This window comes from Microbulbifer sp. HZ11, assembly GCF_000708675.1.
In the GTDB taxonomy this organism is placed as follows: Bacteria; Pseudomonadota; Gammaproteobacteria; order Pseudomonadales; family Cellvibrionaceae; genus Microbulbifer.
Genome location: NZ_JELR01000002.1, coordinates 1,094,602 through 1,152,272, shown reverse-complemented (window position 1 = coordinate 1,152,272; position 57,671 = coordinate 1,094,602). Strand labels below are relative to the sequence as shown.

General features: G+C 56.5%; 37 protein-coding genes and 2 tRNA genes (2 of these 39 only partly in view). 24 read left to right on the top strand and 15 right to left on the bottom strand.

What is annotated here, in order from left to right:
* A protein-coding gene (tssH, locus tag AU11_RS12450; protein ID WP_081848095.1) for a type VI secretion system ATPase TssH crosses the window boundary here: on the top strand, window positions 1-397 show its 3' end. The gene continues 2,252 nt to the left of window position 1, outside the view; 397 of the gene's 2,649 nt are visible here — the last part of the coding sequence; its start codon lies beyond the left edge, outside the window; it ends in the stop codon at window positions 395-397.
* Between the two features lie 125 nt (window positions 398-522).
* Here the strand turns inward: tssH and AU11_RS12445 are convergent, their stop codons facing one another.
* From AU11_RS12445 to AU11_RS12430, 4 genes are all read right to left on the bottom strand, one after another.
* The gene (locus AU11_RS12445; protein WP_043319671.1) at window positions 523-816 is read right to left on the bottom strand and encodes a PAAR domain-containing protein; all 294 of its coding nucleotides are present in this window, start codon (window positions 814-816) and stop codon (window positions 523-525) included.
* 24 nt (window positions 817-840) lie between these two features.
* Window positions 841-1,416 carry a hypothetical protein gene (locus tag AU11_RS12440; RefSeq protein ID WP_043319670.1) on the bottom strand — a complete coding sequence of 192 codons (576 nt, stop codon included), beginning with the start codon at window positions 1,414-1,416 and terminating at the stop codon, window positions 841-843.
* 11 nt (window positions 1,417-1,427) lie between these two features.
* Window positions 1,428-3,332, bottom strand: a complete 1,905-nt coding sequence (locus AU11_RS12435; protein ID WP_043319669.1) for a type VI secretion system Vgr family protein — start codon at window positions 3,330-3,332, stop codon at window positions 1,428-1,430.
* Window positions 3,333-3,583: 251 nt separating this feature from the next.
* Window positions 3,584-4,072 (bottom strand): type VI secretion system tube protein Hcp, encoded by a 489-nt coding sequence (locus tag AU11_RS12430; protein WP_043319667.1) that lies wholly within the window; start codon window positions 4,070-4,072, stop codon window positions 3,584-3,586.
* A gap of 604 nt (window positions 4,073-4,676) precedes the next feature.
* Between AU11_RS12430 and AU11_RS17800 the strand changes: the two genes are divergently transcribed.
* The 3 genes from AU11_RS17800 to AU11_RS12415 all read left to right on the top strand — a co-directional run bounded on the left by AU11_RS17800 (window position 4,677) and on the right by AU11_RS12415 (window position 18,763).
* Window positions 4,677-7,292: a bifunctional serine/threonine-protein kinase/formylglycine-generating enzyme family protein gene (locus AU11_RS17800; RefSeq protein ID WP_197023835.1), complete on the top strand. Its 2,616-nt coding sequence runs from the start codon at window positions 4,677-4,679 to the stop codon at window positions 7,290-7,292.
* Between the two features lie 56 nt (window positions 7,293-7,348).
* The gene (locus AU11_RS12420; protein ID WP_231491884.1) at window positions 7,349-9,385 is read left to right on the top strand and encodes a ShlB/FhaC/HecB family hemolysin secretion/activation protein; all 2,037 of its coding nucleotides are present in this window, start codon (window positions 7,349-7,351) and stop codon (window positions 9,383-9,385) included.
* A gap of 72 nt (window positions 9,386-9,457) precedes the next feature.
* The gene (locus tag AU11_RS12415) at window positions 9,458-18,763 is read left to right on the top strand and encodes a filamentous hemagglutinin N-terminal domain-containing protein (RefSeq protein WP_197023834.1); all 9,306 of its coding nucleotides are present in this window, start codon (window positions 9,458-9,460) and stop codon (window positions 18,761-18,763) included.
* A gap of 119 nt (window positions 18,764-18,882) precedes the next feature.
* Here the strand turns inward: AU11_RS12415 and AU11_RS12410 are convergent.
* A tRNA-Leu gene (locus AU11_RS12410) sits at window positions 18,883-18,969 on the bottom strand.
* 236 nt (window positions 18,970-19,205) lie between these two features.
* On the opposite strand from AU11_RS12410, the gene ppc reads away from it, so the two are divergent.
* Window positions 19,206-21,863: a phosphoenolpyruvate carboxylase gene (gene ppc, locus AU11_RS12405; protein ID WP_043319664.1), complete on the top strand. Its 2,658-nt coding sequence runs from the start codon at window positions 19,206-19,208 to the stop codon at window positions 21,861-21,863.
* A 244-nt stretch (window positions 21,864-22,107) separates the two neighbouring features.
* On the opposite strand, the gene AU11_RS12400 is transcribed toward ppc, so the two are convergent.
* Window positions 22,108-22,194, bottom strand: a tRNA-Leu gene (locus tag AU11_RS12400).
* 361 nt (window positions 22,195-22,555) lie between these two features.
* Between AU11_RS12400 and rnr the strand changes: the two genes are divergently transcribed.
* From rnr to dnaB, 7 genes are all read left to right on the top strand, one after another.
* Window positions 22,556-25,492: a ribonuclease R gene (gene rnr / locus AU11_RS12390; protein WP_081848094.1), complete on the top strand. Its 2,937-nt coding sequence runs from the start codon at window positions 22,556-22,558 to the stop codon at window positions 25,490-25,492.
* Window positions 25,489-26,244: a 23S rRNA (guanosine(2251)-2'-O)-methyltransferase RlmB gene (gene rlmB, locus AU11_RS12385; RefSeq protein WP_043319662.1), complete on the top strand. Its 756-nt coding sequence runs from the start codon at window positions 25,489-25,491 to the stop codon at window positions 26,242-26,244. Before rnr ends, rlmB begins: the two co-directional genes overlap by 4 nt.
* 1,248 nt (window positions 26,245-27,492) lie before the next feature.
* A complete protein-coding gene (gene rpsF / locus AU11_RS12380) occupies window positions 27,493-27,942 on the top strand; it encodes a 30S ribosomal protein S6 (protein ID WP_043319661.1) in 450 nt (149 codons plus the stop codon).
* Window positions 27,943-27,954: 12 nt separating this feature from the next.
* Window positions 27,955-28,185, top strand: a complete 231-nt coding sequence (rpsR, locus tag AU11_RS12375) for a 30S ribosomal protein S18 (RefSeq protein ID WP_010133305.1) — start codon at window positions 27,955-27,957, stop codon at window positions 28,183-28,185.
* Window positions 28,186-28,231: 46 nt separating this feature from the next.
* Window positions 28,232-29,080 (top strand): hypothetical protein, encoded by an 849-nt coding sequence (locus tag AU11_RS12370; protein ID WP_043319660.1) that lies wholly within the window; start codon window positions 28,232-28,234, stop codon window positions 29,078-29,080.
* Window positions 29,081-29,114: 34 nt separating this feature from the next.
* Window positions 29,115-29,561, top strand: coding sequence for a 50S ribosomal protein L9 (rplI, locus tag AU11_RS12365; protein ID WP_043319659.1), 447 nt, complete (start codon window positions 29,115-29,117; stop codon window positions 29,559-29,561).
* 204 nt (window positions 29,562-29,765) lie between these two features.
* Window positions 29,766-31,211, top strand: coding sequence for a replicative DNA helicase (gene dnaB, locus AU11_RS12360; RefSeq protein WP_043319658.1), 1,446 nt, complete (start codon window positions 29,766-29,768; stop codon window positions 31,209-31,211).
* Window positions 31,212-31,545: 334 nt separating this feature from the next.
* Here dnaB and AU11_RS12355 read toward each other — a convergent pair whose 3' ends face one another.
* Window positions 31,546-32,037 (bottom strand): murein L,D-transpeptidase family protein, encoded by a 492-nt coding sequence (locus AU11_RS12355; protein ID WP_043319657.1) that lies wholly within the window; start codon window positions 32,035-32,037, stop codon window positions 31,546-31,548.
* A gap of 372 nt (window positions 32,038-32,409) precedes the next feature.
* Between AU11_RS12355 and bioD the strand changes: the two genes are divergently transcribed.
* From bioD to AU11_RS12340, 3 genes are all read left to right on the top strand, one after another.
* Window positions 32,410-33,111: a dethiobiotin synthase gene (gene bioD / locus AU11_RS12350; RefSeq protein WP_043319656.1), complete on the top strand. Its 702-nt coding sequence runs from the start codon at window positions 32,410-32,412 to the stop codon at window positions 33,109-33,111.
* 219 nt (window positions 33,112-33,330) lie between these two features.
* Window positions 33,331-35,106 carry an acyl-CoA dehydrogenase C-terminal domain-containing protein gene (locus AU11_RS12345; protein WP_043319655.1) on the top strand — a complete coding sequence of 592 codons (1,776 nt, stop codon included), beginning with the start codon at window positions 33,331-33,333 and terminating at the stop codon, window positions 35,104-35,106.
* A gap of 217 nt (window positions 35,107-35,323) precedes the next feature.
* Window positions 35,324-35,548, top strand: a complete 225-nt coding sequence (locus tag AU11_RS12340; RefSeq protein WP_043319654.1) for a DUF3094 family protein — start codon at window positions 35,324-35,326, stop codon at window positions 35,546-35,548.
* Here AU11_RS12340 and AU11_RS12335 read toward each other — a convergent pair.
* Window positions 35,545-36,003, bottom strand: coding sequence for an EVE domain-containing protein (locus AU11_RS12335; RefSeq protein WP_043319653.1), 459 nt, complete (start codon window positions 36,001-36,003; stop codon window positions 35,545-35,547). The genes AU11_RS12340 and AU11_RS12335 overlap by 4 nt on opposite strands.
* 134 nt (window positions 36,004-36,137) lie before the next feature.
* On the opposite strand from AU11_RS12335, the gene AU11_RS12330 reads away from it, so the two are divergent.
* The 4 genes from AU11_RS12330 (at window position 36,138) to AU11_RS12315 (ending at window position 40,767) form a co-directional block, all read left to right on the top strand.
* Window positions 36,138-37,226, top strand: a complete 1,089-nt coding sequence (locus AU11_RS12330; protein ID WP_051687230.1) for a sensor histidine kinase — start codon at window positions 36,138-36,140, stop codon at window positions 37,224-37,226.
* A 55-nt stretch (window positions 37,227-37,281) separates the two neighbouring features.
* Window positions 37,282-38,094 (top strand): LytTR family DNA-binding domain-containing protein, encoded by an 813-nt coding sequence (locus AU11_RS12325; protein WP_043319652.1) that lies wholly within the window; start codon window positions 37,282-37,284, stop codon window positions 38,092-38,094.
* Between the two features lie 107 nt (window positions 38,095-38,201).
* Window positions 38,202-38,804, top strand: a complete 603-nt coding sequence (locus AU11_RS12320; protein ID WP_197023833.1) for an HdeD family acid-resistance protein — start codon at window positions 38,202-38,204, stop codon at window positions 38,802-38,804.
* A 163-nt stretch (window positions 38,805-38,967) separates the two neighbouring features.
* Entirely contained in the window at window positions 38,968-40,767 is a 1,800-nt protein-coding gene (locus AU11_RS12315; protein ID WP_043319650.1) for a PLP-dependent aminotransferase family protein, read from the top strand.
* A 12-nt stretch (window positions 40,768-40,779) separates the two neighbouring features.
* Here AU11_RS12315 and AU11_RS12310 read toward each other — a convergent pair whose 3' ends face one another.
* The gene (locus AU11_RS12310) at window positions 40,780-42,027 is read right to left on the bottom strand and encodes an MFS transporter (RefSeq protein WP_051687229.1); all 1,248 of its coding nucleotides are present in this window, start codon (window positions 42,025-42,027) and stop codon (window positions 40,780-40,782) included.
* A 327-nt stretch (window positions 42,028-42,354) separates the two neighbouring features.
* Here AU11_RS12310 and AU11_RS12305 point away from each other — a divergent pair, with 327 nt between their 5' ends.
* The 3 genes from AU11_RS12305 to AU11_RS12295 all read left to right on the top strand — a co-directional run bounded on the left by AU11_RS12305 (window position 42,355) and on the right by AU11_RS12295 (window position 47,582).
* Complete coding sequence (locus AU11_RS12305) at window positions 42,355-43,209, top strand: carbon-nitrogen hydrolase family protein (RefSeq protein ID WP_043319649.1); 855 nt, start codon at window positions 42,355-42,357, stop codon at window positions 43,207-43,209.
* 195 nt (window positions 43,210-43,404) lie between these two features.
* On the top strand, window positions 43,405-45,849 hold the full coding sequence (locus AU11_RS12300) for a TonB-dependent receptor (RefSeq protein WP_043319648.1): 2,445 nt from the start codon (window positions 43,405-43,407) through the stop codon (window positions 45,847-45,849).
* A 107-nt stretch (window positions 45,850-45,956) separates the two neighbouring features.
* A complete protein-coding gene (locus tag AU11_RS12295) occupies window positions 45,957-47,582 on the top strand; it encodes a sulfotransferase (protein WP_051687228.1) in 1,626 nt (541 codons plus the stop codon).
* A 63-nt stretch (window positions 47,583-47,645) separates the two neighbouring features.
* Here AU11_RS12295 and AU11_RS12290 read toward each other — a convergent pair whose 3' ends face one another.
* Both AU11_RS12290 and AU11_RS12285 read right to left on the bottom strand, forming a co-directional pair.
* The gene (locus AU11_RS12290; protein ID WP_043319647.1) at window positions 47,646-50,411 is read right to left on the bottom strand and encodes a M1 family metallopeptidase; all 2,766 of its coding nucleotides are present in this window, start codon (window positions 50,409-50,411) and stop codon (window positions 47,646-47,648) included.
* A gap of 276 nt (window positions 50,412-50,687) precedes the next feature.
* Window positions 50,688-52,247, bottom strand: coding sequence for an alpha/beta fold hydrolase (locus AU11_RS12285; RefSeq protein WP_043319646.1), 1,560 nt, complete (start codon window positions 52,245-52,247; stop codon window positions 50,688-50,690).
* A gap of 417 nt (window positions 52,248-52,664) precedes the next feature.
* Between AU11_RS12285 and AU11_RS12280 the strand changes: the two genes are divergently transcribed.
* Window positions 52,665-54,245, top strand: a complete 1,581-nt coding sequence (locus AU11_RS12280; RefSeq protein WP_043319645.1) for a hypothetical protein — start codon at window positions 52,665-52,667, stop codon at window positions 54,243-54,245.
* Window positions 54,246-54,333: 88 nt separating this feature from the next.
* Here AU11_RS12280 and AU11_RS12275 read toward each other — a convergent pair whose 3' ends face one another.
* Genes AU11_RS12275 through AU11_RS12260 form a run of 4 tightly spaced genes read right to left on the bottom strand, consistent with a single transcriptional unit; the run spans window position 54,334 to window position 57,027 of the window.
* Window positions 54,334-54,717, bottom strand: coding sequence for a VOC family protein (locus tag AU11_RS12275; protein WP_043319644.1), 384 nt, complete (start codon window positions 54,715-54,717; stop codon window positions 54,334-54,336).
* The gene (locus AU11_RS12270) at window positions 54,711-55,310 is read right to left on the bottom strand and encodes an FMN-binding negative transcriptional regulator (RefSeq protein ID WP_043319643.1); all 600 of its coding nucleotides are present in this window, start codon (window positions 55,308-55,310) and stop codon (window positions 54,711-54,713) included. The genes AU11_RS12275 and AU11_RS12270 overlap by 7 nt, the downstream gene beginning before the upstream one ends.
* A 2-nt stretch (window positions 55,311-55,312) precedes the next feature.
* Entirely contained in the window at window positions 55,313-56,098 is a 786-nt protein-coding gene (locus tag AU11_RS12265) for a bifunctional 2-polyprenyl-6-hydroxyphenol methylase/3-demethylubiquinol 3-O-methyltransferase UbiG (protein ID WP_043319642.1), read from the bottom strand.
* The gene (locus AU11_RS12260; RefSeq protein ID WP_043319641.1) at window positions 56,095-57,027 is read right to left on the bottom strand and encodes a LysR family transcriptional regulator; all 933 of its coding nucleotides are present in this window, start codon (window positions 57,025-57,027) and stop codon (window positions 56,095-56,097) included. Before AU11_RS12260 ends, AU11_RS12265 begins: the two co-directional genes overlap by 4 nt.
* A gap of 153 nt (window positions 57,028-57,180) precedes the next feature.
* Between AU11_RS12260 and AU11_RS12255 the strand changes: the two genes are divergently transcribed.
* On the top strand, window positions 57,181-57,671 hold the 5' end (the start) of the coding sequence (locus AU11_RS12255; protein ID WP_043319640.1) for an NAD-dependent succinate-semialdehyde dehydrogenase. It continues 955 nt past the right edge of the window; the window shows 491 of its 1,446 coding nt (coding positions 1-491); its start codon is at window positions 57,181-57,183; its stop codon lies beyond the right edge, outside the window.

The following is a 57,671-nucleotide window of genomic DNA, read 5'->3' as shown; positions in this document are numbered from 1 at the left end:
AAAACCGGAGCCTGAGGTGCTGCTGGATAATATCCGGCCGCACTTATTGCAGAAATTCAAACCGGCATTTCTTGGGCGAACCAATGTCATCGCATACTATCCGCTGGATGACGAGAACCTGGTGGAAATCTGCAAAATCAATATGCGTCGTATCGAGAACCGTGTGAAAGAACACTATGGGGCGGAGTTCAGCTACGAAGACGATGTGCTAATCAGCATTGTTGCCCGTTGCCAGGAGGCAGACACCGGGGCGCGGAATATTGAAGTCATACTCAATCGCACCGTGTTGCCGGCGCTGGCGAGCGAGTGCCTGGATCGAATGGCCCGTGGTGAGGACGTCAAACGGATACATATCGGTGCAACGGAAGAGGGCGAATTTGAATATCAGGTGAGCTAGGAAGCTGTTTGAGCATGTAATCATTCAGGTGTTGAGCAGCTCCCCGGTCTGGTACCGGGGTCTTGCCTGAAGTCGAAAAGGCCGTGCATCATCCCTGGGATGGACACGGCCTTCTTTTTACTCTCTTAACCGCCCACCAGAACGGTAGGGCAGCCTATGACAATCTTGCCGCCGTGACTGGTCGAGTCGCCCATGCGGGCTGCCGGCTTGTTGGCGATCAGTACGGTGGTGCTGCCCATGACAATGTTGTCTGGTGGCCCGACGCAGGTACAGGTACTGCCCATCGTTGCGGCAGGCATACCGCCAATCAGCACGGTGGGGCTCCCTGGTGAGACGATTGGCCCTCCGACATGGGGAACTGTGCCGGTTACCATGGGGCAAACGTGCATGTCTGTGAGACGTGAAGCGGGCTTTCCCATTGTTGAATACTCCTGGCTACTTGGTTAGCCGGCTTTTCCGTTACCGCCGCGGGCGAGATCGAGGCCCTGCTGTAGATAGCGCTCGAAGGGTTGTTCGGGGTTCACGGGATCAAGCATCACCGCTGCCAAGGAAACACTACCCGCGACAGCATGGGCATACAGGTGTTCCGGTGCTTCCACCACGGGCTCATCGGGTCCTGCCATGCTCCCATGGCACCAGCTGGCCGCGGTGGCGGCCCAGCTCGCCGGTGTCTTGTATTTGGTGGCTTCCCCCATCTGTTTGCAAATCAGGCGCCGTTCTTCGCTGGGTTTCTTGACCCAGTTTTCTGCGGCCATCAGCGCTTTGCGATTATTTTCATCGGTCTCCGGTGTCTCGATATCGCGGGTGCACAGGCAGGCCCACCAGACGGCTTCCCGTTTCGGAAGGCCACGGGCAAGCAGTTTGACTGCATCGCCATAGCATGCCGCTTCCATCAGGCGCAGGATGCTGATCTCCGGTGCGGTATCCAGAACCAGGTGCGGCTGCCCTTCTTCACTGATTTCAATGTCCTGTAACAACTCTTGCGCGGTTGTTGCCTGAACTTTCACCAGGTCAGTCATAATGTGTTCCGTCAGTTAATCTTGGTGACGCCGCCTTTGAGTGTCAGTATCCCACCGGCCTTCATTTCCGCCATGGAGTCGCCCTTGCAGGTTAGCATGGTGCCTTTGATCTCAATACCCGATGGTTTGATGGAAATACTGTTGCCGCCCACTTTCAGGTCGATGGATGTCTTGGAGGTGATTTTAATGGCTCCCATCACATCAATGGTCTGTTTCCCACTTTTCACCTTGAGGGTGTGATCGCCGGAATTGAGAGTCACTGACTGACTGCCCTCGATATCCGTCTTCTGATCGCCCTTGCCGAGCGTAATTGTTTCATTACCTTCGGTTATGGTAATGGTGCGGTTATTTTTGATTTCCAGCGTCTGATCATTATCAATCTTTCCTGTTTGATCATTATTGATCAGAAAATTGTGATCCTTGCCGGCTTCCATATAGATTTCTTCGCTGTTCTTTTTGTCGTCGAAGCGAAGTTCGTTGAATTTGCTGTCCTTGATCTGTGTTTTCCAGCCGCTCTGAGTAGCGGTGTACTGGGGGCCAGGATTATTGCTGTTGAACACTGCGCCTGTCACCAGTGGTCGATCAAGGTTGCCGTTGATATAGCTCACCACCACTTCCTGACCGACCCGGGGGACAAAACTGGCTCCCCAGTTCTTTCCTGAAAAAGACTGCAACACCCGAATCCAGCAGCTATTTTGCTTGGAGTTCCAGGGAAATTTTACTTTGAGTTGAGTGTATTCGTCCGCAGAACCGGAGGAGTCTGTGGCCTTCACCTCAACTACGGTGGCCACCTGTGGTGCATGGGACCTGTTCAGGTTGCCGAAAGGTACCGGCCGCGGCATGACCTTCTCGGGGATACAGGTGAATGTATTGCTGAACTGGGAGTCTTCGCTGTTACTGTCTTTCGCTGATAGCCGCAACGAGGTGATGAGATACTTGCCTTTTTCACTTTTCAGCGAATGTGCCAGCTCAAATCTACCCCCAGCGCAGAGTTCGCCGCAGTCACTGGTGCCGCGCGCTATATCAAAGCCCGCTTCCAGTGACTCGACCGCATGCTCGGTGAGCGTTTTGTGGTGGCTGTCTTGAAATACGTGGGTTCCATCTGATTTCGGTTCGAAGTGATTTCGACCGTACAGGCTCTGGATATAACCTTTTACGTTATTCAGTTTGCTCGCCGTTGATACATTCTGGCTATTGTCTTTGTCAGGAGTATATTCGTTGTAATCTTTAAACTCGAAACCACCACCGTGGTAATTGAACTCGCGCTGCCAGCTACGTACGGAATGCATGGTTGGATGGCTGCCGCCTCCATCGTACTCAAGTTTTTCGGTGCGACAGTCGTAAAAGTGCTTGCTGTCGTCACAAAGAACAAGCTCGTGTTTGCCGTCAGATTGCAGGAAGTAATAGGCAATTCCTTCTTCAGAGAGGAGTCGGCTGATAAACTGAAAATCGCTTTCATTGTGTTGTACACAATATTCGCGTTTCAGAAAATTTTTGTTGCACTTGCTGCTGAACGTGACCACTCCGGCGTGCTCTTTGAGCACTTCCTTGACGATAGTGAGTGCGCATTTGCTCTCGAAGATACGATTCTGCCCAGCCAGTGTAGTGAACCAGAGGCCTGGTTGAATGACTGCGGTATATTCCCGCAGCCCCTCTGCGTTCACGTCGAGCATGGAAAAATGTGTCACGTAGCCGTTGATGTATTTTTCCGCATCACCGTGTTGGATCGTGGCGGTAAATAACTTTCCGACGATCTTGTCCTGGGTGATTTCGTGGTCGTCCGACATCAGACGGAGCTGGTAGCGATAGGTATTGGAGATATGCTCTTCGCCAGAAATGGCGGTGGCGATAAATACATCTTTTCCGATCGGACAATCCGTCCGGATCATGCGATTGTCTTGATTGATTGAAGACATATCAGCCCCAAGTCCTTGTCGGCGCCGGGGTTCTCATGCTGGAGCCCCTGAAGCGAAATTCCCTGTGATTACGACCCTGTTACCTGGAAATCGCCGGTATCTTGGCGCCCTCAGGACGTATTCGAGAAAGGTTGTATAGCAAAGTCAAATATCAGTAAAACAGAAAAGCCGGGCTTGACAGCCCTCTGCTGCTAAGCCCGGCTCTTCGCGCCGACCGCTGAACGAAATGTCGCAGTCTGCGATTGACCAGATTACAGCGGAGTTGCAGTAGTAAGGTCGTATCCAACACGCATGTTTTTCGGGTTTTTGTTGGTTTTGTCCGCGTGGTTGAGGTCCGCTTCGATCTTGGCGAAACTCAGAGAGATGGACTCAGCGGGTGCACCACCTGCGGCAGCAGAGATGCTGTAAGAAGAGATCAGTACATCTTCCAGAGTATAAACAGCGAACTTCTCTACAGAGTTGGCGCCGGTCTGAACTACATGGATCTCGACTTTGACACCTTCGTCGCCGGTAACGGAAGACTTGAACAGACCGCCGGAAGCAGCATCAATACGCTTGGTCACGGTAACTTCGCTCAGGCTTGGGCGAGTGGCTTCACGGTTGGCTACTGCGCCTGCTTCCATGGAGATACCACGGCCTACACCGAAGTTGAAGCTGTCAACTTCAATCCAGTCTTCATAACCTTTTGCAGTTACGTTACCGGCTGGCGCCTTGTTATTGAAGTTCATGTAGATAGCCATTTTTAATCCCTCAATATGGTATGGATCGTTGGTGGGGTTTCCTTTTCCACCGCGACAGCAGCAGTTCAAGGAGCGCCGAAATTGGCGGGCGAGTTGGATTTAAGCAGAGCCAAAATCAAAATAAAACCTTCTTTATCAATTATTAAATCGACTCTGGCACTAATTTTCTGCGCATTCTATACGACCTCCACAGTACCGGCTGAGCGCTCCAATTTGACTCTGGCACGAATAAATGTGCTCGTGAAACGGAAAAATCTGCTTTGGATGGCCGCTGGATTGGATGGTGTATCGCCTCCCCGGATTGGTACTTTCGTACCGCTCACCTCCAGCATTGTTGGTACGATGGTTTTAGTTGGGGTCAAATTGGTATCGACTCACCAGTTATGTAACGAATTGTAATAGGAAATCGGGTAAAACCTTGCTGCATTCAATTGTTGGCGCATGAGCCCTTCGATATACTTTGCGGCCTTCGGGCATGGCCCCACTTCTATGTTTGCGCTCCCGGAAATCACTAGGCGCGATGCAGGTTATCGGTAAAACGTGGGCGATGAAAAATTATACCGGCGAGAGGATCTGCCGCTGAGTTTACACCAGGGAGATGGTTGTGAATGACAAGACCCGCATAATCCAGAAAGCTGCGGAAAACCTGTCGGCCTGTGACGATTCAGATGTCACAGTATTTGTTGGCAATGAAAATACGGGTGCCAACGACCATCCGCCCATTGGTGGGAATCCTGGTCTGGTACCCGCAAGTGCTGGCGATATAACTGGCGAGGTAACTTTGGCGACAAAAGGCATCGCTGGAGCCCTGGACGGACTCGATGCTACTGTGATTGTCGATTCTGGAGGTGTGCCGGATGCGCTTCCCCGTCCGCGGGAGGCGGTGCACTTCGAACCGTCCACATCCCGTGAAGGTGCAGTAACCAAAACGATCATCAAAGGCCGTTTCGAGCTGGATAAATTGCTTGGTGTGGGTGGTATGGGCGCCGTTTACAAAGCCCTTGACCGCCGCAAGCTGGAGGCGAGCGACAGCGACCCTTATGTTGCGATCAAGCTCCTTAACGAAGATTTTCAGAAGCATCCCGATGCGTTTATTTCGCTGCAGCGCGAGGCACGAAAATCCCAGACCCTCGCTCACCCCAATATCGTAACCGTTTACGACTTCGATCGCGAAGGCGACCGCGTCTTCATGACGATGGAGTTTCTTGAGGGGGCTCCCCTCGACAAGTTGCTCCGAGAGCATGCGGATGTGGGTCTGGAGAAAGAGCGCGCAGAGGCTATCCTGCGCGATGTTTCCCAGGCGCTGATCTATGCGCATTCCCATCGCATCGTGCACTCGGACTTCAAGCCCGGCAACATTTTCGTTACCACAAAAAAGGGTGCGAAGGTGATTGACTTTGGTATTGCGCGAGCGGTATCCGAAGGTGGAATTGCAAGTAAGGCCGGTGAAAAGACTATTTTTGATGCGGGTACTCTGGGGGCGCTAACACCTGCTTATGCAAGTCTGGAGATGCTCAAGGGTGGGGAGCCCAAACCCAGTGACGATGTCTTTGCGCTCGGCTGTGTCGCCTATGAGTTGTTTTCCGGTAGACATCCCTACAACAAAATACCTGCGGATAAGGCCTTTGAGCAAAAGCTCAGGCCCAAACGTATTCGCTCCCTCACCCGTCGTCAGTGGCGTGCTCTAGAATCTGCGCTCGCTTTTCATCGCGAGGACCGTACGGATACTGTCGAACGGTTTGTTCAAGCGTTTTATGGGAAAACAGGGTGGAAGTGGGCTTTCGGCACACTGTTTGCGGCAACACTGGTCGCAGGCGGTATCGGATACAACCATCTTGAGCAGGAAAACGCCGCCGAACAGCAGCGCGTGAAGGTCGAGCTTGAGAAAAAGCTGGAGCAGGAACTGTTGCAGCGCCGGATCGCGGACAAGAAAGAAGCTGTTAAGCGCCTGCTCGGTCTCAGTGTGCTTACTCCAACCTGGGAGCGCGATTTGCGCACCGAGCTTCAGGAATACACCAAGCTGAATCCTGCCGATGAGGACTTTGGTGAAACGGTACACCGCGCTGTATCTGACCTGTTTATCGCTGCGGCGACGGGGCAGTTGAATCTCGGCAATCTCGAGCCTGCGGAAGAGATGTTGGGGCGCGCTGCAAACTGGAATGAGAATGTTGCGGGTGCCGAGACCATTCGTGCCCAATTGAATCAGGAGCGTGAGGAATTGCGCCGCAAGCTGGAAGAAGAGCGGTTGGCGGCGGAGCGTGAGGAAGAGCGTTTGCGTCGTGAAGCACTACGCGCAGAGCAATTGCGCATCGCTGAGGAGAAGCAACGACAAATCGATATAGTACTTGATGATATGGAAAGCACGTTGAAGTGTGATTTCAATATCAACCTCCCTCTGATCGGCGATACTCTGACCCGCCTTGCCTCAATTGACCCTACCAAAGCTCAACTACTGCGCCCTGTAGTGGGTGAAGAGCTCGCAGGCTGTTTTGGGCAGCTTGCGTTGAAGAGCCCAGCAAACACAGCTGCTTTGCTTGAAGATGCCCGCGCCATGTTGCCCAAGCAGGAAGTGCTCGCGAGTCTCGATATTGACTACTGTGCACATCTGCGGCCCGGAAGTGGTGCCCGTGGCGATCGCTATAGCTGCGCAGACCCTATGGCATCAGGTGGTCAAGGCCCTGAAATGGTGGTGGTTAACGGAGGCTCCGGCCGCCCGCTCGCGGTAGGTAAGTTTGAGGTAAGTGGTGGCGAATTCTCGGCATTCTGTGTCGCCACTGGAAGCTGTTTGCCCGTGCCGGCGAACGATGCGCAGCTTCCCGCACATAACCTCGAGTTGAGCCAGGTAGAGGCATATCTCAACTGGCTGAGTCAGGAAACCGGACGTCACTACCGCCTTCCTACTGAGCGGGAGTGGTTTGCGGCGGCAAGTGCCAACGGGGAGCCGGAAGTTGCTGATCGCAATTGCTACCTGCGCTATGGCGGAATCGAGAAAGGCGCTGAGTTAGTTCCTGTGCACACCGGGACAGCGAATCCCTTCGGTATTGTCAATGCGGTGGGTAATGTGCAGGAGTGGGTGTTCGATATGGATGACAATCTGATCGCCGCCGGCGGCAGTCGTCAAGACCCCATGAGTCGTTGCCTTGCCACCTCGAAAATGTTCCACGCTGGTGGTGCTGACCAGATCACGGGATTCCGCGTTGTGCGTGATCTAACCCGGTAGTGCTACCGGGGTGGAAAAGGTTGTCTTCAGTTAATTAAACAAAACGAATAATAGCAGTGCGCAGTTTCACCTTGGCGCTGCAGGATTTTGCGAAAGGAATTCCGGGGGGATCCGTGTCTTCATTAAACAAGGAATGGTTATGCGCTGCATTGGCAGGTGTAATGGCAGTTGCATCACATGTGGAAGCACAACAAAGCGACTCCAGCTTTCGCAGTCGTGTGCGACAGGCCTTCGAGCAGGATGTGCCCCACGTCAACGATGAAGATGTCGCTCGGGAATTTGAGCGCCGTGCACAGGAAGCCCGCGACCCCAATCTGGATACGGATATACCTGAAGTTTCGGGCCGGGAAATCGGTCCCAGAATTTCTGTCAAGGAGTTCCGCTTTCACCGGCTGGAGGAGTATCCGGAATTTGGTATTGACCGTGAAACCGTCGAGGCCAAGGCGGAAGCGTTACGTGTCAAATACATGAAAGAGGATAAGATCGTCGCTGCGGGTTATACCGTCGATAACCTTAAGGAAATTGCGTTGCTTCTCGACGGCATGGGCGCACGTTTTGCGCCAGAGAACTTGGGGCCGCGGGAGCTGCGCAAGCTTGTTAATACATTGGAAAGGCAAAACGCGCAGCGTGGTCTGAGCTACGTCGATCTGGAGGACATCGCCGCCGAACTGACCCGGTTTTACCGACAGCAGGGGCTGTTTTTGGCGCAGGTCCAGATTCCGGCGCAGGAAGTGCAAGATGGCGTGGTGACCTTTTCGGTACAGGAGGGGGTGCTCGGCCAGGTATCCGTGCACGACAATCAGAAATATGGCGAGAAGCAGCTTGCTGCAGCTTTTTCCTCGCAAAAGGGTGAGTTGGTTAATCATGAGAGCATTGAAGAGTCTCTTTATCTGCTAAACGACCTGCCGGCATTGAACGTCACCGGTTACTTCAGCCCTGGCGATAACCCGGGTGAGACTCGGCTAAATCTCAAAGTGAGGGATGAGAGTGACTGGCGCCTGGTAACCCGTATGGATAACCATGGTTCTACCTTTACCGGTGATAACCGAATTTTTACGTCGGTGGACTGGTTCAACCCCCTGGGGATTGGTGATGAACTCACCGTGGGTTACTTGAAGTCCTCCGGTATTGATGAGTTTGATTCTGGCTTTGGTTCAAACCTGGGTCAGCTTAAATACAGCCTACCCTTATTGAACCCTCGAACACGAGTGCAGCTGTCTGCAGATTACAATAAATTCAAGATTTATAATCCCGAAGATGAAAATGACTTTATTAATCTGCTCGAGCTGGAAGGTATTAATGAAAATTATGGTTTGAATTTCGAGCATAAGTTTCGGCGCTCACGGGACTTCAATATTACCGGCAACGTAGCGGTTACTGACAAGAAAACTGAAATCCTTGCGGCGACGCCAATCCTTGAACGTTGGGATCATGCACTTGGAGGAGAGGTCGGTATCTATCTGGATCGGCTCTCTGGTGGCAGCATCCCGATGCTGAACGTAATCAATGCAAAAGTACAGTACGGTGAGCTCACCAGTTACTCTGGCGAGACGGACCTGGAAACTGATTCCGAGTTTGAAAAGTTTGCTGCGGAAACCAGTTCCTTACTGTTTTTGCCAATGCCACTGACCGACTCACAGTCTCGCCTGATCATAAAGAGTCGCTGGCAGTATAGCGAAAATACGCTGCCGTCATTTGAGCAGTTATCTCTTGGTGGTGCCAACGGCGTGCGCGCTTTTGATGTGCGCGATTTTTCAGCCGATCAGGCTGCATTACTTTCTGCCGAATGGTATCCATCCTTCCCTGATGTGATTAACCCAATAATTTTTGGTAATCGCCTGAACGATATGCTGCAAGTGGCGGTTATTGCTGATGCTGGTTACGGCGTGGTGAATAATTTTGAATCTGACTTGAACAACGATTGGGCAGCTCTCGCAGGAGCTGGTTTCCTGTTTAAGTTCAGCTGGAGTGAAAGCTGGGTTAGCCAGTTGTCAGTGGCGTGGCCAACAACTTCAAAATCTTCGGTAGACGGCACTGGAGACAATGCCGATACGCCAACCTTATACGCAGACTTCTCCTACTTCCTGCAATAAACAACATTCAAATTTAATGGTATCGGCAGCGCTACAGCGCCGCCATGGAGCTAAGTGGCAAGAATCATGAATATGAAAAGAAATTTGCTGTCTGTTGCGGTGAGTCTGGCGGGGCTGATGAGTGCCACCGTGGCGCATTCTGTAGAAGTTGGAAATATTGGAGACTTCACCACTGACGACGCTGTTACCTTCGACGACAGCGATAAACATCAGGTGGACGACGAAAGTTTTTCCAAAATTAGTATTGACGGCAAGTTTGCCAAACTCGACTGGGAAACATTCAATATTGCTCAGTCGGAAGGGCTGTATTTTGACTTCACCGCTGTTGCAGATGGAAGTTTTGATGCGTCTTCCGTGGTGATCAATAAGGTGCAGAATGGTACCACCAGCATTGCGGGTTGGTTGGGCTCAGACGGTCATGTGGTATTGATCAATCCCAGGGGCGTTCTGTTCGGACAGGGGGCTTCCGTTAATGTGGCTGCACTGACGGCCGCGGCTATGGAAGGCGATATTGACAGTGGCTCTGGCGATTTCGCTTTCAATTTGATAGATCCATCGAGTATATCCAGTGAAGATGGCGAGTCCAGATCAGTAACTGTTGAGGCTGGCAGTGTGATCAGGGCCGGTCGGGGTATCACACTCATTGGTGAGAGCGTTAAGAATTCAGGTCTGTTGTCTACTGCACAAGATCAGGGCGAGTTGGTTGGCGGTAATATCAATATTCATACCGGCGGTCGCGTCACGCTGAGCCTGGGTGGCGATGGGCTGATCGGTGTAGAAGTAGAAAAAGAGGCTCTTGATGATGAGTTTGATGCCGCTTACGAGATTCTGAATTCCGGCACGGTGGATGCTGTACAGGTAGTAATGAAGGCTGGCGCTGCTGATGGTATCTACAGCGCAGCTGTGAATAACACCGGTATTGTTCAGGCAACGGGTATCGAGACCTCCGGTGGGAAAATCACTCTCGGAGCCTTCGCTGGTGATTCGATATCCGCAAGCGTTTCCAATAAAACCGGAGATACGGCTGAGGAAGTTGGAAAGCTTCAAGTTAGTAATGGCACGGTAGAAAAAGCGAATGCTGGTACTATTGATATTGTCGCGAAAACTATCGAACTGGGTGATGGTAGTGCGTTGTTAGCAGATGCCAAAGCCATTACCGATCCGGGTACCGGTGATGCGATCGCTGTCAACGGCGGCGATATCACGGTCGCGGCAACCGAAAGCCTTGCCGTTGATGGAACCATCAATGCTTCCGGAAGTGACTCGGGAAGTACTGGCGGAACCGTCAAAACTACTTCCGAATCGACTATTTCTATTGCCTCTACCACATCCGTCGATACTGTCAGTGATGACGGACTATCTCAGGGTGGCGAGTGGTTGATCGAAGCATCAAGCGTGACGCTCGACACTTCAGCTTCAAGCGTTGTAGGTACGGCACTCGAAAATAATAAGTCAGTTACAGTTGCAACGTTTTTTGGAGCGCTCAACGTCGACGGTAGTGTGGGCTGGTCCTCTGACTCATCGCTGAATCTTGTGTCTGAAGACATCGTAGGGCTGGCCACGGCACAAACAGTAACAGCTAGTAACGGCACCTTGAACGTAATAGCTGCTAGTGGTTTTACCAATAACGCAGCTGTTAGTGTCAATGATTTTTCGTTGGAAGTGGGGGCGTTTGGAGCTGAAGAGCTGGATTCTCCTACGGTTAGCGTTCTCGGAAATATCCAGTCTGTAAACCCATTCACTATAACGAACTCCGGTGGTAATCATTACTTTAATGTCAGCGCAATTTCCTCATTTTCAGAAATTGAATCGAGCGGCGGTGTAACAAGCCTTAAAAGTGACTCGGCGAGTGTTGCAACGATCACAAATGCTGATGGTGTGGTGGTCGGTGCAGGGGTCACACTCTTTGGGAATAATGGAACTGATGGTATTGACGACGATGTGTTTTTCCTAAATGGCTCTGGGAATATCGAATACAGTGGAGTGATTTTTGAAAACCTCGATACGGTGGATGGTCTCGGGGGCAAGGATGCTATTAACGCTAGTACCTTCAGTGGGGGAATCGGTCTGACCGACACCACCGGCCAGCTGGACGCCGGTGGTCTAGTCATTACCAGAATCACCGAGATCACGACCGAAACATTGACCGGCACCACAGGCCAGGAAGTTTTCGACCTGGCTGCCGGAAACACCCTGACCGTCGACACTTACGACGGGTTTAACTTCCTCGGTGTTGCGAAACTGAACGGCAACGGTGGCTCCGACAGGTTTAACAGCACTGCCGGTGGGGACTGGGTGCTGGCAGAAAATCTGGCTAGCGTTACCCACGATCACGAAGTAGATAGTGACCTTAACATTGTTGGCGTCGAGACATTTACCGGCGGTTCAGGAAACGTTATCGGTGATGTTAATAGCTATTTCTTCGATGTGGACAGTGGAACCTCCGTTACCGTTGCCAATAACGCGGAGTTTGATGGCACTCAATTGATATTCAGTGGCATCAGCAAAGTAGAGTCTAATGGTGAATTGAATGCGCTGGATCTATCGGAAGTCTATCTTAAAAAAGATGATGGCGATGTTGCGGCAGATGTATTTGTCGACACCGCTAGTGACGATAGCGGGATCAAGTTTATTGGCCTATCTGGCGTTGAAGTCGCACAGATAGATACGAGACAGGCCGGCGGTATCGCCTTGTCAGTGACCGGTAATGGGGTGGCAGAGTTTACGGATATAAATCTGGAAGCCAGCAGTCTTACCGGTGTGATCGGGGCTTCCGGAAATAAGCTCTACTCGACCGGTGATTGGACCGTAATTGACGATGGTGCGAATAATAATGGTATTGATTTCACCGGTATCTGGGAAGTTGAGTCGCTCGGTGCGGATCTAACGGCCGGAAAGGATATCGAAAATAATTTCTCAATCAGTAGCGATGGTTATGTCGGTATCCATGGGATGCTGTTTAAAGATTTGGCGAAGGTATCCCCCGGCGCTGGATCGAGCAGTAGTCATCTGAGTGCCTCTGATTACGAATATGGAGTTGTAATTGGAGCTGCGAACGACAGTGTTGCGCTGTTGACAGATGCAGCAGCTAGTACTGGGACAGTATTCTTCGGATTAAGTACGGTTACCACTGATGTGCTCTCGGCACGCAATGCGGTCGGTACTGCCATATTCACTATTAAAAATGGTGGTTCGAAGGGTGATTACTTTGACGTCAGCACTAGTAATATCGAGTTTTATGCTTTAAAAACAGTTCAGGGTACCGAAAACGGAACAGAGGTTATAGGTTGGGGCGATAGCTGGACCCTGAATAGATCTGAGCAAGCTGAGCTTTTCTTCTCAAGTGGCTCCGGCGTGGATGTTTACGATTTCGATACCATCAATACTGACCGCGGTACGCTGGAGTTCAATATTGGTGAGCGTTTCACGCTTGAGTCCGATGGCGACGTTGTTGTCGCAAATACGACTTTCAGTGATCTTGCCTTTTTGCAGAGAGGTTCGGGTTTTGTCGTTGGCACTGCAGGTAATCCTTCTCTGGACGCCAGTGCCTACTCAAATGGATTGGTGCTCACCGATACCGAACTGGAAGTGGTTGCCGGCACCCTGGAAATTTCCGACATCTCCAGTATTACTGCCAATAAGTTGACCGCGTCTACAACAGCGGAAACACAACACGACTTCGTGATCGGCTCCAGTGCCGGTTCGCAGACGGTAACAGTCAACAAAATGGATTTCAGTGCGCTGCAGGAGGTGATCTCCGATGGAAACGACAGTTTCTCTGAAAAAGCCTCCGGGTTGGCGGTATTGTATCTCGATGATGCGAGCGGCAGCGGAATCTACTCGCATCTCGCCGGGGCAGAAGACGAACCAGATTTCTCCGTCAGCAGCGGTATTCTTTTTTCTGACTTCGCGTCTACCAGTGTTGCCTCGGTTAATACTAATGGTCAGAGTGTCTCCCTGGATATAAATTCTTCGAACAATGCGGATCTCGCGAGGGATGCATTCACATTTACGGGGCTGTCGACTATCGCCGGGTCCGGGAATGACCAGGTCACAGGTTCCGGTATCTGGGCCCTGGGTGGCGATCATGTTCGCAATTCATTGATTGATTTCACTGGTGCATGGGAGGTTGTTGCCAGCGGCGGTCAACTGAAGGGCAGTACTGCTCAGGAAGTCTTTACCTTGCAGAGTGACGGAACTCTGACTGTTTCCGGATATACTGGATTTGAATTCAGTGATTTGGCGCTGGTTACTAAAGGGGCGAGTAGCGATAGTGTATCCAGTACCAGCGGTATCAACTGGGCACTGCTGGATGCAGATTCCGTAGAAAGCAGCAACGGCATCACCTTCGATGGCTTTGAGAACTTCAACACCATTGCAGCCACGCTGAGCGGTACCACAGGGGACGATGCTTTTACGCTGACCGGCAGTGCCGACGACGGCGCAACCGTGTCCTATGAAAATATGGCGTTTACCGGCCTGGTCGGTGTTGTCGGCAATGGCTCAACCTATGATGCCGTAAGCAACCCCGGCGTTGCCGGTGACCAGCTGGATGCCAGCGGCTACAGCGATGCACTGGCCCTGACTGGCACCGATGGCGAATTGCAGGTGGCCGGTACTCTGACCTTCAAAGGGCTGAATTCCGCGATCCTTGACCAGCTGACCGCAACCGATAGCGCCGACGTTTTTGAGGCTAGCGGTTCAGGTGCGCTGACAGCTGCCGCCATCAATCTTTCCGGGCTTTCCCGTGTGAACGGCGGTGGTGGCAACGACAAGCTGGTTGCCCAAGACACACCGACCATGGAAGACGGCTATGTTCGCAGCAGCGGTATAGACTTCTATGATCTGGGGGTTATTGATGCGAATGAAACCGCCACCCTGAACGCCACCAACAACAATGACATTATTGCCTTCGATGACCTGGGCAAGCTGACCGTTAATGGTATCGCCATTGAAAATGTCACAACCATTGATGCGCGCGGCGGTACCGACGACCGTGTCACCGGCATGTCGGGTCAGGACTGGCAGCTGCTGAGTGGCACCAGTGCCAAAAACAACGGCATCACCTTTCTCAACGCCGAAACCCTGGCAGCAGTCAGCGGTGGTCTGCTGGGCACCACCGGTCCCGACCGCTTCACGCTGAACACGGATGACAGTATCGATTTTGGCAGCATGACCATTTCCGGGATGACTTCCCTGAACGGCAATGGCGATGCGGATAGACTGGATGCCAGTGCCTTCGGTGCGGGTATCAGTCTCACTACCACCACTGGCCAGCTGAAAGCCGGTGAGCTGACCATCACCGGTATCACAGACATCACCACTGGCAAATTGACCGGCACCACAGATAAAGAAGTCTTCGATCTGGCTACCGGCAACATCCTGACCGTCGACACTTATACCGGGTTTATCTTCCGCGGTGTTGCGAACCTGGATGGCAACGGTGGCTCCGACAGTTTTAACAGCACTGCCGGTGGCGACTGGCAACTGGCAGAAAACCTGGCCAGCGTTACCCTCGATCGCGAATCGGATAGTGACCTCACTATTGCAGGTGTCGAAGTCTTCACCGGTGGCGCCGGGGTGATCAAAGGGCACAGCAGCGGGCACGACTTTGTGGTGACTGCTGACAGCGCGGTGACCGTTGATGGCACGCACCAGTTCAGTGGCATCAGTAGTGTGGATGCCGGTACCGGCGCGGATGACGTAGAAGCCATCGCCGGTGTTACCCTGGCTGGGACCGACGGTGCCTTTAATAGCAGTGAGATCGACTTTACCGGTATTGACAGTGCCACCGCGTCCGCGCTGCAAGGCAGCACCAATGCGGAAGTCTATACCCTGCAAGGCAGTGGTGCCGTCGAGGTTGCGGATATTGACTTCACCGGCGTGAGCAGTGTCGATGCCGGCACCGGTGTGGATCAAGGTGACCGGGTGGATTCCCGTGGAGGTCAGGGCTTTACCCTGAATGCGGACAATTCGGTGTTGCACGACGGTATCACCTTCAGCAATGTCGAGCATTTCACGGCCCCGAATGATGCCAACCTCAATGCCAGCGCCTTTGGTGCGGGCCTGGTGCTTACCGGCAGTGCGCGGGAAGTTACCGCAGGCAGCATCACCTTCAGTGGACTCACTTCCGCCAATACCGCGTCGCTCACCGGTAGCACGCAGAGTGATGTGTTTACTCTTACCAGTGACAGTATCACCGCCCGCCTGATCGAGTTCGACGGTGTTACCAGCGTGACCGCCGGTGGCACCGGCAATAGCGTTGATAGTGCCAGTGGTATCAACTGGGCGCTGCTGGATGCAGATTCCGTAGAAAGCAGCAACGGCATCACCTTCGATGGCTTTGAGAACTTCAACACCACTGCAGCCACGCTGACCGGTACCACAGGGGATGATGCTTTTACGCTGACCGGCAGTGCCGACGACGGCGCAACCGTGTCCTATGAAAGTATGGCGTTTACCGGCCTGGCCAGTGTTGTCGGCAATGGCTCAACCTATGATGCCGTAAGCAACCCCGGCGTTGCCGGTGACCAGCTGGATGCCAGCGGCTACAGCGATGCGCTGGCCCTGACTGGCACCGATGGCGAGTTGCAGGTGGCCGGTACTCTGACCTTTGCCGCACTGAACTCGGCTGTGCTGGCTGAGCTGGACGGGTCGGCAGGGGATGAAACTTTCGAGGTGACCGGTGCGGGCGCAATTACCGTGGCGGATCTTAATCTGACGGGGCTGAATCGGGTGAATGGTAACGATGGTACCAATACTCTGCGCTCCGCCGGTACGATAGATCTGAATGAGACCAACGATTTTGTCTTCGCGGAGGGTATCGAGTTTTACGATATCAAACAGCTCGACGTGGGCGCAGTTGGAGCTACCGACGATAGTGATGAAATCTGGTTCAACGCTGATGGCAATGTGATCGTCAATGGATTTGAGATAGTTTCCGAATCCACTCAGATAGACGGAAAAGGTGGTGTTGATACGGTTACCGGGTTCGATGGCGCAGACTGGACGATCGTCGGTGGCAGCAGTGCTGAAAATAACGGTATCACCTTCCTGAATGTAGAGATTCTCAACGCCTTGAGTGGTGGTGTGTTTGGTACAGACGGGGTAGATGCATTTGTTCTGAACAGTGCTGACAGTATTTCTGTAGGCGGATTGACCATCAACGACATGACATTTGTGGATGGTGTTTCTGCCGATAACTCTCTGGATGCCAGCGCCTACAATGGTGGGCTGACATTGTCTGATACTGCTGGAGAGGTGTTTGCGGGCTCGCTTAGCCTCAAGGGTATCAAACAGGCGACCACTGACACCCTGACAGGTAGCGCGGGAGCAGATAGTTTCGCGCTCGCCAGCGACGGCTCGATCGAGGTCGCCGGGATAGCGTTTCAGGGTGTGACAAAACTTGCTGGTGGCGCTGAGGGGGATAGCTTGAGCAGTTCCATCGGCGCGGACTGGCAGTTGGCGGAAGAGGTTGCGAGCCTGCAGCACGGTGACTTGTTGATCTCAGGTATCGAGCGGTTCGCCGGGGGCTCTGGTCGCATTGTCGGAAATGACAGCGGGCATACCTTTGCGGTCATCGATAACGGTGCTCTGACTGTAGATGGCATTCAATTCTCCAATGTAACCGCTGTCGATGGCGGTATTGGAAGCGACGATGTCACTGCGATCTCCAGCGTGCAGCTGGCGGGGGTGGACGGTGCGTTCACAAGCAGTGAGATGGCGTTTACCGGAATTGAAAGTGTGAGCGCCTCGGAGCTGGTTGGCAGTGCCACCACTGAAAGGTTCGTGCTGAGCGATGGCGGTATCACCGTCGCGGGTATGGGATTCAGTGGTGTAGAGAGCGTCGATGCCGGCGGAGGCACAGATGTTGTCACCGGGGATGATGTTCTCTGGCGTTCGCTCGAGCGCGATGCTGCACTCGTTGAGGGTGCTGCAGTTGCCACTGTCGACTCCCTCACGGTGCTGTTCGAAAACCTAGAACAGGTGGAAGCTACTGGCGCTTACACCGGCCCGTCATTCGGCGCGGACTATTTCATGACCGGTCCGCAGAATCTGCAGATGGGTGGGGTGAGCTTCGCCGGAGTGGATTCCATCACCGCGGGCAGCGGCAGCGATACTCTCCACGGTTTTGACGCCGATATGAGTTGGACTCTGGGCGCCAGCGGTGGCAGTGTTTCGGATGCGCAGGCTTCGGTGAGCTTCAGTGGGTTCGAGCAGATTGTCGCCGGTGGTGGCAACGACGCTTTCCAACTGGATGGGGGAAGTTTGGTATCCCTGGATACTGGTGCTGGGGATGACACTGTGGTCATGGGCGGCACACTACTGGATAACCTGCTGTTGGGCGCCGGCGACGATGTTTTGCAGATAATGGCCGGTAGCCAGCCCACGCAACTGGCCGGGGGATCTGGTAGCGACCAGTTGGTGATGCAGTTAGCCGCGCAGCAGCAGTGGCAGATTCGCGGTAACTCGGATGCACAACACCTGGTGGGAGACTTTGTCTTTACAGGGTTTGAGTCTCTGCAGGATACCGCGGGAGGCCTGAACCTGGTTTCCAGTCAGCAAATGGACTTCACCAACGTTAGTGGTGCTGCGGGCATCGAGTTTAATGGCGGTGATATGGCGCTGGAATACGGCGCTGCAGGCGATGTGGTCCTCGTCAGCAGTACCACAGAAACCATTGGTGGCTTCCTTAAGGCTGGCGGCGCCGACCTTACCCTGGCCGGTGATTTGGATATTGAATCTGATCTCGAGTCGCTGTCATTGCGCTCAAGCGGGGGCGATATCGATGTGTCGATTGTGGAGAGCGATGATCTGGTGATCGGAAAGCTCGATGTGGGGCGCGGCAACCTATCCTTGGCCAGCGCCAATTTTGGCTTGCTGACCGCCGAGAGTTTCCGCGATACGCACATTACAGCCGGAACCGCGGTTATTGGTACCGAGCAGCAACGCTGGGGCAATATCGGTACGGTAATCAACCCCTTGCGATTCAATGTCACCGAGTCTGTGGATATCGTCGCGCTGTTTTATTATGAGCCGGCGTTCGAGGGGCATATGCCACTGTTTACCGCGATCGGTAACAAGGGCGTCTCCATCGCTAGTACCGAGACCACTCAGGGACTGAAGTCGGCGGTGCAGAACCCGGTAGACGACATCGCGCAACTGGACCCGGGCATTTTCAGCGAGGTGGCTCCCTACAGCCTGGGTATCGACGTATTGAACCTGCCGGAGGTACGCCTGCACGGTGGCGAGCTGCAGCCGTTGGATGGCTCGGATGACGACGAGGAAGAGCGGGAGGAGAGTGCGCAGGTAACGGGTGGCGCGGTGTTGGAAAGCGCCATGCTGGAGCCTCTTCCGGTCGCTGTTGGTGGCCGCTAAATAAAGCGGGGAGGGCGTCTTTTGATGCCCTCGGTTGACCTGCCGGCAGCGGTGGTGGGGCTGCGGGCTCCGCAAAATAAAAAGGCCGACTCGTAAGAGTCGGCCTTTTTGCGTAAAGATGGTGCCCAGGAGAAGACTTGAACTTCCACGACCGTAAGGCCACTAGCACCTGAAGCTAGCGCGTCTACCAATTCCGCCACCTGGGCAAGCAGCGCTGTGCGCTGTTGAGGTTGCGCACTATAGCCATTTTCAGCGGCGTGTCAATTGTCCAATGTGACTGATAAAACCGCTGGAGAGTCCGCACCGTAAATTACCGTGGTCGCTTGTTTTATAAGCAATATTTTTGTAGTTTTTTTACAGGAATCCGGTTGCGGGCATCAAAATCGGGCCGGAAATATGTGAAAATGGCGCCCATAAGTAATCCAGAAGGGGGAATAAATCCGTGGATCAAGATCAGAATGCACCCTTGAGGGAAGATGTTCGCCTGTTGGGCGAAGAGCTTGGAACCGTATTGCGCGGGCAGGCCGGCGACGCATTGTTCGATACCGTGGAGACTATTCGCCAGGTCGCGGTGGAGAGTCGTGGTCACGGTGAGATGCCTGTAGGTAAACTACGGGAGCTGTTGGACCCGTTAGATGACGCGACACTCCTGGAGGTGGCGCGCGCCTTCAGTCAGTTCCTGAATCTGGCAAATATCGCCGAGCAGCGCCACCGCGAGCGCCTGCGCCGACAGCACGAACGCTTCCCGGGTGATCCGGATACCGACCGTGGCCTGCGTCAGGTACTGGAAGAGCTGAAAAAGGCCAAGGTGGATCCGGCAGAGATTCGTCAGGTGCTCTCCGATCTCTCTGTGGAGCTGGTACTCACCGCTCATCCCACCGAGGTCACCCGCCGAACCCTGATCCGCAAATACGACCAGATGGCCGACCTGCTGACCGGTCTTGATCGTCCGGACTGCACCCCGGAAGAGGCGGAGCGCCTGCGGCGCCTGTTGCGCGAGCAGATCCTGTCTGCCTGGTGTACCGATGAAATCCGCCGCGAGCGCCCGACCCCGGTCGACGAGGCCAAGTGGGGTTTTGCCACCATTGAGCAGTCTCTGTGGGAAGCGGTGCCCCAGGGCATGCGCGAGATAGAGAGCGAGCTGGCACTGGCGGGGTTGGATCCGCTGCCGGCGGACTGGGTGCCGATCCGCTTTGCCTCATGGATGGGGGGCGACCGCGACGGCAACCCGAATGTGACCGCCAAGGTGACCCGTCAGGTGCTGACCCTGGCCCGCTGGATGGCCGCCGACCTGTATCTGCGGGATGTGGAAAACCTACTTGCCGATCTGTCGATGCACCGCGCCAGCGACGAGCTGCTGGCCCGCACCGGCCCCAGTCAGGAACCCTATCGCCTGCTGCTGCGGGAGCTGCGAGATCGACTGCGTAACACCCGCGCACTGATGGAAGCTCGTGTAAACGGGGCTGCCGAGCCGGAAGGAGCGGTGTACACCACCGGCAGCGAGCTGTACCAGGAATTGAGTCTGATTGACCGTTCCCTGCGCGAAGTAGGCCTAGCCGCAATCGCCGACGGCCAGTTGAAAGATACGCTGCGTCGCCTCAACGGTTTCGGGATCACCCTGCTGAAGTTGGATATCCGCCAGGAGTCCACCCGCCACGCCATGGTGATCGACGCCATCACCCGCTTCCTGGACCTCGGCAGCTACGCCGAGTGGGGCGAAAAGGTGAAGCAGAAGTTCCTGCTGGCGGAGCTGGAAAGCCGTCGTCCGCTGATCAACGGCGCCTTCTATCGCAGCGAATTCTGTACCGACGAAGTGCGCGAAGTGCTGGATACCTGCAAGGTGATCGCCGAGCAGGGTCCGGAAGGTCTCGGTGCCTACGTGATCTCCATGGCCCGCACCTCGTCCGATGTGCTGGCGGTGATGCTGCTGCAGAAAATTGCCGGTGTGCGTGAGCCCATGCGCGTGGTGCCGTTGTTCGAGACTCTGGACGACCTGAACAACGCCTTCGATACCATGAGCGCGCTGCTGGAAATCCCCTTCTACCGCGAGCGGGTCAAGGGTGGTCAGGAGGTGATGATTGGCTACTCCGACTCCGCCAAGGATGCCGGTTTCCTCGGCGCCGCCTGGGCCCAGTTCCGCGCCCAAGAGGCACTGACCGGCATCTTCAAAGAGCACCGTATACCGCTGACCCTGTTCCACGGCCGCGGTGGCTCCATCTCCCGCGGTGGCTCGCCCACCCGCATGGCGTTGATGTCCCAGCCTCCGGGCTCTGTGGCCGGCCGCATTCGTGTGACCGAGCAGGGCGAAATGATCCGCTTCAAATACGGCCGCCCCTCCGTGGCCGCCTACAACCTGGAGCAGTACATCGCTGCGACCCTGGAGGCGACTCTGTTGCCACCGGCGGAGCCGCGTCCGGAGTGGCGCGCAGAAATGGATCGCCTGACCCAGGCCTCCGTGCGCGCCTACCGCGAAGTGGTGCGGGATGACCCGGCACTGGTGTCATACTTGCGCACCGTCACCCCGGAAACCGAACTGAGCCGTCTGGCCCTGGGCAGCCGTCCCGCGCGCCGCAAGCCCGGTGGTGGTGTGGAAACCCTGCGCGCCATTCCGTGGGTATTCGCCTGGACCCAGATGCGCCTGATGCTGCCCGCCTGGCTCGGCACCGGCGCAGCCCTGGAAACCGGACTGGAAAATGCCCCGGACACCCTGCGCGCCATGAGTGAGCAGTGGCCTTTCTTCCAGACCGTGGTGGATATGCTGGAAATGGTATTGGCCAAATCCGACCCCCGCGTCGCCCTCTGGTACGAAGAGCGCCTCACGGACGATGCCGAACTGCAGCGCCTGGGCGTCGAACTGCGCAGCCGCCTCGCTCGCACCGTTGCCGCACTGAGCGAGCTGACCGGACGTGAAAGCCTGCTGGATAACAACCCGGTAATGCGCTGGTCCATCCGCGTGCGCGATCCATACACCGATCCCCTGCACCTGCTGCAGGCGGAACTGATGGCGCGTCTGCGCACCCGCGAAGAAGATCCGGTGCTGGAAAGCGCTCTGATGGTGACGATTGCGGGTATTGCGGCGGGTATGCGGAATACGGGGTAAGCCTTCGAGCTGGCTCGGTGGCGGTGACGCTGCCGGGCGTGGCTTTGCGAGACACGCCGTGAACCCATCCATGGGGGCTCTTCCGCGAGGTCCCTCTCGCAGAAGGTCTCGCAAAGCCACGCCCGGCATCGCCACCTTCGTCCGCACAGCAGCGTATCCTCCAAACTAAATTGGGATGCCGTTCGTAGTCAGGGGGTAAAACAAAAAGGGGCCGACTCTTGCGAGTCGGCCCCTTTTTTAAAGATGGTGCCCAGGAGAAGACTTGAACTTCCACGACCGTAAGGCCACTAGCACCTGAAGCTAGCGCGTCTACCAATTCCGCCACCTGGGCAATTCAACGGTGTGCTCCGTTGAGGACGCGCACTATAGTGATTCCCCCCGGGGGTGTCAACGCTTTTAGGGCGCAGTTGTTGTCAAATTTTGTCAGCCAATCAACAGCTTGCGTGTCTTTTCCGTGCCTTTCCTGGGCGCAAAGCGTAAATCAACGCGGGAATCAGGTCGTAAATCGCTTATACTCGCGTCAATGTGCAACAAAACCAGTGGCCAAAGCCACTTCTGGCACTCGCCACTCCAACCGCTCGCCCCGGCTTTTGCCAACCCAAATAGCCCGGGCCTGACCGTTGCACCCATTCACACCCCCTGCGCCGGACGAACCCCGGGGCTGCGCGGACCGCGCGGTCAATTGCAGAACAATGGAAGCAGTTTTGAATCAGGAAAAAGACAACCCCTCCGCCACTGAAAAAGACCCTCACGCCGAGCGCGAAGCGGAGAAGTACGAAAAACCCGTTCCCAGTCGCGAGTTTCTGCTCGACCTGCTGGAACAGCAACCGGGCCCGGTAGCCTGGGAGGCGGTGGCCGATCTTCTGTCCATCGATGACGAAGACCGCCGCGAGGGCGTGCGCCGTCGCCTGATCGCCATGAGCCGTGACGGTCAGATCGCCAGCAATCGTGCCGGGGACTTCGGCGTGCTTGACAAAATGAGCCTGGTGCGTGGCCGCGTGATCGGTCACCGGGATGGCTTTGGCTTTGTCTCCCCCGGCGATGGCAGCGACGACCTGTTCCTGTCCCACCGCCAGATGCGCAAGGTTTTCGATGGCGACGAGGTGCTGGTGCGGGAAACCCCCGGCGGCTTCCGCGGTAAGCGCGAAGGCGCGGTGGTGCGGGTGATCAAACACAATACCCAGCAGCTGGCCGGACGCCTATATCGCGAAGACGGCATCTGTTTTGTGCGGCCGGACAATCCCCGCCTCACCCTCGACGTACTGGTGCCCGAAGGCAAGTGTGCCGATGCCCAGAGCGGCCAGTATGTGGTGGTGGATATCACCACTCAACCCGGTCGCAATAATCTGCCCCAGGGTGAAGTGGCGGAAGTGCTCGGTGATCACTTGGCGCCGGGTATGGAGATTGATGTCGCCATCCGCAACTACGGAATTCCCCACACCTGGCCCGCTGCGGTGCTCGCGCAGGTGGAGGGCATCGCCGACGAGGTACTGGAAGAAGACAAGACCGCGCGCATCGACCTGCGCCAGCTGCCGCTGGTCACCATTGACGGTGAAGACGCGCGGGACTTTGATGACGCGGTATTCTGCGAAGTGCTGCCGGACGGTAACTGGAAGCTGCTGGTGGCCATTGCCGACGTATCCCACTACGTGCAGGTAAATACGCCGCTGGATGTGGAGGCGCACCAGCGTGGCAACTCCGTGTACTTCCCGGATTTTGTCGTACCGATGTTGCCTGAGAAGCTCTCAAACGGCCTCTGCTCCCTGAACCCGGAAGTGGATCGCCTGTGTATGGTGTGCGAAATGCATATCGACCAGTCCGGCAATATCCAGAGCTACCAGTTCCTGGAGGGCGTGATGCGCAGCCACGCGCGCTTCACCTATACCCAGGTGGGGGAAATCGTTGCCGAGCGGGACGATCGCAACAGCGGTATTCGCAAGCAGTTTGCTGCGCTGACGCCGCACATCGACAACCTGCACGATCTGTACACCGCCCTGCGTGGAGCCCGCGACCGCCGCGGCGCCATCGACTTCGAGACTACCGAAACGCGGATTATTTTTGACGCCGCGCGCAAGATCGAGCGCATTGTGCCGGTGCAGCGCAACGACGCGCACAAGATGATCGAGGAGTGCATGCTTGCCGCCAACGTGTGTGCGGCGGAGCTAATGGAGCTGGCGGAGCTTCCGGCCCTGTACCGGGTGCACGATATTCCCAAGGCCGAACGTCTGGAGAACCTGCGTGAATACCTGGGCGAACTGGGTCTGCGTCTTGAAGGTGGCAGTGAGCCGCAGCCGAGTGATTACCAGGCGTTGCTCTCGCAGGTCGAAGGGCGTCCGGATTTTCACATCATCCAGACCATGCTGTTGCGCTCTATGAACCAGGCGGTGTACCAGCCGGAAAACCGCGGCCACTTCGGCCTGGATTACCGTGCCTATGCCCATTTCACTTCGCCGATTCGCCGCTATCCGGACCTGTTGTTGCATCGCGGACTGCGCTGGCTGATCCGCAACGGCAGCGCCAATCCGCCAGCGGTCGCAAAAAAGGTGCGTCAGGCACCCGGTGCCCGCGCGTTGGAGCGAGAAGAAATTCTGCCCTACAGCACCGTTGCCATGGTGGAGCTGGGTGAGCACTGCTCCATGACCGAGCGGCGCGCCGACGACGCTACCCGCGACGTTGTCAGCTGGCTCAAGTGCGAATATCTACAGGATCATGTGGGCGAGGTATATCGCGGTGTGATCAGCGCGGTGACCGGGTTTGGGCTCTTTGTGGAGTTGGACGACCTCTACGTGGAAGGCTTGATTCACGTCACCGCACTGCCCAAGGATTACTACCACTTTGAGCAAGCGCAGCAGCGCCTGGTCGGCGAACGCGCCGGTACCCGTTTCCACCTGGGTGATGGGGTCACCGTGCAGGTGGCGCGGGTGGATCTGGAAGAGCGCAAGGTGGATTTCACCTTTGTGGATTTGCACCCGCGCCCCAGTTACCAGACCCCGAAATACCGAAAGCCTAAAGCCGAAAAAAAGTCCGCCGGAAAAGGCGACAGCAAGAGAGAAAAGACATCCATGAGTGCCAGTAGTACCCAGAGCACTGCCCCCGACGCGCAAACGCAAGAGTCGGCGAAAGAAAAGCCCGCGAAAAAATCCCGCGCCGGCGAGGAATCAACCCAGGTCAGCGGCCGCGCCATGGAAATGGCGGTGGAGTTCCAGCAGGAGCGCAAGCGCCGGGGCAAATCCGATTTCAGTTCGGAGGAGCAGAAGGCCAATCCCTGGGGTGGTGGCCTGAAGAAAAAGGCTGCGGAGGATGGCGCAGACGAACCGCGCCCGATTCGCAAGCGCAAGGTAGGTAGCGATACCGCAGAAGTGGTGCCGCCCTCCAAAGAACGCCCGTCCGAACTGGAAGATGAGAATCCGGCCGGTGAAGATGCCGTCGGCGAAGAGGGTGCACCGAGAAAACGCAAGCCGAAGAAAACACCGCCGAGAAAAGGTGGCAAGCGCCCGGCGGTCGCCGCGCGCAAGGCCGCGCAGAAGGCCGATAAAGCGGAAGCCAAAAACCGCGCGGCGAAAAAGGCTGCAAAGAAAAAGCTCAAGAAAAAACTGGCGAAGAAGTCGGACGGGAAAAATAAGCGGTGACACAACAATTGGTATACGGCTTGCACGCGGTGCAGGCCCTGTTGAAGAGCTCGCCCCAGCAGGTGCAGGAATTGCTGCTCTTGCGCGGGCGCCGCGACCAGAAACTGCAGAAGATCATCCGCCAGGCGGAGCAGAACGAGATCACCATTCGCTATGTCGACCGCAAGGCGCTGGATGAAAAGGTCGGCGACGACGGCAATCATCAGGGTGCCCTGGCCATCTGCGCTGGTGACACCCGGGTCTATGACGAGCAATTCCTGAAGTCCCTGCTCAAAGAGCTGGATGGCAAGGGTGAGGCACCTTTCCTGCTGATCCTCGATGGTGTGACCGACCCACACAACCTCGGAGCCTGTCTGCGCTCGGCGGAGGCCGCCGGCGTACACGCGGTGATTGCACCCAAGGACAAAGCCGCAGGCCTGACGCCCACCGCGCGCAAGGTTGCCTGTGGTGCCGCTGAGGTATTGCCGTTTGTCACGGTCACTAATCTGGCGCGCACTTTGCAAATGCTGCAACAGGCGGGCGTGTGGATTTTCGGTGCGGCTGGCGAGGCCGATCAGGATCTGTATCAGTCATCCCTTACCGGACCAGTGGCGCTGGTGATGGGTGCAGAGGGTCCGGGCCTGCGCCGTCTGACCAGGGAAAATTGCGATCATCTGATCAAGATCCCCATGGCCGGTGAGGTCAGCAGTCTGAATGTTTCGGTGGCCACCGGTGTGTGCCTGTTTGAAGCGGTGCGCCAGCGGTCAGGCTAAGCCGCCAGGTCGGGTCGTTCAATCCGGTATATAAGAGCCGGCTGGATGTTCCAGTCGGCTTTTTTATGCCTTGCCCTTTGGGCGGGCAGGTGCTGGGGAGACGCGCAAGAGTGGGCCCATCAGCGTGGAAATGCGTGGCATCTTACCCGAGGGAGCCAGCGGCGGTATGGGGGATTTGGGTGCTCTGCTGGGATCCCTGCGGGGTAACAATACAGCAGCTACCGCCTCACCCAGCGCTTCGGTCTCGGGGTCAGTTACGTGTTTTGATCGGGTGAGGGGAAAAGAGAAAGGCAAAAAATGGAGGGGCTTGAGGGCCCCCCTACGGTGTTGTCCCGTTTGTTATTCTTCGGTCCCTGGAGATTATTGTTATTGTCACTGGGTATCGATTCTGGGTATTTATTCTTGGTTCGCTTCTTGGCTAGTGCCTTGGTCGTTGCCGCGGCTTATGTCTGTATAACGTTCTGGCGCCCAATCCCCTCAAGCCAATTTTCAATTATTTTTACAACCGGCTCGGCTGCTTTATCCAGCTCAGGTGAGGATTGCCCTGTGGGAATGTCGGCGCAATTTCGCGCACCTCGCCGTGCACCAGTTGTGCCAGGCGGCGCGTGGCGTTGATCGGAGCAAACGGGTCGCCGGAGATGCACAGCAGCGGCCGTTAGGGTAGCGGGGCTGCAGTGGGAATACTGCCCTCCGGGGCAAAGCGCCCTTTCAATATGCCGCTCCCCCCAATCACGCATCAGCGTGTCCGCTTCCCGGCCCCCCCGAGTGCCGGTGCGACCAGTGCCAGGGGGCTGTAGTGGGATTTGCCACCGGGGAGGAGCCGGGTGAAGGCGAAGATTCAAGGGCACGGTGAATCCACGAAGCTGGAGCGGGTGGACCTGCGACTGTAGATGACCGGGCTTGCCTACCTCCGGCGGATGGGCGTGATATTGGGATTGGTTGTGAGCTGGTGGACCGAAGTCCCCACTTTAGTCAAACCTTACCTGGGTCCGTTGACCGATTCGGCCGCTCTGGTTTACCGGTGGGGCGACTCAGACCTCTGAGTGAGTGGCCACTTACCGGCGCCCGTGGTCAGCCCGCGGTGGCCAACCCATTGTTCAACTTGCAACCACTTCCGTGGGCGCATAGAATACGCCGCCCGCGATAGCCCCGTTCGGTCAGCTGTTGCGTACTCCTTGCCTCACTGGGCGGCGGCGGTCCTGATACCGTGGCAAGCCGGGAGGCTGTGTTAACCCGTAAGGAGCTAAAATGCGTCATTACGAAATTGTATTCCTGGTTCACCCGGACCAGAGCGAGCAGGTCGCCGGCATGGTCGAGCGTTACACTGCGACCATCAAAGAAAGCGGTGGCGACGTTCACCGTCTGGAAGACTGGGGCCGCCGCCGTCTGGCTTACCCGATCAACAAGATCCACAAGGCTCACTACATTCTGATGAATGTTGAGTGTACTGAAGAAGCGCTGGCCGAACTGACCACCAACTTCAAGTACAACGATGCCGTGCTGCGCAATCTGGTGATCCGTGAAGACGAAGCCATCACCGAAGAAAGCCCAATCATGAAGGCCGAGAAAGAGTCCCGCGAGCGCAAAGCTGCGCGCGCAGAACGCTCTGAGCGTCGCGAGCGCACCGAACGTGAAGATTCTTCTTCCGAAGGCGCCGAGGAAGCTGCGTCTTCCGACACCACTGAAGACGAAGAGTAAGGGGATAGTCAGATGGCACGTTTTTTCCGTCGTCGTAAGTTCTGCCGTTTCACCGCCGAAGGCGTCAAGCGTATCGACTACAAAGATCTCGATACCCTGAAAGCCTACGTTTCTGAAACTGGCAAAATCGTACCGAGCCGTATCACTGGCACCAAAGCCAAGTATCAGCGTCAGCTGGCCACCGCGGTCAAGCGCGCGCGTTACATCGCGCTGCTGCCGTACACGGACAGCCACGAAGCCTAAGCTGCGCTTTGCTTCGTACGAATCGTTGTAAAAGAGAAGCTATCTAGTGCGCGCCATCGCTGAATTTGCCATGCGATCGCGCGTGCGTGCGGTGATCCTCACCCTGGTGGGTATCCCGTTGATCAGCCCCGCGGTGCTCGCACTGGTGGGGTTGCGCCGCGGTAATAGCGACGGCCTGTTTGTTCTGGCCTGGGCGCTGTTGCCGATTGTCGCCGCCGCTGGTGCCGGCTATATGTCGCCACTGATGGCCGGCATGGCCATTACCCACTTTGTGGGGGTGCTGGCCGGCGCAATGGTGCTGCGTACTACCCGCACCTGGAATTGGGCGCTGGTGGCGCTCACCGCCGTAACGGCAGCGGGCATCCTGGTTACCTCGCAGGTGACCGGGGGTGTGCTGGGGAACCTGATCGCTGCGGTCAATGAGGCCGCTGGCGGCGCCAGTACCCCAGAGGCCCAGCAGCTGAGCAAGGCATTTGCCAGCGAAGCGCAGGCCACCGGCTACCTGACCTGGGTATCGTTGATCAGCGCCATGCTGTCACTGTTGCTCGGTCGCTGGTGGCAGGCACTGTTGTACAACCCCGGGGGTTTGCGGGAAGAGATGCACGGGCTGCGAATGCCCCTGCCGATTGCCGCGGCCGGTATGCTGTTGTGGATTTACTGCCTCGTCAGCGAACACTTTGTGTTCTGGGGCGCGGTAGCCGCTTTCCCCATCATGGTGGCGGGCATCTGCCTGATCCACTGGCTGGTAGCCCAGAAGGGCTGGGGGCGCGGTCCACTGATCGCCATGTACGTTATGTTGGTGATCGCGGCGCTGCCGTTGGCTGGTTTCCTGTGTGGACTGGCCCTGATCGATAGCTGGATTGATATTCGCGCGCGCTCAAGCAATAAACGCTGAGCGGCGCACAAGAACTGAAACTGAGGGTTCCGAGATGGAAGTTATTCTGCTCGACAAAGTAGGCAAACTGGGCAACGTGGGCGACCGCGTTGAAGTCAAAGCCGGTTTCGGCCGCAACTTCCTGCTGCCTACCGGTAAAGCCGTACTGGCCAACGCAGCAAACGTTGCTGAGTTCGAAGCCAAGCGCGCTGAACTGGAAGCAGCTGCCGCTGCGAAAGTAAGCGAAGCTGAAAGCCGCGCTGCCAAACTGGCTGACCTGGTTGTGACCATCGCTGCCAATGCTGGTGACGAAGGCAAGCTGTTCGGCTCCATCGGCACACGCGACATCGCTGAAGCAATCACCGCTGCTGGCGTTGAAGTTGCCAAAGCGGAAGTGAAACTGCCGGAAGGTGCACTGCGCGAAGTGGGCGAGTACGACGTAGACGTACAGCTGCACGCCGACGTGATCAGCACCGTTAAGGTTGTTGTAGAAGCCGAATAAGCTTCTGCCGACGCTGAAACGCCTAGTGCGCTGGGTGGGAAACGGGATTGCCCGTTCCCGGTCCAGCCGCGCTACAATCAGGCGCTGGATTCTCTCTGTCGATCAATCGGTCGACACAGAGGGTCCAGCGCCTGATTTGTTTTTAGCCCGATAAAAGGGCCCGTTCTGCGGGACCTATCCGGGCCATCGAATATAAAGCCGAAGATGAACGAATACGCTCCCCACGAAGAAGAAGCCCAGGAAACCACTGCCAGCTCGCCGCTGCCGCACTCGGTAGAGGCGGAACAGTCGGTACTGGGTGGCCTGATGCTCGATGCCAGCCGCCTGGATGCGGTGGCGGAGCAGCTGAGTGCGGAAGACTTCTTTGTCGCCAGCCACCGCATTATCTTTGGCGTCATGCTGGAACTGTCCAGCGGCGAGCAGCCGCTGGATATCGTCACCCTCGCCGAGGGCCTTGCCACCCGCGATCTGCTGGCGGATGTGGGCGGCCCGGCGTATCTCGCGGAACTCGCCGAAAATACCCCGTCTGCTGCGAATATCGTCGCCTACGCCAAGATCGTGCGCGAGCGCTCCATGCTGCGCCAGCTGATCGCCGCCGCCGGTGAAATCAGTCGCACCAGTTTCAATCCGGGTGGTTTAGGCTCCGCCGACCTGCTGCAGATGGCCGAGCGTCGTGTTGCGGAAATCGCCGAGGGCCGCGCCAAAGAGGGCGGCTTTGTCGGTGTCGATACGCTGCTGAAGAAAACCGTCGAGCGCATTGATGAACTGTTCAAATCCGAGGGCGACCTCACCGGTCTCAGCACCGGGCTCACCGAGCTGGATCAGCGAACTTCCGGTTGGCAGCCCGGTGAACTCATCATCCTCGCCGCACGTCCCTCCATGGGTAAGACCGCGCTGGCACTGAACTTCGTCGAAGCGGCAATGCTCAGTCAGGAGAAGCCGACCCTTGTGTTCAGTATGGAGATGCCCTCTGACAGTCTGGTAATGCGGATGTTGTCGTCTATCGGCAAGATCGATCAAGGGCGTATCCGTAACGGCAAGTTGCAGGAAGAGGACTGGCCAAAGCTGTCCAGCGCGGTGCAGAAGATGAAGGGCAAGGGGCTGTATATCGACGATACCCCGGGTCTTTCCCCTTCAGAGGTGCGGGCGCGGGTGAAACGCACGGTGCGCGACCATACCAACAAGTTGATGCAGGCGGACCCGAAGTTGTCCCGCGAGGAGGCAGAGCGCCGCGCGATGCCGGCGATGGTGATGGTGGATTACCTGCAGTTGATGCAGGTGAAGGGCAGTACCGAGGGGCGTACTCAGGAAATCTCCGAGATTTCGCGCTCTTTGAAGGCGTTGGCGAAGGAATACGAGTGCCCGGTGATTGCGCTGTCGCAGTTGAACCGTGGTGTGGAGCAGCGCCCGAACAAGCGGCCGATGAACTCGGACCTTCGGGAATCCGGGGCGATCGAGCAGGATGCGGATGTGATTCTGTTTATTTACCGGGATGAGTATTACAACGAGGACAGTCCGGATAAGGGCCTGGCGGAGCTGATTATCGGTAAGCAGCGTAACGGTGAGATTGGTACTTGCCGGGCGGCGTTTGTGGGTAAGTACACGCGCTTTGATGATCTGGCGCCAGAGTATTACCAGGAAGAGCACTGAGACTGAAGATCGAGTCGCAGAAGTCAAAAGTTAAGGTGAATTGCTGGGGGCGGGTTTTCAGGATCGTCACAAACAGGATGTTTGTGCCGAAGCGCCCAGGGATGGGTTCACAGCGGTCCTGAAAACCCTCACCCAGTGATTCGCTGCCACGATGGTGGTTCGGAGCACTGATCTCCGACGCGGTGGCGGCCGAGCGCTGGGGCAAGTTTTTCGAATCGCTGCGAGTACATCCATGTACGCTCCGGCGCCGCCATCCATGGCGACGACGGTTCGAAAAACTTGCCCCAGCCCCCGGCCTTCAATTCAAGATTCTCTACGCTGTGGCCAGAGAAATTTACGGAAAGATCTCGATCGGCGTTCCGGTATCCACCATCGCCCAGATCTCGTCCATTTCCGGGTTGGTTACCGCAATACAGCCGTCGGTCCAGTTCATTTTGGTCAGGTACTGTTCGATGCCTTTCCAGTGGGGCTTCTGGCCGTGGATCATGATGGAACCACCGGGACTGCGGCCCAATTTTTTTGCCCGGGCGCGGTCCTGCGCATTGGGGTAGGACACCTGGATCGCGCGGTAATAGGTGCTGTTCTTCTTTTTCCAGTTCAGCGTATAGCGGCCTTCCGGGGTGCGGGAGTCACCTTCGTACTGTTTGTGGCCCACCGGATTTTTACCGAATACCACCTTGTAGCTCTTCACAATCTTGCCGTTGCGCTTCAGCTGCATCAGGTGTTTGGATTTGTAGACCACCACTTCATCCACAGGCTTGATCTTGGCAATGGCCAGGGTGGGAATCAGGAGTAAGGCAATCAGACTCAATTTCAGGTATCGCATGGCTCTCGTCGGTATAAATGGCATTGTTTGTTATGTCATTCCGGGGCTGTAAATCAGCTTCCGTACTTTCGCACTTCCACATCCCTGCCGTTTGCGGGGAGACTCGGCGTGCAGGCGGGAGTAGTCCGCCGGTGGCTGAGCAATGTGGTTGCGCGGTGCGACTTGGTGGCGCAATAGCGTCATGACAGCGCTGTCCTAGGCTGTCACCCCATGCCAGAGGCGGGGGTCTTCGTTAGGCAATTATCCTAACCCCAACCATGTTTGGCGAAGTGGGTTGTACGATTACTGCTCTACGTGGTCAATTTATCAGCAAGTAGATCATGTTTAAAGGGGCGTCAACATAAAAGATTTCTATAAGAGAGGTAAGTTTCCGTGACCCGTACGTTTTTTGTGACCGGCACCAATACCGAAGTCGGAAAGACCTATACAAGTGCGGCGTTACTGCATGCCGCAGCCACACAGGGGCTGAAAACCGCAGCGGTGAAACCGGTGGCGTCCGGCTGCGAGCAGACCCCCGACGGGTTGCGCAATCGTGACGCGCTGACGCTGATGGAAGCGATGACCGAAGAGTTGCCCTACGAGCAGGTCAACCCCATTGCACTGGAGCCGGCGATCGCTCCCCATATTGCCGCTATGGAAGCGGGTAAACGGCTGGATGTATCGCGTCTTGTGGGCATCTGTCGCGGGGTAATGAGCACTAAAACCGACCTGGTGCTGATCGAGGGCGCGGGGGGGTGGCGCGTGCCATTGGCGCCGCGGCAGTTCCTGTCGGATCTGCCGCGGGAGCTGGAGCTGCCGGTGGTTCTGGTGGTGAGCCTGGAGTTGGGGTGTATCAACCACGCGCTGCTGACCGCCGAAGCCATTCATCGCGACGGCCTCAAGTTGGCCGGCTGGGTGGCCAATTTTGCGCGCGCGCCCAAGTCCGAAATGCCCCGCGCGCAGGAAAACCTGATGACACTTGGTGCCATACTGCCAGCCCCCTGCCTGGGAGCACTCGACTTTGATGAATCTGGCGACTACCGCAATGGCGCCGCCCACCTCGACCTCTCCCCGCTGCTATCTTCTTCCAACTAATCCCTTCGTGAACTCCCCCTGCTGTGGCCGGGGGGTGACGGATTCGCACAGGCCGGGCTCCCCCGTTCGGCTTGACTTGGGATGCGCTTGGCCCTAGATTTCAAACATGTGTTTGAAACAAATATTTGAAACAATCGATTGATCGACTTCATGAGCTGTCCGATCAGTCATTGCGTAAATACCGATAACGAGTCAAAACCGATTCAGCGAGGCGAGACCATGGCCGATTACAAGGCGCCACTGCGCGAGATGAACTTCCTGCTGCACGAGGTATTCGAAGCGGACAAATTGTGGGCGCGCCTGCCTGCGTTGGCGGAAACCGCAGACCGCGAAACCGCCGACGCCATTCTGGAAGAGATGGGCAAGCTGGCCGCCAATACCCTGGACCCGCTCAACCGCAGCGGTGATGAGGAAGGCTGTCACTGGAATGACGGCGTGGTAACCACCCCGAAAGGCTTCCCGGAAGCCTACGCCACCTATTGCGAAGGCGGCTGGGGTGCGCTGGTGGGTAACCCGGAGTTCGGCGGTATGGGCATGCCCAAGATGCTGGGTGTGCAGGTGGAAGAAATGTTGTGTTCGGCGAACATCTCCTTCGCCCTCTACCCGGTACTTACCAACGGCGCCTGCCTGGCCATCGATGCCCACGGCAGCGACGAGTTGAAAGAAAAATACCTCCCCAACATGTATGCGGGTACCTGGGCCGGGGCCATGGATCTGACCGAGCCCCATGCCGGTACCGACCTCGGCATCATCCGCACCAAGGCGGAGCCTCAGGACGACGGCAGCTACCGTATTACCGGCAGCAAGATTTTTATCACCGGCGGAGACCATGACCTGTCGGAAAACATCATCCACCTGGTGCTGGCCAAACTGCCGGATGCGCCCAAGGGCCCGAAAGGTATCTCCCTGTTCCTGGTGCCGAAGATCCTGGTGAACGAAGACGGCAGCCTGGGCGAGCGCAATGGTGTGAGCTGTGGCTCCATTGAGCACAAGATGGGGATCAAGGCGTCTGCTACCTGCGCGATGAACTTCGACGGTGCCAAGGGCTGGCTGGTGGGTGAGGTGAACAAGGGCCTCGCCGCCATGTTCACCATGATGAACTACGAGCGCCTGGGTGTGGGTATTCAGGGCCTCGGCGCTTCCGAGCGCTCCTATCAGAGTGCCATTGAATACGCCCGCGATCGCGTGCAGAGCCGCTCCCCGGAAGGCGCCAAGCAACCGGAGAAAGCCGCCGACCCGATCATCGTGCACCCGGATGTACGCCGTATGCTGCTGACCCAGAAGGCCTATATCGGTGGCGCCCGTGCCCTGTCCACATATGTGGCCAAGTGGCTGGATCTGTCCAAATACGGTGAAGGGGAAGAGAAGCAGCACGCGGAAGCCATGGTGGCGCTGCTGACCCCGGTGGCCAAGGCCTTCTTCACTGACAAGGGCCTGGAGTGCACCGTGCTCGGCCAGCAGGTGTTCGGCGGCCACGGCTATATTCGCGAGTGGGGCCAGGAGCAGCTGGTGCGCGACGTGCGCATTACCCAGATCTATGAAGGCACCAACGGTATCCAGGCCCTGGACCTGATCGGCCGTAAGACTGTGGCCAACGGCGGCGCCTTCTTCGAACTGTTCGCCGCCGACGTGCAGCAGTTTATCGACGCCAATGCCGCGAACGATGCTCTGTCTGAATTCATCGTGCCGCTGGCGGCCGAGCTGCAACGCCTGAAGGACGTGACTGCCGCGGTGATCGAAGCCGCCAAGAGCGACCCCAACGCACCGGGTGCGGCTTCGGTGGAATATCTGCACCAGTTCGGCTTCGTTGCCTACGCCTATATGTGGGCCAAGGTCGCCAGCGTTGCTGTGGGGCAGAGCGACGATTTCTATCGCAGCCAAATCAAGACCGCGCGCTTCTTCTTCGCCCGTCTGCTGCCGCAGACCAAGGCACTGGCGGCGAGCGTGCTGGCCGGTAGTGAGACCCTGATGGATCTGGAAGAAGAGTTGTTCTGACCCCGGTTGCTGGATGCCGGATGTTTTTGTCATGCCGGACTCGATCCGGTACCGGCATGACTGGGATTCGGCGTAATCCGCTTTGCCTCGTCATCCCGGACTCGATCCGGGATCCAGGTCCTTCGGACGATCAAAGCCCCGCACCCGCGGGGCTTTTTTCATTTCGGCGAATCTCCTAAACTCGGGACATCACAATAAAAAAGATCCCGAGTTACCTATGTCCAGTTCCGATTCGCCCACTCCAGACTTCGAAACCACCATCCCGCCGAAAAAACTCTCCGACGAAGACCAGGCCAAGGTCGATCGTTACCTGAAAAGTGGCCACAACGATGTGGAGCGCAAACCGTTTCGTCCTTTTCTGTTGCTCGGCATTATTCTCGTGGTGCTGACCGTATTATCTCTACTCAGCCTGTTTATCGCGCGCACCAAAGGTGTCGTTTAGGCTCCGAGTTTCAATAGCAGTCGCCATTCGCTCTCGCTTACTGGCTGAATCGACAACCGCCCCTGCCTCACCAGTACCATCTCTGCCAGCGCCCGGTTCTGCTTGATCTCTTTCAGTGGCAGCGGGCGGGCAAATTCGCTCTGCCAGCGGATATCCACACAGAACCAGCGCGGCTTGTCTGCGGTGGCCTTGGGGTCGAAGTATTTACTCTCTGCATCGAACTGAGCGGGATCCGGGTAGGCGGCTCGTACCACTTGCGCCGTGCCGACTATGGCCGGCACCTTGCAAGCGCTATGATAGAAGAGCACCCCGTCGCCTTCTGCAACCTTGTCCCTCAGAAAGTTGCGCGCTTGGTAATTGCGGATACCATCCCAACGGCCGGTGTGACCAGGTTCGCTTTTCAGGTCATCAAGGCTATATTCATCTGGTTCCGACTTGAACAGCCAGTAATTCATCGCTCTGTCTCCCCATACCGCGAATTCTGCGGCAGTCCGTCCGATTGCTGCGTTTGGTGGTATTTCACCCACAGGCGGCGTCAATTAGGCTATTTTCCCAGATTGGCGCCGTACGTGCGCGCTTTTGGAGATTTATGGGTACTTCTGTTTTCAACTGGCTGTCCGACTGGCTGGCGACCGAGCGCAACCAGTACTGGGCGCTGCAAATCAGCGGCTGGGCCGGCTACACACTGCTGACGTTTATTGGCGGCTTCTTCTGGGTGGAGAACCACTGGCTGTATACCGGCTATCTGGCGGTGGCCACGGCGTCTGGTATTGCCCTCTCCGAGGGGATGCGCCGCGGTTTCCAGCGTTTATGGGACAAGCCGCCGGCAACCCGCCTGAGTGGCACTCTGGGGGTGATTATCATCGCGGCCGCCCTGTGGGCGGCAATCAAGTTTGGCGGCTCCCTGTGGCTATACGGCAAGGACAGTGACGAACACCCCATGGTGATGGCGGTTTACTGGTTCTCGTATTCTTTTCTGATATACATGACCTGGACGGCTCTCTACTACGGTATCAAGTACTATCAGACTTCCCTGCAGCAGCAGGAGAAGGCGCTCAAAGCCGAGTCTATCGCCCACCAGTCTCAGCTCAAGATGCTGCGCTACCAGCTCAACCCGCATTTCCTGTTCAATACCCTGAATGCGATTTCCACCCTGATCCTGGATCAGGACGGCAAAACGGCAAACAGCATGGTCACCCGGCTGTCCCAGTTCCTGCGCCACTCGCTGGATAACGACCCGATGCAGAAGGTGACTCTGGCGAAAGAAGTGGAAGCGTTGATGCTCTATCTGGATATTGAGAAGGTGCGCTTCGCGGATCGCCTGCAGATCAATGTGGATCTGGACGGCGAGGCAACGCAGGCGCTGGTACCCAGTCTGCTGCTGCAACCAATTGTGGAAAATGCCATCAAATACGGTATTTCCCAGCGGGAGTGGGGTGGTGAGATCACGATTAAAGCGCGCGTATTCGCCGGCGAACTGCTGGTCGAGATCAGTGACAATGGCCCCGGGGTGCGCGAGGAGGATCTCGCAGGCCTGGGCCAGGGTGCCGGTGTGGGAATTCGCAATACCTGCGAACGCCTGCGAGCGCTGTACGGTGTAGAGCAGAAAACCCGGTTCTGTAACCGGCCTGAAGGTGGGTTGGCAGTGCACCTGCGCATTCCGTTCGAACAGGAATAATACCGGGGTGGAATAAATACGGCCCGCACGAGGGCAATCCGGAGAAAAGCGACCAGTGAGTAACGAAACCCTGAACGTCATCATCGTGGACGATGAACCTCTTGCCCGGCGCGGCCTGCGACTGCGCCTGGAAAACCTGGGCGGAATCGAGGTGGTGGCCGAATGCGGCAATGGCCGCGACGCGCGGGAGCAGATTCTGGAATTGAAGCCGGATGTAGCTTTTCTGGATATCCAGATGCCGGGTGTCAGTGGGCTGGAGCTGGTGCAGCTGCTTCCGAAGGACGATATTCCTCAGGTCGTATTTGTGACCGCCTACGATCAGTACGCGGTAGAGGCGTTCGAGGTCAATGCGGTGGATTATGTACTGAAGCCAATCGAGGAAGACCGTCTGGCGCTGGCCTTGCAGCGGGTGCGGGCAAAACTGGGCAGTGAAAACCTGGTTGCCCAGCGCGAGCAGTTGTTGGAGGCGGTAGCGGACCTGACTCAGGAATCACCGGAGGCACTGGAGCAGAAACTGGCAGCCGGTGAGCTGGGGGGGAATCGTTACCCGGACAAGATCGCCATCAAGGACTCTGGAAAAATCACCCTGGTACCGGCGCGAGACATCGACTGGATCGACGCAGCCGGCGATTATATGTGTGTGCACGCCAACGGCGAAACCCACGTAATGCGCATCACTATGAAGGAACTGGAGCAGCAGCTGGATCCGAAAGTATTTCAGCGTATTCACCGTTCGACTATCGTCAATCTCAAGCGGGTGCGCGAGATCTGTGCGCACATCAATGGTGAGTACCACCTGGTGCTCAACAATGGCGAGCGACTGAAAATGAGTCGCAGTTATAAAAACAAGGTCCAGCACTTTATCTGACACCGGCTGCGCCTGAAAAAAATAATCTCGTTTTTCGCTTTCCCGGAGATTAAAACTCCGGCTTGACGGTGATCCCGCATCGGGGCACCCATAGTCAGGAGGCGCCCATGGCACCCGAAAGTGACTCTCAAGTATCTCTGTCTTCCCGCCCATTACTGCGCGCCATGGCCGATAACTGGTGGGTGGCGCTGCTGCGTGGTCTGTTCGCCATAGCATTTGGCGTGCTCACGTTTATCTGGCCGGGTATCTCCCTGCTTAGTCTGGTGTTTCTATTCGCGATTTATACCTTGATTGACGGCGTGGTGGCACTTTACGGCGCGATCAAGGGGCGCGGCCAGGTGGAGCGTTCGTCCCTTTGGTGGCTATTGTTTGTGGGTATCACCGGTATTGCCGCAGGGATTCTCACCTTCGTTTATCCACAGGTGACCGCGCTGGTGCTGGTGATTTTTATTGGTGCCTGGGCACTGGTGCGCGGTATCTTCGAGATCGTTGGTGCCCTACGCCTGCGCAAGGAAATTGAACACGAGTGGCTGTTGATTTTTGCGGGCTTCCTGTCGGTAATCTTTGGCCTGGTCCTGTTGCTCAAGCCCGGTGCCGGCGCCCTCGCACTACTCTGGCTGATCGGCAGTTACGCTATCGTGTTCGGCATCATCCTGGTGTGGTTGGCATTTCGCTTGAAAAAGTTGGCACGCAATACGCATACTGGCTGACTACCTGGGGAAGGCTGGAAAAGTCTTTCGCGGACGGGCTCTCTGATGTTCGGGGGCCCGGTATCGCGGAGGTACGCCGGCTTGAATCTGGACTGGGCGCCGTGCACACTGCGGGCAACCTCCAGAATACGCACCAGGCCAAAACAAATATAACGAGCCGTTCATGAGCGAAGCACTGATCGTTCTCGATCCCGCTGCGGATAAAAGTCTGCAGCAGCAAATCCGTGAAAAACTGATCCAGGGGATTCTGTCTGGCAGCATTCCCGCGGGGCATAAAATGCCCTCATCGCGGCGAATGGCCGAGCAGCTTGGTGTTGCCCGCAATACGGTGGTGCTTGCCTATCAACAGCTGGTGGATGATGGTTTTCTGGTAACCCGTGAGCGCAGTGGTTTCTATGTCAGCGAAACCGTGTCGCAGCAGGGGGTGATCAGTCACAATGCCGGTGAACCGCAGCGGGATGAGGACGACCGACAATTCTGGCGCACTCACTGCAACCCCGTTTCCGTCAGCCGCCGGGCTCTGCAAAACCGCCCCGCCAACTGGCTTCAGTATCCTTATCCATTTGTCAGCAACGAGTATGATCCGCGGCTCTACCCCAGCACCGAATGGCGGGAGTGCACCCGGGATATTTTTACCGCGCGGGAAGTCGCGCAGTGGGCCACACTCGGCAATAACGAGGACGACCGCCACCTGGTGGAACAGATCTGCACCCGCCTGCTACCGCGCCGGGGAATCTATGTGGAACCTGGGCAGATATTGCTGACCAGCGGTATAGAGCAGGCCTGCTATCTGCTGGGGGAACTGCTGCTGGGTAACCAGCGCAGGCTTGCGCTGGTCAAACCTGCCGGCGGTGAAACCGGTGAGATTTTTCGACGCTCAGGAGCCCAGATACAGTCACTTTCACAGGATGCCGATGGTCCGCTACTGGATGAGAGTTTCCAGACGTCTCAGTGCATTTACCTGCAGCCCAATGTGCACAATCCCACCGCCGTTACCACCAGCCTGGAGCGTCGCCGACAGCTGCTAAAGCAGGCGCGGGAGCAGCAGGCCGTGGTTATCGAAAACGACTGTGATCATGATTTCTGTTACCACGGCAATCCATTGCCACCGCTGAAAAGTATGGAGGGTGGCAGTTCGGTTATCTATCTCTATCAATTTCCAAAGATCATCGACCCCGGGATGCAGCTTGCCTTTGTGGTTGCCCCGAAGCCGGTGATTCAGCGACTGCGCGCGCTGCGCTACACCCTGCGCGAGCGGGTACCCGCACTCAATCAGCGTTTGCTGGCCAAGTTTGTGGCGGCCGGTCATCTGGATGCGGCGCTGTTCAAAATCACCCAGCAGCTGAAGGAGCGCTGGATCGCACTGGGCGAAGCCCTGATGTACCACCTGCCCAAGTTAAAGGTGCGCCGTGCCAGCTGCGGCACTGCCTGCTGGCTGGAGTTACCACCACATGTGGATGGTGCCCAGCTGCAGATCAGTGCTGAACAGAACGGCTTGTTGCTGGAGACCGTGGGGGACGGCAGCGCCGTGCGACTTGGCTTTTCCGCGATCGATGCAGATAAAATCGAGGGTGGTGTGCGAGTGCTTGCGCAATTGATCAATGGCGAGTTGCAGGCGGAAGAGGAGTCACTGGATGTGGCTTCTGGCCGACGCCTTAGCGCGGAAGATTTGCAGCGGGAAATGCCGGGAGCCATATTCCTCGGCACCAACACCCTGGGCGAGTCCTATCGTATCGAGCTGAAGCCGGACGGCACCATGCTCGGCTATTCCCGCAACGATGTGGAGATGGACGAGACCGACACTGGCCGCTGGTGGCTCGACGGCGACCAGTGGGTGCGCCAGTGGCGCACCTGGTCCTACGGCCGCAAGGCAAGTTTCTACGTGGTGACCGATGGCCACCGCATCAAGTGGTTCAATGAAACCGGCAAACTGATTGATGCGGCGATTATCGCCAATGAGTAACGCGCGTGCCCGTCAGTTCCCCGGAGCGCGATCGAGCCGCGCTGCCGCGGGTACCGCAATCAGACAGATTGCCAATACTGCAACGGTAAGAATGATCAGCTGGGTATAGCTGCCACCACCGGTAATAAAGTAACCCGCAAACAGTGGCCCACAGGCCAGCCCCAGCTTCGACGCGAAGCCACCAAACGCACCCATCTGCCCGGCACTGTCAAAACGTGATGCCATGGTCAGGAAATAGGGTACGCAGAACGCCCAGGTAATTCCGGTAACCACATTGGCCAGAATAAATAGCGGGCGAATATCACTGAACACAAACAGCAGCAGGCCGAGTAGGGTAATGATCAGTGCCGCAGCCAGGGGTTTGGCCAGGGGATATTTCTGGCCGGTCACCGCCGCCAGCGCGGCGCCACCAATGGCAATCAGGTTTGCCCAGAACAGGGTCTGGCTGATAAAACCCAGGGGCAATCCAAAGGTTTTGCCCAGGTCGAAAATGAAAGCGAACAGCGCCATGTTTGCGAACTGGAAGCAGAACAGCGCAATCAGAGTGATGATGATGGGCGCCAGTGGCAGCGGCGCTGCGCTTTCCGCGTGCGCGCGACTCTCAGCTTCCGTTGGTAGCGGGTAATCGGCAATCAGCGGCAGCATCAGCAGTGTGATGACGCTGAAGGTAATCAGCGCAAAGAAAGGCACATAGGTGCCGTGTTCCACCACCAGCGCAGGCAGAAATCCCACCCCGATGGCCCCGCCGGTGTATTGCACCAACAGCACCATGCTGTAACTGCGCCCGGCAATACCGCTGCGGGCAATGACCGCAAACCCCAACCCTACCAGGGCGCCGCCGAGAATCCCGTGCACCAGTCGCAACGGAATCAGCAGGTCCAGATTGGCTAGCTGAATGGTCAGCACATCCATGCCGATAGAGCAGCACAGTAGTATCGCCGCAGCGCGCTTCCAGCGCGGAATGTACCGGATCAGCCAGGAAACCGTAAATGCTCCGATCACCGCGCCCATGGTGTTGGCAAAGGTGATCTGCCCCGCCTGTTCGGCACTTAACCCCGCACCCGCCATCAGTGCGTCCACAATGACCGGAAAGATGTTCACATAGTAAAGGCCCGCAGACGAAAGAAACGCGAGAAAGATGCTCGCGATCCAGCCGTTGCTGACTAAAAGACTATTTCCAGCGGCCGCATCGGGAATTCTTTTTCCGGAATAGCCTGATTCTGGGGCATCTGTTGCTGCAGACTGGGGGGGATTTTCCATGGGTACTCCGGCGATTGTGGCAATTTGTTATCTGTCTTATCCCTTGAACCGACGTCCGTTCAGCGGTTGTCGCGGTCGGTTCCTGTGCCGGACCAAAGCTAACTTATTACAGCGCGTGTGATAGTGCCAGATCCGGCTCGCAGTTGGGTCCAAATCCGCCATTCCGCGACCTCCTCGGCTTTGGACTCATGTATCCCGCCCATCTGGCCCTATAGCCGCGTCTCGCTCTGCGCCAGTATTAATCCAGCTGGCCAACGCTGCCCGGAAAGCACCGGCAAGGCGGCGGCAACAACAAAAATCAATAATCCAGAACCAGGAACCGGTGTGATGAGTAGCAACCGCAGGTCTTTCGGAATAGCAGCACTGCAATTGAAACTGGATGAGGCAGACAATCTGGAGCTGCTGCTGCAGAAAATCCAGCGCACCAAGTTGCGCTACCCCTGGGTCAAAATGATCGTACTGAGCGAGTTGGCTCTGCGTGGTGTCGGCGCGCAACACGCCCGCGAGCTGCCCTCTGCGGAAGAGGAAGCTTTCTGCCGTACCGCAAGGGAACTGGGAATCTGGCTGATTCCGGGATCCATGTATGAAAAGTGCGGCAGCGCCGTGTTCAACACCACGCCGGTGATCAATCCAGCCGGTGAGGTCATCGCCCGCTATCGCAAGATCTACCCCTTCCTGCCTTACGAAAAAGGCGTCACCGCGGGAGATCAGTTTGTTGTATTTGATGTGCCCGAGGTGGGGCGCTTTGGGGTCTCCATCTGCTACGACATGTGGTTCCCCGAAACCACCCGAGCCATGGCCTGGATGGGTGCAGAAGTGATTATCCACCCCACCAAAACCGACACCATCGATCGCAAAGACGAGCTTTCCATGGTGCGCGCCAGTGCGGTGATGAACCAGTGTTACATCGTCGATGTAAACGGAGCCGGCGAGCAGGGCAACGGCCGCTCGATCATTGTCGGACCAGAAGGCGATACCCTGCATGAGGCCTCTATTGAGGAAGAAATTATCGCTCTGTTTATTGATGTAGAAAAAGTTGCTCAGGTACGTGAGCGCGGCATGAAAGGTCTGGGACAAACCCTGAAAAGTTTCCGCGATGGCAAGGTGCACTATCCACAGTACGAGCGGGGTGCGGTATCCCCTGCGCTGGAGCAGCTTGGCGAGCTGAAAGTGCCGGAATAAGACCGGCGAAGCAAAAGTTCATTTCTCACAGGATGGCTTTTAACAACCACAACAAACTGGACCAGTCGTTGTAGACTAACTGGCACTAGGTATAGGCCAGGGTCCAGTTATACAAAAGAATCACAATAAAAGCCGGCGCAGTTTGGCCAGCGGCGAAAACTCAAAATAAGAGATCCAAACCTAGCAGAGGGCATCATGAAACAACCAAACAAGCAGGGTTTCAGCAAATCCACACTGGCAACCGCCGTCGCGGCAGTATCCGCGGGTACACTGCTATCCGTTCCGCAGCTGGCGAGTGCGCAAGAATCACTGATTGAGGAAGTGATTGTGACTGCTACCCGCCGTGCGGAGAGTGTTCAGGATATTCCATACAACATTTCTGCTGTAAGCGGGGATGAGCTCGAAGCAGGGCAGATCACCGATGCGGCAGAAATGATGCGCAGTGTTCCGGGGCTGACCGTCGTTGACCGGGGCTACCGCAATTCGGGCACCGTCAATGGTGTCATTATCCGTGGTATGAATGTCGACAGCGGTGCGAACGGTGATGTTCCTCTTTCCGCTGTACCGACCGTTGCCACTTACGTTGATGACACGCCTCTGTACGGAAACTTTATTCTTAAGGATATTGAACGCGTGGAAGTGCTGCGTGGCCCGCAGGGTACGCTGTATGGATCAGGCTCTCTGGCGGGTACCGTTCGCTACATCATGGCCAAACCCTCTACCGATGGGTTTGAAGCGAAAGTGGGTAGCAGCATCAGCCAGACTGAGGGCTCTGGTGGCACCAACTTCAGTGCCGACGCACTGGTCAATATTCCCCTGGGTGAAAAAATGGCGCTGCGCGCTTCCGCGGGTATGATCGACAACGATGGTATTGTTGACTACACCAACGTTTACGAGCTTGATTCCCAGGGCGCTCCGGTTGCGGCCGGCGGTGACATTGCCAATGGGGCACCGGTATTCCGTAGTGTAGAGGATGCGGATACCGTAGAGATTACCTATGCACGTGCGTCGTTGCTGATTGAGCCGAATGATGAACTGAGTGTGCAGCTTTCTCACCAGATGCAGAGCGATGAAATTGGCGGGCGCCGCCAGGTCACCCGCGGCAGCAACTGGGTGAGTGGTGAAGAAGAGTTTTACGATGATTACGAAAATGGCGCGGTGACTCTGGAGCCGTCCGAGCGGGACGTGTCTCTTACCGCGCTGGAGATCTCGCTGGATATGGGTTTTGCAACCTTTACCTCCAGTACCTCTAACTATTCCCACGACGGTATTGCCATCAGTGACAACTCCGGTTTCTACGCGCAGAACGACTGGTTTGGCGCTTACTACGGTGGTTCGCCAAGACCGTTGGCACAGGCGGAGCGCTTCTATGACGACAGCGCCTTGGTACAGGAAATCCGTCTGGTATCCAATGGTGATCAGTTTGTCGACTGGGTCGCTGGCTTCTTCTATATGGATCAGGAGAGCAACGCGGGTCAGAACAGCTATATGCCGGGTTGGGCAGCGTGGGCCGCAGAAGCACCCGCAGTGTGGACTCCCGGGCTTTCCTTCGCTGAAGAATTTGCGAGCTGGGGTGCAAACGTCCAGGACCAGGATTTCTACTTCCGCCGTAACCAGAGCTTTACCGATGCGGCCATTTTCGGTGAAACCACGTTCAATTTCTCCGACACTTTCCGTATGACCCTTGGCCTGCGTCACTTCGATAACAAGCTGACCAATGACAGTGTACTGCAGCTGCCGATCTGGCCCGAGCCGGAAGAAGACACCAAAGCCAGCTTTACTACCGAGGAGAGCGATACCCTGCTGAAGGCCAATGTCTCCTGGGATATGAGTGCGGACACCATGCTGTACGCTACCGTTTCCGAAGGCTATCGCCGTGGCGGCGCCAATGCAGTGCCTCTGGTCGGCGGCTTTGCCGAGAGCCCGGATTACCTGCAGTATGGATCCGACCAGGTGATGAACTACGAGCTGGGTGTGAAAGGCACCACTGACTCTCTACGTTACACCGTGTCTCTCTTCCGTATGGACTGGAGTGACCCCCAGCTGAATACATCGACGGCAAACTGGGGCTTCTTTGCTGCGGTCAATGGGGATGAAGCCAGAACCCAGGGACTTGAAGTTGAGCTTCAGGGGGACCTGACTGAGAGCATCGGCTACAACCTAGGTTACGCATTTGTGGATGCTGAACTGACTGCAGATTTCTATCAGCCCTACGGTAACTTCCAGGGCAGTGGTGTCACTGGGGAATACATTGTTGCAGAGTCAGGTGCTAGTTTGCCGGGCACCGCCGAGCATACTCTGTCGGTAGCAATGGACCACACCGCTACCCTGGGCGCATTCACGCTGGTTAGTCGCTTGAATGGTTATTATCAATCAGAAACCTCAAACTCCATCGGCACCGGTAAGACATCTGCAGAGTTCGATGGATTCCAGTTGTGGAACCTGAGCAGTACCCTCGTGGCAGACGACTGGGACGTCACCCTTTATGCCAAGAACCTTTTCAACGAAGATGGTGTAACCGGGGCACTGACCGAAGCTCATATGGGTACCGATCCGGCGGAGAGTTTCTACGGTAATTCCTCTAAAGACTACATCAGCCTGCCGCGTACTTTAGGTGTTTCTGGTCGCTATCACTTCTAAACATCCATTGTTGTTTTCCTAGATCTTATTTAGCCGGCCATTTGGCCGGCTTTTTTATATCCGGGAAACGGGTACACTGCTCTGTGTAAATCAGCCAGGTCGGAAACATGTCTTTGAGTGCCGAGCCAAGTAATGAAGTAAAGCAAGCCTATACCAAAGCCAGAAAGCTTTTTCAGTCCGGTAATCTGCAGGAGGCTGAAAGAGTGATTCGTAAAGTGATTGAGCTGTCACCAGAGTTTGCCAGTGGTAGACGGCTGTGTGCGGATATTCTGATTGGACGGCAGCAGTTTTCAGCAGCGAGAAGCCAGCTTCAGCAAGCTTTGGCCCTGTACTCGGATAATTTTCCAAGGCGTCGCCCGATACTTCTCCATATGGCCTCCAGCTATCTACGGGAGGGAGATATTGCGGGCGCTATAGCGGTGCTTCAATCGGCGGAATTTGAGAATGCAGAATCCCTGGATACGTCAACGCTTTCTCAATTGGGTTACCTGTTAACTGTCTGTGAGTGCCATCAGCGTGCACTTTCGGTGTTCGAGTTGGCGATGTCCAAGCAGCCCGATGAGCCAATGCTATTGTTCAACTGTGCCGCGGCCAATCGTGCCATGGGTAACCTGGAGCGAGCAGAAACCTTGTATAACCAGGTCATCGCCCTTAAGCCGGACGACTGGGAGGCTTATAAAAATCGATCGGATTTGCGCAAGCAGACTGCCGATCGCAATCACATCTCTGAGTTATGTGTGCTGGCTGAAAGCGAGGGGTTGCCAGAGGTTGCGGAAGTTCAATTAAATTTCGCGCTGGCAAAAGAGTTTGAGGATCTGGGAGATTTTAAGGCCAGTTTTGCGGCGTTGCAGAAAGGTGCTCAGTCGCGGCGGAAGAATATTGACTATCAAGTAGATCGTGATGTTTCCGTAATGGCCGAGATCGAAGATGTTTTTGATCAGGATTTCCTGTCGGGTAAAGAAGTTCCTGAAGATCAGGGGCGGGATATTATTTTTGTACTTGGAATGCCGCGTACGGGCTCGACACTTCTCGACCGCATTTTATGTGCTTCCGGTGAGGTCACCTCTGCAGGAGAGCCGGACACTTTTGCGCGTTTGTTACTTCAATCTGCCAGTGAGAGTGGTCGATACAACAAGGGCGGCAATATCATTCTGAATGCAGGCGATCATCTTGATATCACAGGTGTTGGACGTGCATATGTCGATCAGATGAGGGCCCGTGCCGAATTGGCCGGAGTGAAGCGGATCATTGATAAAAATCCGATGAATTTCCTCTATCTGGGATGGATTGCCAGGGCACTGCCTGCGGCCAAGATTGTGCACCTGGATCGGAACCCGATGGATACCTGCTATGCGATCTATAAAACCCTGTTCAAGAGTGCATACCCCTTCTCCTATGATCAGAAAGAATTGGCCGCTTACTACTGTTCTTATCGACAGCTAATGGCGCACTGGCAAAAGGTATTTTCGCAGCGGGTTATCGATGTGCGCTATGAAGATCTGGTCGGTGATTTGCCGTCGGAGAGCCGCGCCTTGTACAAAGCGTGTGGTGTTCCGTGGAGTGACCGGGTTTTGGAAACCTACTTTGCTCAGGACGGGGGAACGGCTACGGCGAGCGCGGCACAGGTTCGGCAACCGGTGTACCGGTCATCGGTGAACAAGTGGCAGCAGCTGCGTGAGCAACTGAAGCCGCTTCAGTCTGTGCTCGCGGAGGCCGGAATACCCTTCGAATAAGGGCTGCGTCCCGTAAAATTGGTGGCTAGCGCACTCATTTTTACGGGAACACCTGGAGGTTTGCTAATCGAGGCTGGATACCAATGCCTGCCCATTCTGTTTAAGCGCGAGACACAGATTAATCCCTTCTTCCGTCTGAGCCAGTGCGCGCTGATAGCCGGGAACCAGTTTTTGCTGCTGGGTAAACAGCAGCTGTACCTGTTTTAAGTACTGCTGGTCGCAGAAATTTGCTCCGAAGCGGGGTGTGTTGCGCCGCCACTGCTCCGGGATTTTTGCTACCACTTCGGCAAAGTTGTCCCGCAGCCATTGCCAGTTTCTAGCCTGGAGCTCCGGTTCGATCAGGGCATTCTGAATCAGCCCGAACGCTTCGCGTGCACCCATGTTGTCGCTGAGCGCCAGCTGATGAATAGTGTCGAGCTGTAATGGATCGATGACGCGGCCCATAGCGTTGGCACTGGCGCTTTCAAACAGCGGGTCGTCCAGTTCACTGCGCACTTTGATCAGGTGGTCGAGGAAATCCTTGCCGGAATCCTGAATGGCTACGGTCAGCGCGCTTTCATACAGATCGGAATCCAGTGCCGTGGGATCGCGCTCGCGATTGAAACCGGTAAAGAGTTCGGCCTGCTGTTGCAATTGTTTGCGGGTGTCCTTGTCTTTGCCTTCCAGCGCAAGAAAGCCGAGCAGGCGGCTGCGTAGCAGTTTGCTTTCCGAGTCCGTATTGTCTGCGAGGTCCTGTGCTTTTTTACCGTACTGTTCTTTCAGGAATGCCTGCCAGCGGGCTGCATTGGCATCTTCTATATAGTGGTCGGCATACTTGGCCAGGTAACCCAGAGGTGCTTCCACAACCTGGCGTTTGTCTGAGGTGGCCGAGAGGCGCACCACTTCCAGCAGGGTGCCTGGCTTGAGTTTGCCGCTTTCGAAAGCGGCGAAGGCGCTGTCGATCAGTGACAGGCGCTCTGTGGGGTTGAGGTTGTCGAACTCACCGAGCAGGGCCTGCCAGTACTTTTCATCCATGTTGAAGCGGTAGTAGCCGCTACCGTTCACGTTGGGCATGACCCACTTGGGGCAGGCACCGCCGGAAACGGCGATCTCCTGCTGGCTGTCGCTGAGGAATTCGCACTGGGCAACGCCGGTGTTGGTGCGCATGCAGAATGGAATACTCCACTGCTGGCCGGTCTCAGAAATCGGGGAGCCGAGCGGTTTGTAGCGCTGCTGTTGAACAATTACCGAGGCTTCACCATCGGTATTGCAGTTCATGGTCAGTGACAGCAGCGGCACGCCTTTCTGCTCCACAAAGGTACGGAAGGTTTCGGTGAGCTGCGGGCTTTCGGTTTCATCACCGATGACCTTGTAAAAGTCCGGTGAATCGGCCACGCCGTCGGCAAACTTTTCTATATAGCGTCCCAGTGCCGGTCGGAAGGTATCGGCTCCAAAATATTCATCCACCATGTGGATAACACCGAGGCTTTTGGAGTAGGTGATGGCGTCGTAGGCGTTGCGGATATTGTTGTTGTCGGTGATTGGCTCGCGGATGGCGCGGGTGCTGGCGAGGGAATCCAGCTTCATCGCACTGATGGCGCGCACCGCGGCATTCAGGTCGTGGCCGCCGTCCGGTTCCATGATGGTAAGAGCCAGCGGGGTGCCCCAGGTGGCGAAGCCTTCTTTCAGCCACAGGTCGTCCCACCAGGGCGGGGTGACCAGATTGCCGAACCACATATGTGCGATTTCGTGGGCGTGTACGCCGAGCAGGGCCAGGCGCAGGCCGGGGGCGGGTTCGTCACCTTCCACCAGAATACGCTGTTCGCGGTAGGTGATGGCGGCGGACAGTTCGGTAGCGCCACTGGGCCACTGGGGCGCGGCAATAATGTCGAGCTTACGGAAGGGGTAGGGGCGCTGCAATTGCTCCTCAAAAATACGCAGCATTTCCGGGGTTTTATCCAGCACGTACGCCATATCCTTGCCGCGACCTTTGCGGGCGAAGCCGCGCAGGGGCAGTGGCTCCTTGCGGTATTTGTTGGCGGGAATATCCGGGCGCTCGACCACGTCGAAGGGCCCCACGGCGAGGGACAGCAGATAGGTGGGCATGGGGCGGGTCTGGGCGAAGGTGACCTTTTCCATGCCGTTACCCGCGTCTACACGTTCGGTTTCGAGGCCGTTGCTGATGGCTTTGTAGCCCTTGGGAATGGTGAGGCTGATGTCATAGGTGGCTTTCAGGCCGGGTTCGTCGAAGCCGGGCAGGAAGCGGCGCGCCTGGATGGATTCGGATTTGGCCAGCGCGTAGGCATCGCCTTTTTCTTCGACCTTGAACAGGCCGGCGAGGTTTTTATCGAACGGGGCGCTGTATCGGGTATGCAGGGTAATTTTGCCGGCGGGGATACCACCGGCGAAGTCCACACGCACCACGCCGCTGTCGAGCATCTGGCGGTAGTGGGCGGCGACTTCTTTTTCTTTCTCATCGCCTTGCGCGGGCACGATGGCTTTGATGTCGGCGACGTCGATGTTGTTGCCGTGCATCCAGATGTGGTCGGTGGCTTTGTCCACTTCTATGTCAATTTCCACCTGGCCGTGGAAGGTATCCTGGCGGGGATCGAGGGTGAGGTCGAGGCGATAGGCGGTGGGGCGGACGCCGTCGGGGAGTTTGCCGGCGGGTGCTTGTTCTTCGACGCTGGGTTTGGCCTCAGCGTTTTTTGTCTCCACTGTCTGCTCGCTGGCGGTGGTTTGCGGGCTCGCCTTTTCCCGGTCGGGGTCGCTGGTGGTTTTGTTGTCGGTTCCGCAGGCGGTGAGCACGATTAGTCCGGCCAGAAGGGCCGGAAGGGTAAGAATTCGCATGGTAAATCTTTGCTTTGGAATGGTTGGTTCGCTGGTTGTTCCTATTGTAGCGGGTTGGGGCGGCTGGTTTGCAGGGGGGCGCGATGGATTGAGCTTGTTACCAGATCCGCGGAGAGCTTCGGGTAAGGTCCGGTGGCGGCGCCGCTAGCGGGTACGGCCTTCTGAGACACGCCGTGAACCCATCCATGGGGGCTCTGCAAAAACATCCTGTTTTTGAAGGTCTCAAAAGGCCGTACCCGCTATCGGCGCCTGCGTATCAGGCTTTTGTCACCTGAATCATAAATGCGGAATCGTCAGCACTGACTGCCGGCTGCTGCGATAGGGCACCTCAATCTCATAGTTTGTATCTTCCGGCTTTTGATAAATCGCGCCTTCGGTATCAATCGCGAGGGTCACCACGTGCCCCGGTGGTACGTCGTAGGCGGTGGTGAAGAGTTCCATGGAGATCTTCTGCGCCTTGCCGACCTGTGCGTTGTGCAGGGTGAGTGGGGCGTGGGTGATGAGTCGGCCGAGGCCCAGGGGGCCGGTGTCGTAGAGGTGTACCTGCAGTTGCACTTCGGGCTTGCTGGGTTTTATCCACATTTCGAGGCTTGGGGTGCCGCGGATTTTGAAGGTGCTCCAGTGTACTGGTGAGTTGTATTCGATGGCGTAGTAGCCGTTGATGCCGGTCATGTTGGTGTAGACGGGGATGCCGAAGCCTTCGAGAGCGTCGGAGACGACGGGGATGCCGGTGCCGGCTTTGGTGTCTGAGCCGCCGTGGAAGTCGTTGCTCCAGCCCCAGCCGCTGTAGGGGCGGGTTTTCATGCTGGCGTTGTTGAAGTAGGTGAACCTGGGGTGCAGGTGGTAGCGGGTGGTTTTGTCGGTTACGGGAAAGTCGTCGAACTGCTCGAGTCTGTTGCTGATGCGCACGGTCATGTCCACTTTGGGCTCGTGATCAATGCCGTTGGGTTGGTCTTTGAGGTAGCGGTCGAACCAGCGGAAGGCGGTGGCCCAGATGTGGCCGTTGTTGCCACCAAGGGTTTCGGTGACGGCGTGGGTGCCGGGGTTTAACAGCAGTTTCTTGGGGCCGTCCAACAGGCTGTAGAGCTGGGTCATGCTGGTGGGTTTGAACAGGTAATCCGCGAAGTTGTTGGACATAAGCACGGCGGTGCCGTTGCTGTTCAGTTCTGGCACGTAGGAGAGCGCGGAGCGGGGCGCGGCAAATTCGTCGACGCCCTGGATGTTTTCCGTGGCGCGGAGGTTGGCCCAGATGGCGTCGACTTCGGGGTCGAGATTGAGGGCGGTGGTGGTGAGGATGGTGCCCCACACCAGGTTGACGGTGTTGCCGGGGTAGAGTCCTTCGATCACGTCGGACCAGCCGGAGAGGGCGGCGACGGCGTCCACGCGGGGGTCCTGGGCGGCGGTGATCAGGGAGATCCCGGCGCCGTAGGAGATACCCGCCATCCCCAGTTTGCCGACCGGGTAGTGGGCTTCGAGCCAGTCGATCAGCACGCTGGCATCGGTGATGGAGTTTTCGCCGGCCACATCCACCAGTCCTCCGGAGGTGCCAAAGCCGCGGGTGGAGTAGCTCATTACCAGGTAGCCGTTGTCGGCGAGCTCGGCGGCCTGCAGTAGGTACTGGTGCTTGTCGAGCATCCAGCTGTTGGTGAACAGTACCGTGGGGTAGCCGCCGGCGGGCGCGGGGGTCTCTGGAATAAACAGGTTGGCGTCCAGTTCCGTGCCGTCGAAGGTGGTGATATCCAGGTCGGCAATAAAGGTGGGGGCGGCCTGAGAGGCAGGGGTAAAAGCGGCGCACAGGGCACCGGCCAGCAGCGCCGGCAGGGCGAGTGTTTTCATGCTCTTCTCTCTCTGTATTTATTTCTTTTGTTACAGCGTCATCGCTCCGGCCGGGACCCGCTTTCCGCAGGGGCCAGTGGTTCGGTATGGATTACCGGAGCCGGCCAGAAACTGGAGTCTATGGGGAGGACCCGGGCAGCGAAGATGGAATTTCTGTGACTGTGATCTGGTTATCAGTCAGTGACGTGTGGCTATACGTAGAACTTAGGGGTCATTTTGTGACTGCATACGACCCGCTGGTCCGTGACCGGCTTATGCTCAGGATGAATTACAGGTTCTCGTTTAAGATTGTTCTTTTTTTAAACAGTGAAAACAGGTATTGTGGAATTTCGCGCAACGTCGTTCAAAAAGTGAACAGTTGCTTCTATTTGAGAAGATCTAGCGAAAACTCCGGGTGGTCAGAATATGTTTTCAAGAATGCTCGCATACTTGGTCGTTTTTTCCGGCGCATGGCTGTTTACCAGCGATGTAATGGCGGACAACCTGGCGAAAGACACCTGGTACGAAATTGACAGCGCTAACTTCAAGATCATCACCAACGGTGAGCCGGGCTCGGTGCGTCGCCTGGCGGAGGATCTGGAGCGCTACCGTGCGGTTGCGTTGGATTTGCTGGGTGCGAAAGACGATGGCGCCAAACTGACCATCTACGCCGCAGCGGATCGCGAAAGTTATGCCGGCCTGGTGGGGGAAGATCTTTCCGAGCTGACCAATGGTCTGTTCGATACCACCGCCGAGGGCAGCTACGCCCTGGTGAACCTGGATGGCCGCACCGGTGAGCGCCAGCTGGAAGCCCGGGAGTTCCTGTTTCACGAGTACACCCACTTCCTGAGCTACAACGGTACCACTACCCATTACCCCTACTGGTACAGTGAAGGCTTCGCCGAGTTCATGTCCACCATGACCTTTGGCCCGGGTAATACCTACGATATCGGCGCCATTCCCGGCGAGCGCGCCATGACCCTGCTGTATACAGCACCGGTGCCCCTGCAGGAGCTGCTGCGCGCTACCGTGTACAACACGCCGGATGAAGAGAAAGGGCGTGTGTACGCCAGTGGCTGGATGCTGGCCCACTGGATCGTGATGGAAAGTGGCAAGACCGAGGAGTTCAAGCAGTTCGTTGTGGACTACAACAACGGCGCCGATCCGGTTGAGGCGTTGACGAAAAACCTGGGTATGTCCATCGGTGAGATCGAGGATATCTACAACGAGAAGTTTCAAGATGGCCGTTTCAAGCTGGCGCGCGGCAAGGTGCCGGCGAACTTTACGCCGGAGCGCCCGAAACTGACGGTACTCAGCGGGCAGGAAACGGTAGTTGAGCTGGCACGCTTCCTGGTGAAATCCGGCTATAACCCTCACGGGATCCACGACCTGGTGAAGTATGCCGAGCGCGCGAACCTCTACTCACCGGAGCTGACCGCGGTGCGCGCCGACGCGGCGACCCGCGAGGGTGATTTTGACCAGGCCGCACGTCTGTTGGCCCAGGTAGCCCCTTCGGATCGCGAACACTTCTGGTATCAGAAGGCTCAGGCCTGGTTGTGGCTTAATCGTGAGATCAGCACCATGGGTGGCGATCGCAGCAAGGAAATGTTGAAAGGAGCCCGGGACAAGTTCGTCAAGCTGGTCAACAACCAGTCCAGTGAAGCGATGAACTGGTACGGCCTGGCGATCACCATGCAGATGATGGGGTACCCGAAAAAGCAGTATGTGGAAATGCTCGAACAGGCTTACCTGCGCGCGCCCCGCGAACTGCATATCGCCCAGTGGATGGCCCAGGAGTTGTACGATCGCAAAGATGCGGAGTATTTCGCCGAGGTGGCCCAACCGCTGATGCTGGAGCTTACCAATGAGGCCGAGTACAACCAGATGAAGATGATGCTGGCGGAGATGAAGCCGGCCATTGCGGACAAAGGCAATAACCAAAGTCAGATTCAGGGTAAGGCGTCGGTAAAAGACAAAAAAGCCAGCGGCGCTGGTGGTGCCACCAAGGCTACCCCCTGATACGGAGTATTTATCCGCTGAAGATAAACTGGCGGGGCGAAGCGTTAGCGCGGTCACGCTTCGCCCCGTTTTCTATTTGCGCACAGATTTACTGTTCGTAGAGTTCGAGCGGTAGCCCATCCGGGTCACTGAAGAATGTGAAGCGCTTGCCGGTGTACTCGTCCAACCGCACCGGCTCTACCTCTACACCGCGCGACTCCAGGCGGGCTTTCACCTCGTCAATGGATTCCACCACAAACGCCAGGTGGCGCAGTCCTCGGGCCTCGGGGTAACTGGGTCGCGCTGGTGCATCGGGAAATGAAAACAGTTCAATCTGGCCGCCGTTTGCAAGACGCAGATCCAGCTTCCATGAATCGCGCTGTGCGCGGTAGTTTTCCGCAATGATTTCCAGCCCGAGAACCTCCGTGTAAAAGTATTTCGATCGTCGATAATCCGAGCAGATTATTGCGGCGTGATGGATGGTGTTCAGCATGACTCGATTGGGGGCTCCCACCGTTGGATGGCATCAGCCATCTCTGATTTCTGCTCCGCTCGCAATGCTTCCACCACACTTTGTCGGTCTTCTGTGGATCGGTTCTGACTTAGTTTGTACTTTCCCTGAATGTCGGAAATTTCTATTTCCACACCGGTAATTGCACGCAGTAGTTTGGGTGAGTACTCCGGTTGCCAGGGTTTTTCTGCTCCGGACTCATACTTTTGAGAAAGCTGATCAACCAGTGTCATCAGCCGCTCCGCATCATTAAATGTGCGCGCTGTTCCGTAGACATGCACGGACTGATAGTTCCAGGTCGGTACACTGGCAGACTGGTACCAGCGCGGCGAAATGTAGGCATGGGGGCCGTTAAAAATCACAAGTACCTGCTGGCCGTCTAATTTCTCCAGTTGTGGGTTCTGGCGGGCCAGGTGGCAGGTCAGCCGCTCACCATCCGCCGATAAGAGAAAAGGCAAATGGGAGGCTTCGGGACGATGATTGTGATTTGAGATCAATTGGCCAAATGCATTGTTGCGGATGAAGTGTGACAGCTCTTGGCGGTCGGATACGGAAAAGTGTTTTGGGGTATACATGACTAGTGTTTCTTCCAGCTGGCGATAAAAGCCATTGGCGGACTGAGTGGCGAGCTGGCCAGATCGCCACAATAATTTCCGATGTTGGATCGAGACTCCTCGAATGTCTGCAGCTGCAGGCCACTGGCGATCGCTGCGGAGAGTATGTCACTTAACGTGTGCTGGAAGTAATAATTGGGCTCTGCGTCGTACTTTTCACCAGAGAAATAATCCAGCCCGTGGGTATCAATCTGTGCCTCCCGGTTAAAGTAGGAATAGGCAATGTATGAGGGGTTTCCTTCTTCATACATATTGAGCACCGGGTGCATTTCTTCCATCAGCATGAAGCCGCCGGGTTTGAGAAGGCGGCTACAAACCGTAAAGAACTTTGCGAGGTCCGGCATCCAGTTCAGTACGCCTACGGTGATAGCGACAATATCGAATTTCCCGTGGTGATGCTCCGGCATTTCGTAAACATTGTGTGTTTCAAAATTTACATCTGAGTAGTGCGGATGGTTTGCAAGAGCGCGCGCTTGCTCGATGAACTTACTTGAGCCATCAATTCCCAGGCAGTATCCCGCCCCTTTGTTCTTTATCGACAGCAGGTCTTTTCCGTTATTGCAGCAAATCTGTGCGACGGATGAATCTGCTACAAGCCTGGAGTCAACAAGGCGATTAAATTCCTCGTGTAGAGCGTTGAAATCCGGCGCTTTGGTTTGGGCTGCCAGACCGGGGTTTCTGCGGTGGTGGATTTCCGCAGCCTGATCCCATGACTTCAGCGTTTGCTCTGTATAAAACTTGGTTTTCATGGCTTTACGTGGCTGTCGTGTATGCGTATGGAAGTGGTGAACAACTGCACCGCCGGCTGTTTCACCGCGCTGCTTTTACAGGTAATCGCATTCTGGATCTGGTAGCAGAAGCGCTCTGGCCTCAGTGCGGCCAGCTGCTCATTTCTAACATATTCCTCCGCCAGATAGGTGGGCAGGAAGCCGATAAATTTTCCCGACAGGATCATCGCCAGGCGCGCGGCCATATGGTTGGCGATGCTTTTGTTGGGGAACAGTCGGTACAGGTGCGCGGCACCGGACAGAACCGCGTGGTCCGGGGCGGCGAGCTCCTGTTGGGTAATCCGTTCATCATCGGTATCGACGACTGTGCACGGATGACCGGCGGCTGCGTAGAGCAGGGACTGGTGACTGAAAAGTGGCTGATAGCTGAGACCGGGGCGGCGCGAGTGCAGCGGGTTGATGCCCACGTCCGCGCGGCCAGCGAGGATTTCCAGTTCCAGCTCGTGGGGTGCTGCCAGCTGGATATCCAGTTGCAATTGCGGCGCCCGCTCGCGCAGGCGCGCAATGGTGGCGGGCAGATCCAGCTGGGGCATGGCCAGGGCATCGTCCGGCAAGATCACCCGCAGTTTGCCGGTGAGCTGTGACTGGATGGCGTTGACCTGACTCTTGAAGGTGGCCAGGTGCCCGTCCAGTTCGAGGATGGCCTGGTACAGGGACTCGCCCTCGGGGGTGAGCTTGAAGTCCGCGCGCCCTCGGGAGCGGATACACAACTGCATGCCGAGGCGAGTCTCCAGGTCCGACAGGTGCACACTGATGGTGGAGCGGTTGATGTTGAGCGCGACCTCCGCAGGCGCCAGGCCGCCGGCCTGCACCACTTCGCGAAAGACCCGAAGTAGCCGCAGGTCCATATCACTGAGGCGGCCGGAAAGGGATTGGGTGCTTTTTGCCATGGTTGGGCTATCCGCGTTTGGGGTCTTCAGCGTGATGGTTTAGCAAAGTTTGATGGATCTAAATTTTAGTTGCAAAGATCTTACTATTCGCCATCAGACTCACGGGCCAGAATCCATGAGAAGCTTATATACCGGCTGATCAGGGAGTATTCGATGAAATTGAATAATAGCCAGTTATTGAAGACCCAGAACTACATCAATGGCCAGTGGTGCGAGGGCACCGGTAAGTTGGCGGTTACTGACCCGGCGACTGGAGAGTTGCTGGCAGAGATTGCCGATGGCAGCGCTGCCGACGCCAAGCGCGCGGTGGGCGCGGCCCACGACGCCTTCCCGGAATGGAGCCGCAAGACCGCGGCCGAGCGCGCAGCCGTACTGAAGCGCTGGTACCAGCTGATCGCTGAGAACCGAGAGGATCTGGCCCGCCTGCTGACCCTGGAGCAGGGCAAGCCACTGGCGGAGGCCATGGGTGAGATTGACTACGGCGCTTCCTATATCGAGTGGTACGCGGAGGAGTGTCGTCGCGCCTATGGCCAGACGATTCCCACGCACAACCCGGCCATGCGCCTGCACACCATCCGTCAGCCGGTGGGTGTGGTGAGCTGCATTACCCCGTGGAATTTCCCCAATGCGATGATTACCCGCAA

Bases quoted from the DNA above. Each gene is read 5' to 3' on its own strand.
- AU11_RS12445 (WP_043319671.1), bottom strand. From the start codon at position 816: ATGGGAAAGCCCGCTTCACGTCTCACAGACATGCACGTTTGCCCCATG.
- AU11_RS12440 (WP_043319670.1), bottom strand. From the start codon at position 1,416: ATGACTGACCTGGTGAAAGTTCAGGCAACAACCGCGCAAGAGTTGTTA.
- AU11_RS12435 (WP_043319669.1), bottom strand. From the start codon at position 3,332: ATGTCTTCAATCAATCAAGACAATCGCATGATCCGGACGGATTGTCCG.
- AU11_RS12430 (WP_043319667.1), bottom strand. From the start codon at position 4,072: ATGGCTATCTACATGAACTTCAATAACAAGGCGCCAGCCGGTAACGTA.
- AU11_RS12415 (WP_197023834.1), top strand. From the start codon at position 9,458: ATGAAAAGAAATTTGCTGTCTGTTGCGGTGAGTCTGGCGGGGCTGATG.
- rnr (WP_081848094.1), top strand. From the start codon at position 22,556: ATGGAAGCAGTTTTGAATCAGGAAAAAGACAACCCCTCCGCCACTGAA.
- rpsF (WP_043319661.1), top strand. From the start codon at position 27,493: ATGCGTCATTACGAAATTGTATTCCTGGTTCACCCGGACCAGAGCGAG.
- rpsR (WP_010133305.1), top strand. From the start codon at position 27,955: ATGGCACGTTTTTTCCGTCGTCGTAAGTTCTGCCGTTTCACCGCCGAA.
- rplI (WP_043319659.1), top strand. From the start codon at position 29,115: ATGGAAGTTATTCTGCTCGACAAAGTAGGCAAACTGGGCAACGTGGGC.
- dnaB (WP_043319658.1), top strand. From the start codon at position 29,766: ATGAACGAATACGCTCCCCACGAAGAAGAAGCCCAGGAAACCACTGCC.
- AU11_RS12355 (WP_043319657.1), bottom strand. From the start codon at position 32,037: ATGCGATACCTGAAATTGAGTCTGATTGCCTTACTCCTGATTCCCACC.
- AU11_RS12345 (WP_043319655.1), top strand. From the start codon at position 33,331: ATGGCCGATTACAAGGCGCCACTGCGCGAGATGAACTTCCTGCTGCAC.
- AU11_RS12340 (WP_043319654.1), top strand. From the start codon at position 35,324: ATGTCCAGTTCCGATTCGCCCACTCCAGACTTCGAAACCACCATCCCG.
- AU11_RS12335 (WP_043319653.1), bottom strand. From the start codon at position 36,003: ATGAATTACTGGCTGTTCAAGTCGGAACCAGATGAATATAGCCTTGAT.
- AU11_RS12330 (WP_051687230.1), top strand. From the start codon at position 36,138: ATGGGTACTTCTGTTTTCAACTGGCTGTCCGACTGGCTGGCGACCGAG.
- AU11_RS12320 (WP_197023833.1), top strand. From the start codon at position 38,202: ATGGCACCCGAAAGTGACTCTCAAGTATCTCTGTCTTCCCGCCCATTA.
- AU11_RS12315 (WP_043319650.1), top strand. From the start codon at position 38,968: ATGAGCGAAGCACTGATCGTTCTCGATCCCGCTGCGGATAAAAGTCTG.
- AU11_RS12310 (WP_051687229.1), bottom strand. From the start codon at position 42,027: ATGGAAAATCCCCCCCAGTCTGCAGCAACAGATGCCCCAGAATCAGGC.
- AU11_RS12305 (WP_043319649.1), top strand. From the start codon at position 42,355: ATGAGTAGCAACCGCAGGTCTTTCGGAATAGCAGCACTGCAATTGAAA.
- AU11_RS12300 (WP_043319648.1), top strand. From the start codon at position 43,405: ATGAAACAACCAAACAAGCAGGGTTTCAGCAAATCCACACTGGCAACC.
- AU11_RS12295 (WP_051687228.1), top strand. From the start codon at position 45,957: ATGTCTTTGAGTGCCGAGCCAAGTAATGAAGTAAAGCAAGCCTATACC.
- AU11_RS12290 (WP_043319647.1), bottom strand. From the start codon at position 50,411: ATGCGAATTCTTACCCTTCCGGCCCTTCTGGCCGGACTAATCGTGCTC.
- AU11_RS12285 (WP_043319646.1), bottom strand. From the start codon at position 52,247: ATGAAAACACTCGCCCTGCCGGCGCTGCTGGCCGGTGCCCTGTGCGCC.
- AU11_RS12280 (WP_043319645.1), top strand. From the start codon at position 52,665: ATGCTCGCATACTTGGTCGTTTTTTCCGGCGCATGGCTGTTTACCAGC.
- AU11_RS12275 (WP_043319644.1), bottom strand. From the start codon at position 54,717: ATGCTGAACACCATCCATCACGCCGCAATAATCTGCTCGGATTATCGA.
- AU11_RS12270 (WP_043319643.1), bottom strand. From the start codon at position 55,310: ATGTATACCCCAAAACACTTTTCCGTATCCGACCGCCAAGAGCTGTCA.
- AU11_RS12265 (WP_043319642.1), bottom strand. From the start codon at position 56,098: ATGAAAACCAAGTTTTATACAGAGCAAACGCTGAAGTCATGGGATCAG.
- AU11_RS12260 (WP_043319641.1), bottom strand. From the start codon at position 57,027: ATGGCAAAAAGCACCCAATCCCTTTCCGGCCGCCTCAGTGATATGGAC.